The sequence below is a fragment of the Arthrobacter sp. 01T414 genome (assembly GCF_056398965.1).
The window spans coordinates 338,741-394,294 of sequence record NZ_JBFTQK010000004.1; the positions used below are offsets into that span (position 1 = coordinate 338,741).

Genomic DNA, 55,554 nt, shown 5'->3' on the forward strand with positions numbered 1-55,554 from the left:
CCATTCGCCCTCGATCGTGGTGAACATCGAGTCCGTGTGGTTCGGCAGCCCGGATTCGCGCACGATCCGCACCGCCTCGGCGACGGCGTGGTGGACCGAGGCGTCGTCCGGATCGGAGCCGGCGGGAGCACCAGCGGGACGGCCGGAGGGTGCGACAGAAAATGCAAGCAACATGGCTCCAGTCTGCCACGCGGCTACGCGCCTGCCGGGGCGCGAAATATCCGGCCGACACGTCATAATCAGGCGTACCCACCGGTAACAGGTTTCCTCCACCTCCTCGTTGCTACCCTGAGCAAATGAACCGGGCAGTAGACCGCCGGCCGCTCCGTGCGGACGCAGCACGCAACGTCAACAAGATCATTGCCGCGGCCCGCCAGTGCTTCCGGGAGCACGGCCCCGAAGTCCCGCTGCAGACCATCGCCGTCACCGCCGGAGTGGGCCCCGCGACGCTGTTCCGGAACTTCGCCGACAAGGAAGAGCTCGTTCTGGCGGCGCTGCACCAGCAGTTGAAGCTGCTGGTCAATCCGGTCATTGAAGAGGCGCTGGCCGGCAAGGACGCCGCGGAGGGCCTGTTCCGGGTCATCGACGCCCTGATGGGTGTGGCCAGCGACGAAGCCAACCTCCTCGGCGCCGTGGCCGGCCGCCGCGGCGTGCTGACCGGAATCACCGGCGACCTGATCGAATCGGTCGCCGTGCTGCTGGGCCGCGGCCAGGGCCAGGGCACCCTCCGCAGCGACATCTCGATGGCAGACATGATCCGGCTGCTGGCCATGCTGATCGGCGTGGTGGACACCATGGAGGCCGGTTCGGACGCCTGGCGCCGTCCGGCCGCCCTGCTCGAGGACGCCATCCGCGCAGAACGGCCGGACCGTCCGCTGCCGCCCCAATCGCTGACACCGGGAACCACGTATGGCACCGCGTTCAGTGTCGGGTTCGGGTCCACCCACGGAACCCCGTACCGTTGACCCCATGACGTGGGAAACCGTCGCCGGCGTGCTCGGCGGCCTGTTGCTGGTGTATGCCGCATTGCTGGTGCTGCTCTGGGGCTACGCGCGGCGGCACCCGGAAACGGTCACCATGAAGGACGCCCTGCGGCTGCTGCCGGACCTGCTCCGGCTGATCCGGCGCCTGCTTGCGGACCGCACCGTCGCGGTGGGCGTGCGCGTCCGACTGGCACTGCTGCTGGTGTACCTGCTCTCGCCGATCGACCTGGTCCCGGACTTCCTGCCGGTGATCGGATACGCGGACGACGTCGTCATCGTTGCCCTGGTGCTGCGCTCCGTGGTGGCCCGGGCCGGGGCGGACGCCGTGGAGCGGCACTGGCCCGGCACGCCTGAGGGCCTGCAGCTGATGCTCAAACTGGCAGGACTTGGCACCGCCCGGTGAGCTGACACACTTCTTGGCGGCACGCGGAATAGCGCCCCGGAAGCAGCCGTTGAAGCCTGCATGAAGGCAATAACTTACAGCGAATATGGCAATCCGGATGTCCTTGAGTTGGCCGAGCGCCCAATGCCCAAGGTCGGTCCGGGCATGGTCCTGGTCAAGGTCAAGGCAGCGTCGGTAAATCCGGTCGACTGGAAGATCATGGCCGGCTACCTGGACGAAGTCATGGACCTGCAGTTCCCGGCAATCCCGGGGTGGGACGTGGCTGGCGTCGTGGAGTCGGTCGGCATCGACGTCCAGCATTTCCAGGCCGGCGACGAAGTCATTTCCTACGGCCGGAAAGACTACGTCCATGGCGGAAGCTTCGCTGAATATATCGCCCTGCCGGAACGGCTTCTCGCCCGCAAACCCGCCTCGCTGGATTGGAATGAGTCCGCTGGCCTTCCCTTGGCGGGCCTGACGGCTTTCCAGGTCCTCAACCGGCTGGGCCTCAAGGCCGGCGAGACCGTGCTGATCCATGGCGGCGCCGGCGGCGTTGGTTCCCTTGGAATCCAGATCGCCGCCGCGCTCGGTGCCCGGGTGATCGCGACCGCGTCAGAAAAGAACCACGACTTCCTGCGCTCCCTTGGGGCCGAGCCTGTCAGCTATGGCGAAGGCCTCGCGGACCGGGTGCGGGCGCTTCGCCCCGACGGGGTCGAGGTCGTGGCGGACTTCGCAGGTGGGAACCTCGACGCCACCCTGGCGGTGCTGGCCGACGGCGGCCGGCACGCCTCCATCGCGGATAGCGAAGTCGAGCAGCATGGCGGCACCTGGATGTGGGTAAATCCCGTGGGCGCCGAGCTACAGGAACTCGCCGAGCTGGTCGACGAGGGCAAGCTCAAGGTTGAGGTGGCCAAAACCTTCCCGCTGGCGGAGTCGGCGGATGCGTTCCGGCTAAGCATGGAAGGGCACACCCGCGGCAAGATCGTCGTGACGGTCGACGGCGCTTAGGCCCGGGTGCCCCGGGGCCAGGGTGCCCTAGGCCCGGGCGCCCCGGGCCAGGTCCGGGGGTTGTCTGCCCGGGCGGGGCGGGTTAGCATCGCGGATGTTCCAGCCGGGAGTTGATCCACGCGGAGGAGAAGCGCAGACATGGCCGAAGTACTCCTGTACCACCACATCCAGGGCCTGACCGCGGGGGTGCGGGAGTTTGCCGACGAGTTGCGGGAGGCCGGGCACACCGTGCATGTCCCCGACCTGTTCGACGGCCATACCTTCGCGAGCATCGAGGAGGGCTTCGGCTACGCGGGCCGGACCGGCTTCGACGTCATCCGGGCCCGCGGCGCCGCCGCTGCCGACGAGCTCGGCCCGGGGCTCGTCTACGCCGGGTTCTCCTTTGGCGTGACCGTCGCCCAACGGCTGGCACAGACGCGGCCCGGCGCCCGCGGCGCGCTGCTGATGTATTCCTGCCTGCCGGTCACCGAGTTTGGGGACGCGTGGCCGCCGGACGTGCCGGTGCAGATCCACGGCAAGCAGGAGGATGAGTTCTTCGACGAGGACCTGCCGGCCGCACGCGAACTTGCCGGGTCCGCAGCGGCCGCGGAGCTGTTCGTTTATCCCGGCGCCCAGCACCTCTTCGCGGACTCCTCGCTCGACGCCTTCGACCCGGAGGCGTCAGCGCTGCTGAAGGACCGGGTGCTGTCGTTCCTCGCCACTGTCTGAGCTGCCCGGCCCTGCGGCGCCTGCCGGCACCGGGCCGACTGCGGTGGCGGGTCAGTCCGCGGGGGGCGTTTCCTGGTCCGGTTTGTCCGCCTGCTGCTCCTCGGTGGACTTCCCCGGCGCCGGCTTTTCCCTGTCATCGTGCAAGCGATGCGCTTCCTGCAGGTGGTGCTGCAGTTTTTCCTCGGCCTCGCGCCGGCGTCGGGCCATTTCGCGCAGTTCCCGGGTGGACTCGGCCCCGGGCGAGACGAAGTGCTCGTGCACTTTGGCCGGCTTGGCTTCGGGGATGTCAGGGCCGGGGGCAGCGGCAGGCTGAGCGTCGTTGTCGGTCATGCTCGAATGCTCCCACCGGGGCCCGGTCACAACAAGGGGCTAAAGACCGCCCGGGCGCCTACCCCCAGCCGAGCAGCCGCAGCCCGGCAGCGGCGCCGGCACCGGCCAGGACCACCACGAGGAACGGCGCCCGCAGCCACAGGGCAAGCGCGGCCGCGGCGAGGGCCCCGAGCCGTGCGTCCAGCGCCAGCGACTGCCCGGACGCCACCGTGTTCACCACCGTCAGCGAAGCCAGCAGGCCGATTGTCATGGTCCCGGCGATCCGGGACATTCGCGGATTGCGCAGCAGGCTGGCCGGCACCAGGTACCCCACGAGTTTCCAGGCGTAGGCCAGCACGCAGGAAAGCAGGAGCCAGAGCCACAGCGTCATGAGGTCTCCCCCTGGCCGTGTACGGCACGCCGGGCCGCCTCATGCTCCTCGGCGTACGGGTCGACGTCGGGCTCGAGCCCCTCGTCGCTGCGGCCGTGACTGAACCAGCCGAACACCGCCGCCACGAAGGCGGCCACCAGGATGGGCACCCCCGCCGGGACGAACGGCACGGCCAGGACTGTCGCCAGGGCGCAGACGACGGCGATCGCGACGGGTTCGCGGCCCTTGAGCCGGGGCCAGAGCAGTCCCAGGAAGGCCGCGACCGCGGCGCCGTCGAGGCCCCACTGCTTGGGGTCGCCCAGGGCGCCTCCGGCCAGCGCCCCCACGGCCGTGAACACGTTCCACAGCACGAAGATGCCCAGGCCCGCCGTCCAGAAACCCCGGCGCTGCTCCGCGGGGTCGGTCTGGCCGGTGCTGGTGGCGGTCGATTCGTCGATAGTGACATGGGCGGCGGCGAACCGGCGCCAGCCACGTGGTTGCAGCAGGGCGTTGAGCTGCATGCCGTAGATTCCGTTGCGCATGCCCAACAGGGTGGCTGCACTCATTGCCGCGACGCCGGAACCGCCGCCGGCCACGACGCCGATGAAGGCGAACTGCGAGCCGCCGCTGAAGAGCAGCAGGCTCAGCGCCATGGTTTGCCAGAAATCGAGCCCCGACGTCACGGACAGGGCACCGAACGAGACCCCGTAGAGTCCGGTGGCGATGCTGATCGAGAGCCCGACACGGACGGCCGGGGATTGCGCGAGCTTCACCGCCGCCGCCGTTTCGGGACCGGCTTCGACAGGCTCCACGCCCACGCGATGAGGGGCGCCTGCAACGGCAGCCGCAGGCTGTGGATCCGGCGTTGCGCCGGCGTCCCCTCCGGCCCGTACGCCGTGCGGAGCGCGTCCAGGTGTCCGGCGAGGAAGGCCGTGAACATGGCGGTGACGCACACGGCGGCCCCGCGCCGGACCGGTGGGACCAGCAGTCCGACGGCGGCGCCGGCCTCCAGCAGCCCGCTCGCGGCCACCCACTCCTCCTGGGACAGCACGGCGAGGGGCCCGTTACGCCGGCTGCCGGTGTCATCGCGGCAAAGGAACTCCGGGATCACCGGTGCGAAGAAGGCCGGATCGCGGAAGTGTTTGGCCGCGCTGGCCAGCAGCAGCCCGCTCAGGGCCACCGCGGAAAGCGTCTGGGTTGCCCCGGGGAACCAGCGGAAAGGCATGGAACCATGCAACCACAGCCGCGCGACGCCCGGTAACCGGAGCCGTAACCTGCGCCGGGGCGCAGGTTACGGTGCAGGTCCAGTGCAGTTCGGGCGCAGTTCCGGCGATTCGGGCCGGGACCTCCGGCGCGGCGGACCCTCCCGGTGCCGCCGCCAAGGCAGGACTTTCCGCAGGGGTCCGGGGAGGACGGCCGGGAGTACCTTGTTGACTATGAGCAGTGTCGTGCAGATGAGCGGCGTCGTTAAGCGCTTCGGGGCCGTGACGGCCCTCAACGGCCTGGACTTTGAAGTGGCCGCCGGCGAAGTACATGGCTTCCTCGGCCCCAACGGGTCCGGCAAATCCACCACCTTGCGGCTGCTGCTGGGCATGCTGCGGTCCAACGCCGGATCCATCCGGGTGCTGGGGCTGGATCCCTGGCGCGACGTCGCGACGCTGCACCGCCGGCTGGCCTACGTTCCGGGTGATGTGGCCCTGTGGCCAAACCTGACCGGCGGCGAGGTGATCCAGCTCCTCGGCAAATTGCAGGGCGGGCAGGACCGGGCGCGGCGGGACTCGCTGCTGGAACTGTTCGAGCTGGATCCGACCAAGAAGGCCCGCACCTACTCCAAGGGCAACCGGCAGAAGGTCGCCCTCGTCGCCGCTTTGGCCTCGGACGCCGAATTGTTCCTGCTGGACGAACCCACGAGCGGACTGGATCCGCTGATGGAGGACGCCTTCCGCGGCTGCGTCCGCGAACTCCGAAACCAGGGACGCACCGTACTGCTGAGCAGCCACATCCTCAGCGAGGCCGAAGCCCTTTCCGACCGGGTCAGCATCATCCGCGCGGGACGGGTGGTGGAGACCGGTCCGCTCGAGCAGTTGCGGCACCTGACCAGGACCGCCGTCACCGCCGACGTCGTCGCGGTGCCGCCGGGGCTGGACCTGCTGCCGGGCGTGCACGATGTGGTGGTGGCCAACCACCGGGTCAGCGCGCAGCTGGATCCGACCGGGCTCGCCCCGTTCCTGCAGGCCCTGACCGCCGCCGGGTTGCGGACGCTGACCAGCCAGCCGCCGACGCTGGAAGACCTGTTCCTGCGGCACTACGGTTCCGGGAACGGCGGCTCCGGCGGCAGGGGTTCCGGTAGGGGTCCCGGGACCGGGCCGGGCCCGCGGGACCCCGGGTCCGACGCCGCGGGCACCGCCGCTGCAGGCGCTCCCGGACCGGGGCTCCGCAATGCCTGAGACCCTGGCGGGCACCGGCGCCCTGCTTCGGCTGGGGCTCCGGCGGGACCGCTGGCTGCTGCCGATCTGGGTGCTTGGATTCGCCGTCGTCGCGTATTCGACGGCGGTGGCCGGGTCGGACCTCTACCCGGACGTGCGGAGCCGCATCGAAGCGGCCAATGCCTTGAATGCCACCGCCTCGATGGTGGCGATGTTCGGGCGCATCTACGATCCCGCCTCCCTCGGCGCGCTCTCGCTGATCAAGTACACCGCGTTCATGACCGCCATCCTCGCGGTCATGATGGCCATCCTGATCATCCGCCACACCCGCGCCGACGAGGAGAGCGGGCGCCTCGAACTGCTCGGCGGCGGCCGGCTGGGACGCGACGCCGCGCTGGCCGCTGCCCTGATCATTGGCCTCGGTGCCAGCCTGGGCGTGGGGCTGCTGTCCGCCGCCGCCCTGGCCGCCGGGGGCCTGCCTGCTGCCGGTTCGCTGGCCTTCGGGCTCGGCTGGGCTGCCACCGGCATGGCGTTCAGCGCCGTTGCCGGCGTCGCCGCGCAGCTGACCGCGAGCGCCCGGGCCGCCACCGGCCTGAGCGTGGGCGTCATCGCCGTCACTTACGGCCTGCGGGCCGTCGGGGACCTCGCCGAACCGGGGCCGTCATTCCTTTCGTGGCTTTCGCCGATCGGCTGGAACCAGCAGATCAGGGCTTTCGCCGGGGACCGGTGGTGGGTGCTGGCGCTGCCGGTCGCGCTCTGCGTTCTCCTCGTCCCGGTTGCCTTTGTCCTCCGGGCCCGCCGAGACTTGGGCGCGGGACTGCGCGACGAACGCCCCGGCCCCGCCGTCGGCTCTCTCACCGGGGTATGGGCCCTGGCCGTGCGCCTGCAGCACCGGGTGTGGCTGGCCTGGGCCGCGGCGTTCGTCGTTTTCGGCGTCGTCATCGGATCCCTGGTCAGCAACGTCGAGCAGATGCTGAGTTCCCCGAACGCCCAGGACCTGATCAAACTCATCGGCGGCGCCTCCGCCTTGCGGGATGCCTTCCTGGCAGCGGAGATCAGCATCATGGGCCTGCTCGCGGCGGCCTACGGCGTTTCGGCGGCCAACCACTTGCGCTCCGAGGAGTCCGCGGGGCACGCCGAAGCCCTGCTCGGGACGGCCACCACCCGCAGCCGCTGGGCGAGCAGCCATTACGTTTTTGCGCTGGCCGGGGTCGCGGTGCTGATGGCGCTGGCCGGCGTCTCAATCGGCGTCGGAGCCTCCCTCGCCGTCGAAGACGCCGGACTGGTGGGCCGCGCTACGGTCGGCTCGCTCGCCCAGATTCCTGCCGCCTGGTTGCTGACCAGTGTGGCCCTGCTGGTCTTTGGCTGGACGCCCCGGCTGGCCGGGGCGGTGTGGGGCGTCCTCCTTGGCTTCGTGGCGCTCGGAGAGTTCGGCGTGCTCTGGAACGCCCCCGAATGGCTGATGGACCTCTCGCCGTTCCGGCACTCGCCGCTGCTGCCGGTTGGTGCGGACGCGGTGCCCGCGCTGGTGGCCCTCACCGCCGTCGCCGCCGGGCTGGGGGCGCTCGGCTACCTCGGCTGGCGACGGCGGGACCTGGCCGCCTAGCCGGAAGCGGTGCCGCTGAGCGGCTCCACTCGTGAGTAACGGGACAGTGCCTAGAGCCTGGCCAGCAGCTGGGCCCGGACCTCGGCGGGCCGGTTGGTGGTGATCTCCTGGATGCCCAGTTCCCGGCAGAGCGCCACGTCCTCCGCCGAATCCACAGTCCAGACCCGGAAGCGGCGGCCCGAGTCGAGCCAGCGCTGAACGGTCCGGGAATGCCCGCGGACGTAGCCGATCCCCGGCCCGGCGAGCCCCACCTCGCAGTCGTCCAGGATGCGCTCCCCCTCGGTCTGCGCCGCTTTCATGACGTTGGCGAGGGCGCCGCCGGTGACGGGGCCCAGGCCCAGTTCCTCGCGGATTTCCTCAACGTTCACATCGTCCACCAGTTGGCAGATGGCCGCGGCGGGCACGGACCGAAGCAGGTGCTTGACCGAGTCCGGGCTGAAACTCATGAACGAGATCCGGATGTTTTCCAGCATCGAGGTGGCACGGTCCCAGCCCTCGGCTTCCAGGACCTCCAGGACCCGGTCCTCGAGCTTGAGCTGGTAGGGGCTGGGGTGCTTGAGCTCGATCGCCAGCCCGATTTCGCGGCCGGCCAGGCGCAGGATGTCCAGCAGTTCCGGCAGCGTGAGGAACTGCTCGGACCGGGCGCCGTACTCCTCCGGGATCCGCGCGCCCTTCCAGGAGCAGAAGTCCAGCTCCCGGAGCTCCGCCAGGGTGCGGTCCGCGACCGGGCCGGTGCCATCGGAGGTGCGGTCCAGGTTGGCGTCGTGGAGCAGGACCGCGTGCTGGTCGCGGGTGAGGTGGATGTCGCACTCGACGCCGTCGGCGCCGTCGGCGATCGCTTGCAGGTAGGCGGCACGGGTGTGCTCGGCAAACGCTTCGCTGGCGCCCCGGTGGGCATAGACCAGCGGGCGGGCGGCGGCGGACTCCTCGGTAATCATGCTGACACGTTAGCGGACGTCGGTGACGGATGCGCGGCTAGGCTGGGCACATGCAGGTGAACACTGAACGACCAGCCCGTACCGCCGTCCCCCCGGCCGGCGTCGAACACCGGCTCTCTCCCGCGGACGCCGAAAAGGCCGCGGCGCTGCGCAAGATGAAGCTGCTGGCCGTGTCGTTGCTGATCGGCATGGCCATCATCTTCGTCATCGCCTTCGCCCTGCAGAAACAGTACCCGTGGCTCGAGTACGTCCGGGCCGCGGCGGAGGGTGGCATGGTGGGCGCACTCGCGGACTGGTTCGCCGTCACCGCGCTGTTCAAATACCCGCTGGGTTTGAAAATCCCGCACACCGCGATCATCCCGCGCCGCAAGGACCAGATCGGGGCGTCGCTGGGCGAATTCGTGGAAACCAACTTCCTCTCCGAACAAGTGGTGAAGGAGAAACTGGCCAGCGTGGACATCGCGCGGAAGGTCGGTGGCTGGCTGTCCGGCCCGGGTGGCGCCGACCGGGTGGCCAAGGAGGGTGCAGCCGTGATCCGCGGCGCCTTCACGGTGCTCAATGACGACGACGTCCAGGCCGTCATCGAGGCCATGGTCCGGAAGCATCTGCTGGCGCCGCCGTGGGGACCGCCGGTGGGACGGCTCGCCCAGCGCGTGTTCGACGACGGCCACCACCACGCGCTCGTGGACCTGCTCGTGGACCGGACGGTGGACTGGGTGCGCGACAACCACGAGACGGTGAACCGGCTGGTCACGGACCGCTCCCCCACCTGGGTGCCCACGTTCGTGGACGGACTCGTCGGCGACAAGGTCTACGTCGAGATCCTGAAATTCACCCGGGCCGTGCAGTCGGATCCGCAGCACCAGGTCCGTCTCTCGATCGATACCTATCTGAAGTCGCTGGCGCATGACCTGCAGCACGACCCGGTCATGATTGCCCGCGCCGAGGGCGTCAAGGCGCAGGTACTCGGCGACCCGGAGGTCCGTGAACTCGCGTCGCGCACCTGGGGCACGGTCAAGGCCGCGTTGCTGGCCGCCGTCGACGATCCGCACAGCGAGCTGAGCGTCAAGTTCAAGGCTGCCGTGCACGATTTCGGCACCCGGCTGGTGGTCGACCCCGAACTGGCAGGCAAGGTGAACACCTGGATCGGCGACGCCGCGGGGTACCTTGTGAACAACTACCGTTCCGACATCGCCGGCGTCATCACCGATACCGTGGCCCGCTGGGATGCAGAGGAGACCTCGCAGAAGATTGAACTCCAGGTCGGCAAGGACCTGCAGTTCATCCGGATCAACGGCACCGTGGTGGGCGCCCTCGCCGGGCTCGCCATCTTCACCTTGGCCAACCTGGTCTTCGGCTGACCCGGATGGACCCGGCACGGGCATCCCACCAGGACGCCGTCCTCGAAACCGTGCGGCTGCGGCTGAGGCCATGGCGCGTGTCCGACGCCGCGGTTCAGCGCCAGCTCTGGACCGAGCGGGATCCTCGTGTCCCGCCGCATCGACGAATCAGTCCCGACGGCCACCCCACGCTGGACGAGATCGCCGACGGGATCCTTCGTGAGGCCGCGCATCCCTTCCCGGGGCTGCTCGCTGCGGAGCAGAAGAGTTCCGGGCAGTTCATCGGTTACTGCGGGCTGATTCCCAACCGGCACGGCCAGGACGGGGAGCCCGAACTTGCGTTCGAGTTCCTTCGAAAGGTCTGGGGTCAGGGGTTGGCGACTGAAGCCGCCTGGGCCGTCCTGCAACTGGCCGAAGCGTCCGGCTACAGTCGCATTTGGGCCACCGTCCGTGACTGGAACGCGCCGTCCCGCCGTGTGCTGGAAAAACTTGGATTCAGCGAAACCGGCAGAGTGGACCTGGACGAGGTACACGGCGACTCCCTCTTCACCCTAAAAACGCTCTGACCGCCAACTGTTTGTTGCGCCCCGACCCACCGCGGCGTGCCCTCGGACTGGCTCAAAGACTGAATCAGCTGGCTATTGGGTGGAGAATGCCGCGATTTGGGGCTCAGGCGGGGTCGGGGGTGCTTATGGTGACTGGCATGGAATCTGCTCTGAGTTTCGGGCGGCGCTGGGCCGCCCCCGCCGCCGCCGTCGTCTTTTTCTCCCTGTGGTGCGTGGGCGAGGCCGGACGGATGGGCGGGTCCTGGCTTTCATGGTCAGGGAACTGGCCGCTGGTACTGATGACGCTGGCGGTCGCGACGGCTGCCTGGCGGCCCGTCGTTTCGCTGGCATTCACGGCTGCGCTGCTCGCCGGTCAACTGACCCACGCCCTGCCGCCGATGCACTCCACCCACTGGGCCATCTATCTGGGCTCCTTCGTCGCTCTTGGATTCATCATGTGGACCGCCCCGCGACGGCTGCGCTACCTCGCGGCGGCAGCCAACGTGATCGCCGCCGCCCTTATGAGCTTCCTTATGCTGTCCTGGAGGTACGGCGACGGCGTCGGCTGGTTTCCCCCGGCCTATGCCGGCGACCGCTGGAGGCTGCAGGACTATGGCTGGCAGCTATTCGCCCTCCTCCTGCTGATCGCCGGGGCCTGCGCCGCGGCCGGTCTCCTGCTGGCCCTCTTCCAGGAACGGGGCAGCCTGTTCCGGTCCCGTGAACTAGCGCAGAGCAGCCTCAGGGAGGCCGAGATCGACCTGATCGTGGAGCAGGAACGGACACGCATTGCCCGCGACCTGCATGACGTCCTCGCCCACTCGCTTGCCGTCATCGCTGCCCAGGCGGACGGGGCCCGGTACCTGAGCAAGGACCAGCCCAATGCCGTGCTCACCTCCCTGGACACCATCGCCCGGTCGGCGCGCAGCGCCCTGGTGGATGCCCAGCGTGTGATCGAGGGGGTTCGCGAAGACGGCATGGCGACCCCGCAGCCCTTGCTTAGGGACATTCCCGCGCTCATCGAGGGGATGCAGCGCGGCAGCCTCAAGGTCCACACGAGCGAGTCCGGATCCCCCGTGGACCTCTCGCCCGGACAGCAGTTGGCCGTCTTCCGGATCATCCAGGAGTGCCTGACTAATGCGCTAAAACATGGCGGCCGCGGCACGGATGTCCGGCTCCACTATGACTGGAGCGGGCCGGGCCTGACGCTTCACCTCGCCTCTGCCCTTGTTCCGGCGGCCAACGAGGAAGCCTCGGGTCCGGCTTCGCCGCGAGCCGGAAGGGGACTGCCCGGCATGCGTGAACGAGCCCATCTCGCCGGCGGCTGGCTGACGGCGGGCCCCGACGGCGAACACTTCCGCGTGACGGTCTTCCTTCCCTACGGAACCCTGCCGGGCAGCGCAGCTGACGGGACAGCCGACACTGACAGCGGCGATGCCTTCGGTGCGGTTTCCGGGACGGGGGCCCCGCCCGCCCCGGCCGCGGCGGCTGTTCTCCTGCCGGCGGCCGCCTCGCCGGAAGCAGGCCACCGTGGCTGATGCCGGGGCGCGCATCACCGTGGCGCTGGTGGATGACCAGCCCTTATTCCGGGCCGGTATCCGCATGTTGCTCGAGAGCCAGGACGATTTGGAACTCGCAGGGGAAGCCGGTGACGGGAATGAGGCCGTGGCCCTGGCCTTTGAACGGCGACCGGACGTCATGCTGATGGACCTGCGGATGCCGGCCATGGACGGCGTCGAAGCGACCCGGCAGATCGTGCAGCACGCGACGGCGGCCGGAACGGACAAGCCCAGGATTATCGCGCTCACCACGTTCAACAGGGACCAGGCCGTGGTGCAGGCCGTGCAGGCGGGAGCCAGCGGGTACCTGCTCAAGAGCGCGGAACCGGAATTCCTGCTGGCCGCGATCCGGACGGTGCACTCCGGGTACTCCGTCATCGCGCCCGGGTCCATCCATTCCCTCTTCGAGCACGCTGCCCGCAATGTGCCGGCGGCAGGCCCGGACCTCTCCGTGCTCAACGTGCTGTCCGTGCGGGAACGGGAAGTTTTCCTCCTCGCCGCCAAGGGCCTCAGCAATGGCGAAATGGCGGGGAGCCTGTTCGTCTCCGAAGCCACCGTCAAAACCCACCTGCGCAGCGTGCTGGACAAGCTGGAGCTCCGCAGCAGGCTCCAACTGGTGGCATTCGCCCACGAACGGCGGCTACTGGGTACGTAGTCCCGCGGCGCCCCGCCGGCCCGTCAGGCGGGCGCGACCGTGGCCTTGGGCCGGCCGCGCATGGCGAAGCCCGTGAACGCCAGCGCCACCAGCGCCGTGACCACCAGCAGCATTAGCCCGATCGAGTAACTGCGGGACGCGGCGTCGTAGGTAGCACCCATGATCAGGGGCGGAAAATAGCCGCCCAGGCCGCCGGCGGCGCTGACCACCCCGGACACGCTGCCCACCTTCCCGTGCGGGGCCAGCACACCGACCCAGGCAAACACGCCGCCGGTGCCCAGGCCCAGGGCGGCAGCCATCGCCACGAACGTCAGGCCGGCGGGCACATCGCCGTCGGGCTGCAGGTTCACCACCCAGGCGAGCACGGCGACGCCGGCGAGTGAGACCATCACGACGGGTTTGGGTCCGAAACGGTCCGCGAGCACTCCCCCGACGGGCCGGGCCAGCACGGCGGCCAGGGCGAAGCCGGCGGTGCGCGCCCCGGCGGCACTCGGGTCGAAGCTGTAGATGTCCCGCAGGTACGTCGGCAGGTAGGTCGCGAAGGACACGAAGCCGCCAAAGACGACGGCGTAGAGGAAGCACATCTTCCACGTCACCGGAGTTTTTGCGGCGTCGAGCAGCTTGGGCATGACCGGCGCGTTCTGGCGGCTCCACGCCGGGGACTCCTTCATCAGGAACCAGACCAGCGCGGCCATGACGGCCAGGACCGCGGCGATCAGCAGGTGCGTGGGGAAGTAGCCGATCCAGGCCACCAGCCGCGGGTTCAGGAACGCGGCCAGGGCGGTACCGCCCATCCCGGCACCGAACACCCCGGTGGCGAAGCCGCGCCGCGACGGGTCGTACCAGGCGCTGACGAAGGGGATGCCGACGGCGAACACGGTGCCAGCTACCCCAAGCAGCAGCCCGGCGCCGAGCACCAGGGGGAAGGAACGGATGCTGCCGCCCACGGCCACGGCCAGGATCGGCACGATGGCGGCGAGCAGGACGAAGCTGAACATGGCCCGGCCGCCGTACTTGTCCGTCAGGGCGCCGACGACGATCCTGCCCAGCGATCCGACGAAGACCGGCATGGCGACGAGGATCCCCGTGGTGGCGGGGGTGAGCTGGAGGTTCTGGGTGTAGAACGCCCCGAGGGTGGCCACCGAATTCCAGGCCCAGAACCCCGCCACCGAGGCTGCAGTGGCGAGCACCAGGTTGAGCGTCTGTCCTGCCGGTCCGGTCGCCGTCGTCGCCGTCGCTGGCGGGGTCAATTCGGCCATGGTGGTCTCCTCTCGGCGCGGCGGCAGGCTCCCGGTGCCGCCGGCGGGTCAGCGGTTGCGGGTGTCACGGTCGCGGGTTCCGACCGCGGACCAGCCGGGCCGGGCCGCCGAGGACGGGGTGCGGGTTGCCGCCCCCGTCTGGACCCCGCCTCGTTTGCCGCCCCGTTTGCCGTTCCGGTCCCGGTCGCGGGAGCGGTACACGATGTACGGCCGGAAGAGGTAGTGGAACGGCGCCGTGAACGCGTGGACCAGCCGGGTGAACGGCCAGATCACGAACAGCGCCATGCCCACCAGGGTGTGCAGATGGAAGGAAAACGGGGCCTCCGCCATCGCCGCGATGTCCGGCTGGAAGATGAACAGCGAACGGAACCACGGCGCCACGGTCTCGCGGTAGTTGTGCCCGTGCTCGCCCTCGAACACGCTCGCCAGGGTGGTCCAGAGCCCGAAGACGATCGCGGCGGTGAGGACGACGTACATGGTCTTGTCGTTCTTGGTGGTGGCCATGAAAACCGGCCCGGTGGTGCGTCGCCGGTAGATCAGCAGGATGATTCCACCCAGCGTCCCGACCCCGGCAATGCCGCCCACCAGGAGGGCATTGAAGTGGTAGAACTCCTGGCTCATCCCCACGGCCTGGGTCCACGCCATCGGAACGACCAGACCGAAGAAGTGCCCGGCGATCACGGCGAGCAGGCCGAAGTGGAACAGCGGCGACGCGATCCGCAGCAGCCGGGATTCGTAGAGCTGGGAAGACCGGGTGGTCCAGCCGAACTGGTCGTACTTATAGCGCCAAACGAGACCGCCGACCAGGACCACCACCATGACGTAGGGCAGCACACCCCAGAGCAGGATATCGAGCACCGACAGCTCCATTTCAGGCCCCCTTCACGGGCAGCAGGCGCGGGTCGTACGGGTCCAGGCCCACGGCCTCGGTGGGCGGACCGTAGCCGGCCATCCGCATCACGGCCTGCTCATCCGCGGGTGACTTCCCCGGCAGGGTGGCGCAGACGGCCTGCAGGATCCGGGCATGCGGCAGCGCGTCCCGGAGCAGGCCAAAGCGCAGCATCTCCAGGCTGGCCCGGTACCGGCCCAGCAATGCGCGGCCGGCCGCGAGGTCCACCCGGGCGGCGTATTCCAGCACCATCGGGAGGTAGTCCGGCAGTTCCCCCTGAGTGTCCACCAGGACGTCGCTTTGCCGGTAAGCCGCCTTGAAGCTGCCGAGCACTTCGCCGCGCCGCCGGGTGTCCCCGTCCGTCCAGTACGACAGGTGCAGGGCGTGGCGCCTGCCGAGGTCGAACTCGCGAACGTAGCTGGCCTGGCTTTCCATCAGCGGCGTGGCCTCCAGGGCGGCCAGCGCCTCTTCGAAGTCGGCGACGGCGTTGGGGTACTCCGCGAGCGCGGCGCGCATCAGGGGCACCTTGCCGAGCAGGTCCTCGTCCGGGTAGGACAGGCACCACGCGGCGGCGAGGTAGACGACCTGGTCGCGGCGGCTCATGGCTGGACGGCTCATGGTTGGTCCTCCGCCGCGGCCAGGGTGCCCGGTTCCGGCCCCTTCTCGGGGAAGAGCCCGGGCGGCGCGCCGCGGCCGTCCCAGTTCAGCAGGTTCACCCGGCCCCTCAGGCTGGTCCCCTCCTCGAGGCCGCCGGAGGTCTGCCGGTCCTTCAGCGCGTTGAAGGTCTCCACGGCCACCGGAACCGGCCGGCCGCTGGCCTCGCCGAACGGTGAGGTGTCCTGCATGCCGGGGCCGCCGTCGAAGTCCAGCGAGCAGCCCATCTCTTCCAGGTCGTGGGCCTGTTCCACATGGGCTTTGGGGATGACGTAGCGTTCCTCGTATTTCGCGATCGCCATCAGCCGGTACATCTCGTACATGCTCTGGCTGTCCATGCCCACCGCTTCGGGGATGGAGTCGTCCGGGTCGTTGCCGAGGCTGATGCCGCGCATGAAGGAGCGCATTGCCGCGAGCTTCAGCAGCACCGCGGTGACCCGGTCCGTGTCCCCGGCGGTGAAGAGTTCGGCGAGGTATTCCACCGGAATGCGCAGCGCGTCGATGGCGCCGAACAGGTTGCCGGCGTCCTCGCCGTCGTGCCCCTGATCGCGCAGCAGGTCCACCACCGGGGAAAGCGGCGGGACGTACCAGACCATCGGCATGGTCCGGTATTCGGGGTGCAGCGGAAGGGCCACCTTGTAGACCTTGGCCAGGGAGTAGACCGGCGAGCGCCGGGCCGCGTCGATCCAGTCCTCCGGGATGCCCTGGGCCCGTGCCTCGGCCTGCACGGCGGGGTCGTTCGGGTCCAGCAGCACGTCCATCTGGGCGTCGTAGAGCGCCTGCGGGTCCGTCACGGCGGCCGCCGCGGTGACGGCGTCGGCGTCGTACAGAAACAGCCCGAGGTACCGCAGCCGGCCCACGCAGGTCTCCGAGCAGACCGTGGGGAGCCCCACCTCCACCCGCGGATAGCAGAAGGTGCACTTCTCGGCCTTGCCGGTCTTGTGGTTGAAGTAGATCTTCTTGTAGGGGCAGCCGGTGACGCATTGCCGCCAGCCGCGGCACTTGTCCTGGTCCACCAGCACAATCCCGTCCTCCACCCGCTTGTAGATCGCGCCGGAGGGGCAGGAGGCCATGCAGGACGGGTTCAGGCAGTGCTCGCAGATCCGCGGCAGGTAGAACATGAAGGTCTGCTCGTAGGCGAACTTGATCTTGTCCTCGGATTCGCGCCGGACTTTTTCCACGATCGGGTCCAGGTGCCCGTGCTCGGCGGATCCGCCCAGGTCATCGTCCCAGTTCGCAGACCAGGTGATCTTGGTGTCCTCGCCGGTGATCAGGGACTTTGGCCGCGCCACCGGAAAGTCGTCGCCCAGCGGCGCGTCCACCAGGGTCTTGTAGTCGTAGGTCCACGGCTCGTAGTAGTCCTTGAGCTCGGGCTGGACCGGGCTGGCGAAGATCCCCAGCAGCTTCTTCACCCGGCCGCCGGCCTTGAGCACGAGCTTGCCGCGTTTGTTCAGCACCCAGCCGCCGTGCCAGCGTTCCTGGTCCTCGTAGCGGCGCGGGTACCCCTGCCCGGGGCGGGTTTCGACATTGTTGAACCAGACGTATTCGGTGCCCGCACGGTTCGTCCAGGCCTGCTTGCAGGTCACCGAACAGGTGTGGCAGCCGATGCATTTGTCCAGGTTCATCACCATGCCCATTTGGGCCATCACGCGCATCAGTACTGCACCTCCTGGGAACGACGGCGGACGGTGGCCACCATGTCACGCTGGTTTCCGGTGGGGCCAAGGTAGTTGAACGCGTAGGCCAGTTGGGCGTACCCGCCGATCAGGTGCGAGGGCTTGACCAGCAGCCGGGTGACGGAGTTGTGGATGCCGCCGCGCCGCCCGGTGGCCTCGGACTTGGGGACGTCGATGGTGCGTTCCTGGGCGTGGTGGACGTACACGACGCCGGCGGGCATCCGGTGGCTGACGATCGCCCGGGCCACCAGGACGCCGTTGATGTTCACGCACTCCACCCAGTCGTTGTCCTTGACCTCGATGGCGTCCGCGTCGGCCGGGCTCATCCAGACCGTGGGTCCGCCGCGCGAGAGCGAGAGCATCAGCAGGTTGTCCTGGTATTCGGAGTGGATGGACCATTTCGAGTGCGGCGTCAGGTAGCGGACCACCACCTCCATGGATCCGTCCCGGCCGAGTTTGGGTTCGCCGAAGAGCCGGTGCATGTCCAGCGGCGGCCGGTAGATCGGCAGGGATTCGCCGATGTCCCGGATCCAGTCATGGTCGAGGAAGAAGTGCATCCGGCCGGTGAGGGTGTGGAAGGGCTTGAGCCGTTCGATGTTGATGGTGAACGGTGCATACCGGCGGCCGCCCGTCTCCGAACCGGACCACTCCGGTGAGGTGATCACCGGGACCGGGCCGGCCTGGGTCTGGGCGAAGGTGATGAACTTTTCCTCGGACCCCTCGGACAGGTCCGCCAGCTTCCGGCCGGTGCGCACTTCCAGGTCTTTGAAGCCCTGGACGGACAGTGCGCCGTTGGTGGTGCCGGAGAAGGCCAGGATCGCCTCGGCCAGCTTCGCGTCCGTGTCGATCGCGGGGCGGCCGTCCGCGGCGCCGCCGAGCATCACCCCGTTGGACCGGCTCAGCCGCTCCAACGGGCCTTTGAGTTTGTAGGTGACGTTTTTGACCGTGAAGCCGAGCTTGTCGGCCAGCGGCCCGACGGCGGCCAGCTTGTCCGCGATGGCGGTGTAGTCCCGCTCAACGACGGAGAAATTGGGCATGTTCTGTCCCGGAACGGCGGGGATGGACGCGTCCCGCCAGTCCCGCACGGTCCCGCCGGGCTGCGCGAGCTGGCCGGGGGTGTCGTGCTGCAGCGGGACGCTGACCAGGTCCTTGCGGACACCCAGGTGGCTCTTGGCCTGCCGGGAGAACTCCTGGGCCAGCAGGTGGAAGGTGTCGAAGTCCGTCTTGGTCTCCCACGGCGGGTCAATCGCCGGTGTGAAGGCGTGCACGAACGGGTGCATGTCGGTGGAGGACAGATCGTGCTTCTCGTACCAGGTGGCAGCCGGGAAAACGACGTCGGACAGCAGCGTGGTGGAGGTCATCCGGAAGTCCGCGGAGACCAGCAGGTCCAGCTTTCCCTCCGGCGCCTGCTCGTGCCATTTCACGACCCGTGGCTTGAGGCCTTCGGCGTGGTCCTTTCCGATGACGTTGTTGTGGGTTCCCAGCAGGTTGCGGAGGAAGTACTCGTTGCCCTTGGCTGAGGAGCCGAACAGGTTGGAGCGCCACAGCACCAGGGTCCGCGGCCAGTTCTCCGGGGCGTCCACGTCTTCGATGGCCGGGTTCAAGGTGCGGTTCTTCAGCGCATCGGCGATGTAGCCGGGGGTGTCCGTCGCCGTGCCGGCGGCGACGGCGGCCTCCGCTTCGTCCGCGATGTCCAGCGGGTTGCGGTCGAACTGCGGGTAGAAGGGCATCCAGCCGAGCCGGGCTGACTGGGCCATGGCGTCCGCGGTGTGCATCCCGTCCAGGGAGCCGGTGGACAGCGGCGATTTCAGGGCGTCCGCGGAGTAGCCGTCCTGCCGCCACTGGTCGGTGTGCATGTACCAGTAGCCGGTGCCGATCATGGTCCGCGGCGGCCGGGCCCAGTCCAGCGCGTTCGCGAGCGACACCCAGCCGGTGGCCGGTCGGGTCTTTTCCTGACCCACGTAGTGCGCCCAGCCGCCGCCGTTGCGGCCCATGCAGCCGGTTAGCATGACCAGTGCCAGCACCGCGCGGTAGGTCGCGTCGCCGTGGAACCACTGGCAGATGCCGGCACCCATGATGATCATGGACCGGCCCTTGGACTCTTCGGCGTTCCGGGCAAACTCGCGTGCCACCCGGATGCAGGCCTGCGCCGGAACGGAGGTGATCTCCTCCTGCCACGCCGGGGTGTAGGGCGTTGCTGCGTCGTGGTAGCCGGCGGCCCACTCCCCCGGCAGCCCTTCGCGGCCCACACCGTACTGGGCCAGCATCAGGTCGAACACGGTGGTGACCAGTTGCCCCTCCACTTCGAGGACCGGGACGCCGCGCCGGAGCACGCTGCCGGCGCCGCCGGCGGCCTCGAAGCACGGCAGCAGGATTTCGGCGCTTTCACCGGACACCTCGCGCAGCGACAGCGCCGGTTCGATGCCCGCCAGGTCCAGGTTCCATTTGCCTTCCCCGCTGCCGGAGTAGCGGAACCCCATGGAGCCGTTGGGCACGGCCGGGCGGCTTGCCTTCTTGTCGAACAGCACGGTCCGGAACGCGGCGTCTTCGGCCAGGGACTCGGCCGGAATGTCCTTGGCGGTGAGGAACTTGGAAGGGGTGAGGGTGCCGTCGTCGCGCCGTTCCAGGGTGACCAGGAACGGCAGGTCGGTGTACTGCCGGACGTAGTCGGTGAAGAACGGCACCTCCCGCTCGACGAAGAACTCCTTGAGCATGACGTGCCCCATCGCCATGGCCAGCGCGGCGTCCGTGCCGGCCTGCGCGGGGAGCCATTCGTCGGCGAATTTCGTGTTGTCCGCGTAGTCCGGGCTGACCGTGACCACCTTGGTGCCGCGGTAGCGCACCTCGGCCATCCAGTGCGCGTCCGGGGTGCGGGTCACGGGGACGTTTGAGCCCCACATCATCAGGTAGCGGGCGTCCCACCAGTCGCCGGATTCCGGGACGTCGGTCTGGTCGCCGAAGACTTGCGGGCTGGCCACCGGCAGGTCCGCGTACCAGTCGTAGAAGGAGGTCATCACCCCGCCGATCAGCTGGATGAAGCGGGTTCCGACAGCGTGCGAGACCATCGACATGGCCGGGATCGGCGAGAACCCGGCGCAGCGGTCCGGCCCGTAGGCCTTGATCGTGTTGACGTGCGCGGCGGCGGCGATTTCGATCGCCTCCTGCCAGGAGACGCGGACCAGGCCGCCCTTGCCGCGCGCCTGCTGGTAGCGGCGGCGCTTTTCCGGGTCCCCGGCGACGTCGGCGAAGGCCAGCACCGGATCGCCCAGCCTGGCCTTGGCCTCGCGGTACATCTCCACCAGCACACCGCGCGCATAGGGAAAGCGCACCCGGGTGGGCGAATAGGTGTACCAGGAGAAGGCTGCCCCGCGCGGGCAGCCGCGGGGCTCGTATTCCGGGCTGTCCGGTCCCACCGAGGGGTAGTCGGTCTGCTGGGACTCCCAGGTGATGATGCCGTCCTTGACGTACACCTTCCAGGAGCAGGAGCCGGTGCAGTTCACCCCGTGCGTGGAGCGGACCACCTTGTCGTGGCTCCAGCGGTCCCGGTAGAAGATGTCGCCCTTGCGGCCGCCCTCCCGGAACACCACCCTGCCGTCCTCGGTCTGGTCCCATTTCGTGAAGAATCGGCCCAGCTTCAACATTGCATCCGAGGCGGGTCCGTCCAACCCCGCGGAGCCTCCGGCAGTCATGCCCCCAAAGCTATGGGGCACCCTGTTCGCCCGATAGGGCCCTACGGCACTAGTGTCACAGTCGCCACTTCAGTCGCACGGCGGAACGCGACGCGGACCTCAGGCGAACGGCTCCAACTCGACGCCGGCCTGCTCCAGCGCGGCGCGGACGGCGGCGGCCACCGCCACGGAGCCCGGAGTGTCGCCGTGCAGGCACAGCGAGTGCGGGGTGAGCGTGACCACCGTGCCGTCGACGGCCAGGACTTCGCCCTTGAGGGCCAGCCGGAGCGCCCGTTCCACGATCTCCTGGGGGTCTTCGATCACCGAGGCCTCCTCCAGCCGCGGCACCAGGGAGCCGTCCGGGAGGTAGGCGCGGTCGGCGAAGGCCTCGTGGAACACCGGGTTGCCGGCCTCGCGGGCAATCCTCAGCAAGGCTGAACCTTCCAGGCCCAGAATCGGAAGCCCCGGGTCGTAGGCCTGGATCGCGGCGACGACGGCGGAGGCCTGTTCGTCGTCGTGCATGGTCCGGTCGTAGAGGCCGCCGTGGACCTTGACGTAATCCACCGAGGCGCCCACCGCATGGGCCACGCCGTCGAGCGCGCCGAGCTGGTAGAGAACCGCGCCGAACAGGTCGTCGAAGGTCATGTCCATGGCGCGCAGGCCGAAGCCGGCCAGATCGGGGTAGCCCAGGTGGGCGCCCACCCTGACGTCCAGCTCGTAGGCCGAACGGCAGGTGTCCAGCATGGTCACCGGGTCCCCGGCATGCATGCCGCAAGCCACGCTGGCGCTGGTGACGAGCGGGAACATCGCGGCGTCGTCGCCCATGGTCCAGGAGCCGAAGGACTCCCCGAGGTCAGCGTTCAGATCCAACGGTTCCGCCTTCCAGATCCGGGGCGGCGTCCGCCGCGCCTGTCTTCAGTTCGCCGGGGATGGTCACCGGCATGGGGCCGAAGGCCTCCTTGGCGTTTTCGACGACGGCGCGTCCCATCATCCGGTTGCCGACGCCGCCCACCACGGCGCCGACGCCGAAGGGCAGCGCACGGCCCAGCAGCGCGGTGCCCTGGCGCTTGAGCAGGTTGCGCAGGAAGGCCCGCTGGATCCGCTCCCGCACCGAGCCGAAGCCGATCATCGGTGCGCGGCGCGCGAAGAGCGTGCCCCAGGCCTGCGTCGGCCCCGCGCCCTGTCCGGCGGCGTGGCCGCTCAGCGAGCTCAGCAGCGCCGTGCCCTCTTCGCCGAGCATGATGGCCATGACCAGCGTGCTGGCCCGCTCCGGATCGACCATCCGCACCCCGTGCAGTTCGGCCAGCGAGGTGGCGAACAGTGCGGTGGCCTCCAGGAAACCGACGGTCGCGGCGGCGGAGAGTCCCAGCGCGGCCACGGTTCCGACGCCGGGGATGACGGCCGAGCCGCCCACGAGGGCACCGCCGCCGGTGACAGCGGTCAAGTAGTTGCGTTCCAGGATCGCGGCGAGCTGCGCCGCGGTGGCCTGCGGGTGCTTCCGCTGCAGCCGGCGCAGGTTCGCCAGGACCAGCGGCCGCTGGATTTCCACTGCACGCAGGAGCATGTTGTGGACGCCGGGCTTGGGCTTGCCATCGGCGTCGAACATGGCATTGTGGGCGGTCTTCTGGGCAATTTTCATTGCCGGGTTGCTGCGCTTGGCCATCATCGCCTCTCCGTGAACCATAAGGGTGCTGAACATCGTCCAGCCTCAAGACTAGGCCAAAGACCGTCCGGCCGCCTTGGCGCCCCTTCCCCGCTGCCGCCGGGCCGCCGACGTCGGGCAGTGCGCTAAAGCACCCAGGATTCGGCGAGGGCGATGAACGCCGAGGAGGACGGTCCCAACGGGCCTGGATAGACAGTCGGCGCGCCGGGCCACTCCACCCCGAACTCCGCGAGCCGTCCGGTGCTGCAGGGCAGATAAACGTTGCTCAGGGCGGCGTTTGCCTCGCCGAGCTGGAAGTTGGGCGCGGTGAACTGCCTCCGGTCCAGGACCCCGCTGATGGCCAGCTCCGCTTTGTGGCCGGTGGCGCGGAACCCTGTCGCCGGGTCTGTCCGCACCGTGAATTCGTCGTGCGTGTGCCCGATCCCGGTCAACGGGAATCGCGCCGCCTCCGGGAAGTGCCGGGTAAGTTCGGTGGCCAGGGTTTCCGCGAGGGCTTCATCGGTGCCGTAGCTGCGCCAGCCCTGGAGGGTGGCCACCAGCAAAGCGCTCCCGGAACCCCACCGGGACCAGTCGGCCTGCCAGAACGAGGCAAAGCAGCTGGCCGGCTCGCCCGGAACCAGGGCTCCCCGCGAATCCGCCGGGTGCAGCGCCAGGCCCGCGTTGACACCCACGAAGGCCAGGCTGCGCCGCGCCGGGGCGGTGGCCGTTTTTTCCATAGCAGGAGCCTAACGGGACGGCAACGGCCGCGGCCGGAAGGTCTTCACCTCCGGCCGCGGCCGTGTCTTGGCGGGGTTTCCGGGCGGGGCCGGTCCCGCTTGGCGCGGGGAGCCCAGCGCCGTCCCGCTTAGCGCGGGGTGCGGATCAGCTTCTTGTTGACGAACTCGTCCATCCCGAACCGGCCCAGCTCACGCCCGACGCCGGAGCGCTTGACGCCGCCGAAGGGCATGTCCGCCTGGGTCTGGGCGACCGAGTTGATGAACACCATGCCGGTGTCCAGCTGGTCGGCGACGTCCTGGGCCTTCGCGGGATCGGCGCTGAATACCGATCCGCCCAGGCCGTAGGGCGAGCCGTTGGCGAGGTCGATTGCTTCCTCCACGCTGGCCACCTTGTAGATGACGGCGGCGGGTCCGAACAGTTCCTCGGAGAACGCGCGCATCTCGGGGGTGACGTCGGTGAGGACGGTGGGCTCCACGTAGGCGCCGGGTCCGTCCACCTTGTGGCCGCCGGTGCGCAGGGTGGCTCCCTTGTCCACGGCGTCCTGGATCTGCTCGACCAGGCCGTCCGCGGCGCTCTGGGAGGACAGCGGACCGAAGCGGGTGTCTTCCTGCTGGGGATCGCCGGGCTTGATCCGGGCCATCCGCTCGGTGAACTTCTCCACGAACGGCTCGTAGAGGTCTTCGAGGACGATGAACCGCTTGGACGCGGTGCAGGCCTGGCCGGCGTTCCCCATCCGGCCCCCGACGGCGGCCTTGACGGTGGCGTCCAGGTCATCGGAGTCGAGCACGATGAAGGGGTCGCTGCCGCCGAGCTCCAGGACGTATTTCTTGAGGTTGCGCCCGGCCACCTCGGCCACGGCCGCACCGGCCCGCTCGCTGCCGGTCAGGGAGACACCCTGGACGCGGGAGTCCGCGATGACCTCCGCCACCTGGTCGTTGTCCAGGAACAGGTTGGTGTAGGCGCCCTTCGGCAGGCCGGCGTCGTGGAAGATCTCCTCGATCGCAAGGGCCGACTGCGGGCAGCTGCCGGCGTGCTTGAGCAGGATGGTGTTGCCCAGAACCAGGTTGGGCGCGGCGAAACGGGCCACCTGGTAGTAGGGGTAGTTCCACGGCATGATGCCCAGCAGGGGGCCGATCGGGGTGGAGCGCACCAGGGCGTCGCCGCCGCCCTTGACCTCCAGCGGCTCGTCCTTGAGGAATTCCGGGCCCTCGGTGGCGTAGTAGTCGTAAATCGAGGCGACCAGCTTGACCTCGCCGCGGGCCTCGACCACGGGCTTGCCCATCTCCTTGGCGATCAGGCGCGCCAGTTCATCCTGGCGTTCCCGGTACAGCTCGGCGACCCGGGCGATGACCTTGGTGCGCTCCTCCACGGGCGCCTTGCGCCACTCGAGGAAAGCCTGCTGCGCGGCGGCGAGCGCCGTCTCGACTTCTTCCTTGGTTGCGAGCGGGAATTCCTTTTCCGTCTCTCCGGTCGCGGGGTTCACTGTCTTGTAGGCAGTCATTGGTCCACCATCTCCGTTTCTGGCTGGGTTGAGCCGGTGCGGGCGCGGACCGCCGGTGGCGCCGGATACGGCGTCGACGGCGGTTCCCGCCCATTGCGCGGGGCCGGCGTGCCGTTCCGGCAGCATCGGTCCCTTAGGCGCCAACCGAGGCGTCCCCGGGAGTATTCCGGCCGAGGGTTCCGGATCCCAACTCCACCCGCCATTTCGACGGTTCCCTGCCAAAACGACGCTTCGCGACGTCGAGCGCGCAGGGAACCGTCGAAACGGACACGGATGCGGGCGCGGGTCGGCCGCGCCAGCGTCAGCGTCAGCGTCAGTTGACGGCGCGCACCACCGGGATCGACGCCGTCGCCGGGCCCGGGAACACCGTTGGCTCCGGGCTCGCCACGGCGTGCAGCGGCACGGTCACCGGATCGCTGCCCACGGTGAACCGTTCGCCGCGCACGTCGACGTCCAGCGGCGTGCCCTCCCGGACGGTCAGCCGAAGCGCCTCATGGCCCAGCTCAACGTGCAGCAGCCCGCCGCGGAGTTTCAGGTGGAAGGACAGGGAGTCCCATTCCGCCGGCAGCCGCGGATCGAAGTACGGAACCTCGCCCTGGTCGCGGAGGCCGGCGAAGCCACTGACCAGCGAGCTCCAGACTCCGCCCGTCGAGGCGATGTGCACGCCGTCGATCGTGTTCCCGTGGGTGTCGTCGAGGTCGATGTAGAGGGCGTGGATGAAGTGGTTGAGCGCGGCTTCCCCGTAGCCCACCTCGGCCGCCATGATGCCCTGCACACAGGCGGACAGGGTGGAGTCGCCGGTGGTGATCGGGTCGTAGAAGTCGAAGGCGCGGCGCTTCTCCTCGGCGGTGAAGTCCTGCCACTGCAGGAACATCGCCAGGACGGTGTCGGCCTGTTTGAGGACCTGGTGCCGGTAGATCACCAAGGGGTGGAAGTTCAGCAGCAGCGGGTACTTTGACCGCGGAGTGTCCCAATCCCACGGTTCCAGGGTCATGAAGTCGTTGTCCTGCGAGTGGACCTGCAGGTCCTCGTCGTAGGGCACCTGCATCCGGCTCGCGGCCTGCTCCCAGACCTCCCGCTCGGCGTCGTCAATGCCCGGGTGGTCCAGCGCCGCGGCCGCACGGAGGTTAAAGCGGGCCATGACGTTGGTGTACAGGTTGTCGTTGACGACGGCGGTGTACTCGTCCGGGCCGGTGACGCCGTGGATGTGGAACAGCCCGTCCTTGCCGAAGAAGCCCAGCGAGGCCCACATCCGAGCCGTCTCGATCAGCAGCTCCGCGCCCTGGGTTTCCTTGAACCCGGTGTCGCCGCTGGCCCAGAGGTAGCGGTTGGTGGCGAAGGCGATTGCGGCGGCGATGTGGAACTGCGCGGTGCCGGCGGCGTAGTACGCGCTGGCTTCGAGGCCGTTGATGGTGCGCCACGGGAAGAGGGCGCCGTCCACGCTGAGCTCCTTCGCGCGGACCCTTGCCTCGGGCAGCAGCTCGTGGCGGAATTCCAGGACCTGGCGGGCGTTGCCGGGGCTGGTGTAGGTCAGGTACGGCAGCAGGTACACCTCCTGGTCCCAGAAGTAGTGCCCGTCGTAGCCGGAGCCGGAGACGCCCTTGGCCGGAATGCCGGCCACGTCCGCGCACGCCGTGGCCTGCGCCAGCTGGAAGAGGTTCCAGCGGATGGCCTGCTGCAGCTCGGCCCGGCCGCCGATGACAATGTCGCTGGTGGTCCAGTAGTCGCGGTAGTGCGCCGCGCTCTGGGCGAAGATCTCGCTCACCGGCAGCAGGGCCGCCTCGGCCGTCTCGGCGAGGTCCTCGTCCGAGGCACGCCCCACCGCGTAGCTGACGCTTTTCTCGAGCACGAAGGGAACCTCCGCGCTGACGGCGAGGACGTAGCGGACGCTGCTGTCGTCCTGGTCCACCTGGGTGTCGAACGGCTGGACGCCGGCGGAGGTCCAGTGGTCCACGGCCATGCCGAGCCGCTGCTTGGACTCTGCGGCTTCCCAGGACAGCCGGAGCGAGCCGTCGCCGCCGTCGAGCCTTACCGGGAGCAGCACGCGCCCGGCGTGCCGGCCGGCGCGGCGCGGGTCGTGCGCCGAGTGGTCTTCCACCGGCTGGTCCTGGCGGTTCACGACGGCGGAGGTCACGTCGGCGGAGATGTCCCGGTCGGCCGCGACTTCCAGCGAGATGCCGAGGGCGCCGCGCGCCTGGTACCCCACCGCACGGCGTTCCGTGGTGGTCACGGTAGCGCCGGAGCGGCACTGCCAGACGATCCGGCACTCGTAGACGCCGGTGGCGAAGTCCACGCTCCGCCGGTAGTCCAGCACCGTGGATTCTTCAAGGCTGAGCATTTCGCCGTCGATGACCACGGCGAAGTTGTTGGCATCCGGAACGTAGAGGATGCGCTGGCCGGTGCGGGCGAAGCCGTACGCGTTTTCCGCGTGCTTGATGTCCCAGATCTCGTGGAAGCCGTTGATGAAGCTGCCCGGGAGTTCGGCGTCGGCGGCTGCCCAGTGGGCGCCGCGGATGCCGAGGTGGCCGTTGCCGAGGCTGAAGAGGGTCTCTAGCGTCCCGGCGTTACCCGGCAGGTGGACGGTTTCCACGAGCTGCCAGGGGTCATTGGGGAACCTGGCGCGGTCCGAGGTGATGAGAGCCATGGTGGGGGTCCTTTTGGCGGTGAGGGTTGTGCGGGCGGGTGATGATGGAGGCGCTGGGCTAGAGCAGTTCGGCGAGATCGTTGACGACGATCGTGGCGCCGGCGTCGAGCAGGGTTTCCCGGCCCGCGCCGCGGTCCACGCCGATGACCGAGTGGAAGCTCCCCGCGCTTCCAGCCTGGACACCGGAGACCGCGTCTTCGACGACGACGCACTCTTCACTGGGAAGGCCCAGCAGCCGCGCGGCGTACTCGTAGGTGGCCGGGCTGGGCTTGCCCGGCAGCCCCTCGGACACCGCGACGACGCCGTCAACTACCACCGGGAAGTAGTCCGAGAGCCCGGCCGCCTTGAGCACCGGAACGGCATTGCGGGAGGAGGAGACGACGGCGAGCTTGAGTCCGCGCTTCAGCGCGACCTCGATGAAGCGGACGGAGCCCTCGAAAGGCCGCACGCCGCCGGCGGCCACAATGTCGTTGAAGACCTTGTTCTTGCGGTTGCCGAGGCCGTGCACGGTGTCGTGCGACGGGTCGTCGTCGGCCGGGCCTTCCGGCAGCACGATGTCCCGTGACGCCAGGAAGTCGCGGACCCCGTCGAAGCGGGGCTTACCGTCGATGTGGTCGAAGTAGTCGCTCTCGCGGTAGCCCGGGGCGTCCGGGACGCTCTTGAGGAACCCGTCGAAGAGTTCCTGCCAGGCGCGCTCGTGCACCACCGCGGTGGGCGTCAGGACGCCGTCGAGGTCGAAGAGGATGGCGGAGGCGCCGGCGAGCACGTCGGCCGGCGCGCTGGCGGCGTTGGAAATGCCGGCCTGGGAAACGTCGGTGCCGTTGCCGTGGCTGTTGGAGGTCTCAGTCATGGGGCGTATGTCCTTTCAGACGGTGGCGGGAAAGTCTTCGAAAAAGTTGGTGGGCCCTCGGGACGGCGTGCCGGGACGGGCACTTGTCTGGGGGCATTGGCCGGCCTCAGCGCCGGCGGCGGGTGCTCCTGCGCTCGACCAGCTTGGTCTCCAGCAGGTGGGTGGCGGGGGGATTCGGAAGCCCCGAGCGGTGCAGCCTTTCGATTAGCAGGTTGGCGGCAAACGCGCCCTGGTCCGCGACCGGCTGGGCAATAGTGGTCAGCCCGAGGAACCAGCTCATCTGATGATCGTCTATTCCAATGATGGAGACGTTTTTTGGCGCTGACAAACCGAGATCCCGCAGTGCCATCAGTGCACCGAACGCGGTCTCGTCGCAGCCGGCGAACACTGCGGAGGGCCTCCGGCGGTTTTCGATCAGCTCCGTCATGGCCCGGCGTCCACCCTCGATGCTGGATCCGGCGTCGAGCACGAGGTCCGGGTCGACGGTCAGCTCGTGCTCGGCCAGGGCCTGTTCGAAGCCGCGCCGACGCGCGTCGGCGGTGTTCACCGAGCGGCCCTCCGGCTCCCGGCCGGCCAGTACCGCCAGGTCCCAGTGGCCCAGCCCAAGCAGGTGGCCGGTGGCCTGCCGGGCGGCGGCCTCGTTGTCGATTCCCACGTTGTCCCACGGGACGCCGTGCATGCCCACGCTCGCGACGGCGAGGCCCGAGGCTTCGAGGGCGGCCACCTCGTCGCCGTCGAGCGCGACGTTCAGCAGCAGGACCCCGTCCACCCGCTGGGCCAGCCCGGCCAGGTCGCCGAAGAGCTTGCGCTGCACACTGGGTCGGTTCCGCAGGCTGATCAGGACGGTGTCGTAGCCGCTGTCGGCGAGGACTTCCTCGGCGGCCTCGACAGCGCGGGCGAAGAACCACGCCGTGGCGGTAGGCACGACGATGGCCACGGCGCCGGTGGTTCCGCCGGCCAGGCGGGAGGCAGCGGAGGACGCCTTGTAGCCGAGCTTGGCGGCCGCGTCGGCGACTTTGGCCTGTGCGTTTTCGGACACGTTGGGGAGGTGCCGGAGGGCACGGGAAACGGTGCAAATGGAGAGCCCGGCGAGGGCTGCGACGTCCTGGATTGTCACGCGTGGAGCCTTAGCCATGCGACACGGGCCTGGACCTTTCTTCCCCCTGCAGTAGTGGGCCGATCAAAATGGCCAAAGTAAACTGTAAACGCTTATAAATTCAGCGCGCAAGTGGCAACCGTTTTCCACCGAATGGAATATGTTCCGCGGGCCGGGACGGTTCAGCGCAGCACGTAGTGGCGCAGGAACGCGCCGACGTCGGCAAGTTCGGCCGCGGACACCGCATGGCCCATTCCGGGGTAGCTGCGGGCCGTGAGTTGGGTGTTCCGCTCGAGCCACTCCTCGGTGTGCGCGGTGGCGTCCTCGTTGATGACAGGATCCGCCTTATCCCGCCCCCAGAAGAACGGCGGCCGGGCGTCGAAGGACTCGCTCATGGCCAGTAGCTCGTTGTCCAGCACGAAACCGGACAGCCCGACGACGGCTTTGAACGCTTCCGGCCGCAGCCGCAGCAGCGTGCTTGCCATGGCCATGCCCTGGGAGTAGCCCAGCAGGCTGACACTGCTGTGCTGGCCCCGAACCGTGTCGATCCAGCTGAAAACAGAGTTCGTCGCGGTGATGACGTCCGCGAAGTCGTGGGTGAGGAAATAGTCCAGCAGGAACCAGCCGTAGTCGTCGCCGATCACCTTCGGCCCGCGCAGCGCTGCGCAGGTGAACGCCGGCGGCAGGCCAGGGAAGAGTTTCGCCATCCGGGTCTCGTCCGTGCCGTAGCCATGCAGCATCACCAGCAGCGGCGTGCCGGCGCGCTCCGACTCCGGCCTGGACCAGACGACTGTGTTCATGGGGCCAGCCTAGCGATCGCGGTGGGCTTGCTCGATTCCCAACCCCGGTGTCCGCTACGGATTGCGCTACGACCCGGGGATTCCGCTACGGCCCGGGGATTCCGCTACGGATTCGGACAGACGCATCCCGGATCCGCGCAGCGTATGTCCGGAATTGCCGCCGTCGTCCGGAAAGCCGCGTCAATAGCACCGGCGGGCTCGTTTCGACTGCTTCGGCGCGCATTTCCCGGCGGGGCGGCCCCGGAATCGTTGAAAGGACACATACCTGGCTGTAGCGTGACGCTGGACAGCATGCTTAGCAATACCTATCGGTCACACCGGACACCAAGGAGCAAGTCATGAGAATCGGTTCCTCCATCTTCCTCATCGCCATCGGCGCCATCCTCGCCTGGGCCGTCACGCCCGGCCTGATCCCCAATGTGGACCAGACCATGATCGGCTACATCCTCATGGTGGTCGGCGTCATCGGGCTGATCGCGTCCCTGGTCCTGGCCTCCCCCGGCCGCAGCCGCACCCGCCGCGTCAGTGAGACCCGCTCCGTCGTCGATCCCAACACCGGCGAAACCATCACCCGGAATGAAAGCCGCGACGCCGGGATCTGATCGCCGGGCGCAGCAACGCGCCACCAACTTGACCCGGACGCCGGGCCGGACCGCACAGGTCGGGCCCGGCGTCCGGCGTTTAAGCTGCAGCCGCCGAACTCCTCGCGGCTATTTTTTGGCCCGGCCCTGCCGCGGACATGCCCGACTCTCGACCCTCCGGATGGGCATGCCCCGCCCTGGCCGCAGGGAGTGGACATAGTCCCGAAATGTCCAAGCTGCGCCACGAGGAATGAGCATGTCCATAGCTGGGCGCCCCAAGGGCTGGGCATGTCCCGCAGCCAAGCCGAGCCCGGACACCAAAAACCTGGGCCCATCGAACGGACTTGCCCTTCCTCGGACTCAGGGAGTGGACATAGTCCCGAAATGTCCAAGCTGCGCCACGAGGAATGAGCATGTCCGTAGCTGGGCGCCCCGAGGAATGGGCATGTCCCCACCGCGCCGCGAGGAATGAGCATGTCCCCTGCGAGGCACCAGAAACGGGCATGTCCCCGGGCCCAACAAACCCCACTTCTGCGTTCTTGTTGTTTTTCGTTGACAAAGCCACATGAACAAAGATAAAGTCAATCAATTCCACTTCATGTGATGGGGGTCACCGGGGAAGCCGGAAGCCGCAGCACCGGAAATAGCAACACTCGAAGTAAATGTCGCAATGGAGGGCACGTGTTCGCCGAGGAACGCCAACAACTGATCGTGGAGCTCGTCGCCGCCAGCGGCCGGGCCAGCGTCACCGACCTCGCCGAGCGATTCAGCATCACCACGGAAACCGTCCGCCGCGACCTGGCCGCCCTTGAGATCGCCGGCACTGTCCGCCGGGTCCACGGCGGCGCCGTCTCGCCGGAGCGTTTCAGCACAACGGAAGAAAGCATCCTCGAGCGCACGGTGCAGCGGCCGACGGAGAAGACCCGGATCGCCGAGGCCGCCCTTGCCCTCATCCCCCAGGGCCGTGCCGGCAGCATCCTGATCGACGCCGGCTCCACCACCGAGGCCCTCGCAGAACTGCTCGCCGCACGCACTGCGGGAAACGGCGCGGGGACAGCCGCCGGAACAGCCGGCGAGACGGAACTCGTGGTCATCACCCACGCGCTGCCCATCGCGGCCAAGCTTTCCGGCGAAGCCGGCATCGCCCTGCACCTGCTCGGCGGCAAGGTCCGCGGCCTGACGCAGGCCGCCGTCGGCCAATCCACCGTGGAAGCCGCCCGGCGGATCCGGCCCGACATCGCGTTCATCGGCACCAACGGCATTTCCGCGGCCTTCGGGCTGAGCACTCCCGACCCTGAAGAAGCAGCCGTCAAGGCCGCCTTCGTCCATTCAGCGCGCCGCATTGTGGTGCTGGCTGATTCCTCCAAGCTGGACGCCGAGACGCTGGTCCAGTTCGCCTCCTTGAAAGATCTGGACACCGTGATCACAGACACGCAACCCAGCCCGGCCCTCGCCGAAGCCCTCGCGGACGCCGGAGTGGAGGTGGTGGTCGCATGATCGTCACCCTCACAGCCAATCCCAGCCTGGACCGCACCGTGGCGCTGCCCGGCCCGCTGCTCCGCGGTGAGGTCCAGCGAGCCCTCTCCGTCCGGCAGGAGTCCGGCGGCAAGGGAGTCAACGTCTCCCGCGCCCTCGTAGCCTCCGGCCTGCAAACCCTTGCCGTGCTCCCGGGCGCGGCTGCGGATCCGGTGCTCGCCGGCCTGCGGGACCATGACGTGCCGTTCGCCGCACTGCCCATCGGCGAGTCGCTGCGCAGCAACGTGGCGCTCACCGAGCCCAGCGGCGTCACCACCAAGATCAACGAGCCCGGCCCGGCGCTGAGCGGCGAGCAGCAGGAGGCCCTGATCGGGCTGCTGCTGGATTCCTCCCGCGGCGCCAGCTGGGTGGTCCTGGCCGGGTCGCTCCCMCCSGGGGTCCCGGCCGACTTCTACGCCACCGTTACCCGGCGGCTGCGTTCCCTGCACGACGGCACCGAGGTACCCCTCATCGCCGTCGACTCCTCCGGCGAACCGCTCGCCGCCGCGATCTCCGGGGATGCCCTGGGGAAACCGGACCTGCTCAAACCCAATGCCGAGGAACTGGCGGAACTGGCTGCCGCAGCCGGATTCGCCACGGATAAGTCCGCCGAGGAGCTCGAGGGCGATCCGGAGGCTGCCGCGGCAGCCGCCGCCGCCGTCGTGGCTTCCGGAGTGGGCGCTGTACTCGCCACCCTCGGTTCCAAGGGTGCGGTGCTTGTGACGGCCGACGGCGCGTGGCTGGCCACGCACCCGCCGGTCAAGGCGGTCAGCACGGTCGGCGCCGGAGATTCCGCGCTGGCCGGCTACCTGCTCGCCGCCAGCCAGGGCGCCGCCCCGGCCGATTGCCTGCGTCAAGCGGTGGCCCACGGTGCCGCCGCGGCTTCCCTGCCCGGATCCACCGTCCCGGCAGTGCACCAAACAACCCCCGCCGCCGTTACCATCACGGCCCTGAAAAAGGATTGACAGTGACCCAGCTCATTACTACCGAACTGGTCGAGCTCGACCAGAATCTGGGCAATTCGCCCGAGGACGTGATCCGGCACCTGGCAGGCAGAGTTGCGGCCAACGGGCGCGCCACCGAAGTCGAAGGACTCTTCACGGACGCCTTCGCCCGCGAGTCCAAGACCGCCACCGGCGTGCCCGGCGGCATCGCGATCCCGCACTGCCGCTCGACGGCGGTCACGGAGGCCACACTGGCCATGGCACGGCTGTCCCAGCCGGTCGATTTCGGCGCCAAGGACGGCCCGGCCGACCTGATTTTCTTCATCGCGGCCCCGGAAGGCGCGGACCAGGAGCACCTCAAGCTCCTGTCCAAGCTCGCCCGGTCCCTGATCAAGAAGGACTTCACCGGCGCGCTGCGGGCCGCCACCACGGAGGCCGAAGTCGTGGAGCTGGTCGAGGGTGCGCTGGCGGACAAGCCCGCCAGCCACGCCGCGGCCGCTCCGGTGGACGCAGCACCGGCGGCCAGCGCCGCCGCATCTTCCGGTGCCGCCGCGTCGTCCGGTGCAGTCGCCGGGGCTCCCCGCACCAAGCGGCTCGTTGCCGTCACGGCCTGCCCCACCGGTATCGCCCACACCTACATGGCCGCGGACTCCCTCGTCGCTGCCGCCAAGGAAGTCGGCGTGGACCTGCAGGTGGAAACCCAGGGCTCGTCCGGGGCCAAGGCCCTGGACCCGGCTGTGATCGCCGCCGCCGACGCCGTGATCTTCGCCGTCGACGTCGATGTCCGCGGCAAGGAGCGCTTCGCCGGCAAGCCGGTCATCAACGCCCCGGTCAAGCGCGGCATCGACGAGCCGGACAAGATGGTCCAGGAAGCCCTGGCCGCGGCGGACAACCCCCACGCCCGGCGCGTTCCGCACTTCGGCGCGGAGGAGCAGGCCGAGCACGAGGCGGAGGAAAAAGGTGAGCACATTGGCCAGAAGCTGAAGAAGGCACTCCTCACCGGTGTCAGCTACATGATTCCGTTCGTGGCCGGTGGCGGCCTGCTGATCGCCCTCGGCTTTCTCATGGGCGGATACCTGATCACCAAGTACGCGGACACGATCGTTGTCCAGAACAGCCTCTTCAACCTGCCCACCGAGTTCCCGGACAATGCCTGGGGCCCGCTGGGCGCCTACCTCGGCGCCGTGCTGTTCAAGATCGGCGCGCTCTCGCTGGGCTTCCTGGTTCCGGCCCTGGCCGGCTACATCGCCTACGCAATCGCTGACCGCCCCGGCATCGCTCCCGGCTTCGTCGCCGGCGCCGTGGCCGGGTTCATGGGTGCCGGCTTCCTCGGTGGCATCGTCGGCGGCCTGCTCGCCGGCTACATCGCCCTCGTGATCGGCCGCCTGCAGGTGGCCCGCTGGCTGCGCGGCCTAATGCCGGTGGTGATCATCCCGCTGCTGGCCTCGATCGTCGCCTCCGGCCTGATGTTCCTGATCCTGGGCGGCCCGATCGTCGCCATCACCAAGGGCCTGAACGCCTGGCTTTCCGGCCTGACCGGCGCCGGCGCGATCGCCCTCGGCGTGATCCTGGGCCTCATGATGTGCTTCGACCTCGGCGGCCCGGTCAACAAGGTTGCCTACTCCTTCGCCGTCGCCGGCCTGGGCGCCGCTTCCCTGGACAACCAGGCTCCGTGGCAGATCATGGCTGCCGTGATGGCCTCCGGCATGGTGCCGCCGCTGGCCATGGCCCTGGCTTCCACGGTCCTGAACAAGAAGCTCTTCAGCCTCGCGGAACAGGAAAACGGAAAGGCGGCCTGGCTGCTGGGCGCCTCCTTCATCTCGGAAGGTGCCATCCCCTTCGCCGCGGCCGACCCGCTGCGCGTCATCCCGGCCAGCATGCTGGGCGGCGCGGTGACCGGCGCCATTTCGATGGCAGCCGGCGTCGGATCCAAAGCCCCGCACGGCGGCATCTTCGTCTTCTTCGCCATCGACAACTTCCTGATGTTCGTCGTCGCAATCGCGGTCGGCACGGTGGTCACCGCGCTTTCCGTGATCGCACTCAAGCGCTGGGCAGTCAAGAAGACCGTTGATACGGTTGAACCGGTTCCCGTAACCGTCTGAGCCGGTCCACAACAGACCTTCCCAAGCTGATAACCCAAAGCTGAATTCAAGGAGCAAAAATGACCGAACGTAACGCCACCATTGCCAGCCGCGTCGGGCTGCATGCCCGCCCGGCCGCCATCTTTGCCGAGGCTGCAGGCGAGTTCGATCTCGAAATCACCATCGCCCGGCTCGGCGAACCCGAGGACGAGGCCATGGACGCGGCCAGCATCCTGTCCCTGATGAGCCTGGGCGCATCGCACGGCGAGGTTGTGGTGTTGCGGGCCGAGGGCGACGGCGCCGACGCCGCCCTGGACCGCCTCGTCCAGATCCTTGAGACGGACCACGACGCCGAATAGCACCAGGTTGGGCGGCGGCCCGGCAGCACCCWACGGGGTGGTGCCGGGCCGCCGTCGTATCCGGCCGGACCCGCTCCGGACCACTTCATAAGGGGACTTAGTAAATGCTTGTCTTCCCCGGCGGGCGTCGATAGTTTGGACATCGTGGCCGCCGCCCCAGGCAGCCGCCAGGATCAGTTCCCGGCCCAAAGGAGACCACCCGTGGCAAGCGTGCAGGAGAGCATCGAAGTCGACGTCCCCGTGTCGACGGCCTACAACCAGTGGACCCAGTTCGAGACCTTCCCGGAATTCATGAAGGGGGTCGAGGCGGTGGAACAGGTCGATGAGACCTCGCTCCAGTTCCGCACCGAGATCGCCGGCGTGCGGCGCGAGTACCTGGCCCAGATCACGGAGCAGACCCCGGACCGCAGGATTGCCTGGGTCAGCGCGGACAAACCACGCAACGCGGGCACCGTCACCTTCGAATCCCTCGGCGCCGAGCGCACCCGCGTCAACGTCGAGCTCGAGTGGGAGCCCGAGGGCGTGGCGGAGAAGACCGGCGCCGCGCTCGGCGCCGACAGCCGCCAGGTCAGCGCCGACCTGGGCCGCTTCAAGGAGTTCATCGAGTCCCGGGGCATTGAAACCGGGGAGTGGCGCTCCTCCGTGGACCGCGGCGAGGTCGACGACGCCGACCCGGCGGACCCTGCCGACGTCGACCCGGCCGATCCGGCCGGCGGGGGGCCGCGGTAGCCATGCCCACGAAAAAGGGAGCACCGCAGGGTTCCGAAAGCCCGAGCATCAAGGACCCGGAACTCTATGAGGCGCTGCTGGAGGACGGGGCCTCGAAGCAGAAGGCTGCCCGCATTTCCAACGCCGCCGCCAAGCGCGGCCGGTCCTCGGTAGGCCGCAAGGGCGGCAGGTCCGGCGACTACGAGGACTGGACAGTCCCGCAACTGCGCGAGAAGGCCAAGGAAATCGGCCTCAAGGGCTACTCCGCGAAGAAAAAGAGCGAACTGATCTCCGCTCTGCGGAATTCCTAGGCCGATGACGCCGCGGACGCGGGCTGGCTCCGCGGGCGCGGACTCAGGCGCCCTTCCGCGCCGCTCCCTTCGCGGCAGCTGTCTTCGACGCGGAGGTCTTCGAGGCGGCGGGCTTGGATGCGGCGGTTTTCGACGCCGCCGGCTTGGCCGCAGCGGATTTCTCGGCGGCCGTCTTGGACGCCCTGCCGGTTCCGCCGGCGGCAGCCTTCGGGGCCGCCTTGGACCGGGTGGTTTTAGCCGGTGCAGCCTTGGCCTTGCTGCCGCCCGCCCCGCCACCTGCGGCCCCGCCGTCGTCCGCGGCGGAACCCGAAGCGGCCCCGCGCTTGCGCTCAATACTGCGCTTCAGCGCGTCCATCAGGTCGATCACCTCGCCGGTGCCGGCTTCCGCCGCGGGAGCGCCAAAGGTCTCCTCGGTGTCCAGCGACTCGCCCTGCTCGATCTTTGCGTCGATCAGCTGCCGCAACTGCAGCTGGTAGTCATCCGTGAACTGCTCGGGTTCGAAGTCGGCAGCCATCGAGTCCACCAAGGCCGCGGACATCTCCCGTTCCTGGGCGGAGATCCGGACGCTGGTCTCGAGGGCAGGGAAGGCCGCCTCGCGCACCTCGTCGGCCCACAGCAGCCCCTGCAGCACCAGCACGTCGCCGCGGATGCGCAGCGCACCCAGTCGGGTCTTTTCCCGCAGCGCGAACTGGACGATTGCCACCCGGTCGGTGTCCTCCAGGGCCCGGCGAAGCAGCACGTAAGCCTTGGGCGACTTGGCGTCCGGTTCCAGGTAATAGCTCTTCTCGAACATCATCGGGTCGAGCTGCTCGGCCGGGACGAACTGCACCACCTCGATCTCGTGGCTGTTTTCCGCGGGGATCGACTTGAGCTCCTCGCGGCTGAGGATCACCGTGCGGCCTTCGTCCTCGTAGGCCTTGTCGATGTCCTCATAGTCGATGATCTTGCTGCAGACCTCACACCGGCGCTGGTAGCGGATCCGGCCGCCGTCGGCGTTGTGGACCTGATGCAGGCTGATGTCGTGGTCCTCGGTCGCGCTGTAGACCTTGACCGGCACGTTGACCAGCCCGAACGCTATCGCGCCTTTCCAGATGGCTCTCATGGCTCAAGTGAACACCAGAGCCGCAAGGAGGTGAAGTGTTTTGGCTGACAGCAAGGAACGCGTCCGCGTCGACGGCCGGGAGTTGGTGCTGACCAACCTGGACAAGGTGATGTACCCGGAGACCGGAACCACCAAAGCCGACGTACTCGCCTACTACGCCGCGGTGGCGCCCGTGCTGATCCCGGCCGCCGCGAACCGACCGGCCACCCGGAAGCGCTGGGTCCACGGCGTGGGGACCGCCGACGAGCCGGGCGAGATGTTCTTCCAAAAGAACCTGGACCACTCCACGCCGGGCTGGGTGCCGCGCGCCTCCATCACGCACAAGGAGCGCACCATCCAGTATCCGCTGGTGAACGATCCGGCCACGCTCACCTGGCTGGCCCAGATCGCGGCACTGGAGATCCACGTGCCGCAGTGGCGGGTGGATTCGCACGGCAACGCGCTGCCGCCGGACCGGCTGGTACTGGACCTCGACCCGGGCGACGGCGCCGGCCTCGCCGAATGCGTGGAAGTCGCCAAACTCGCCCGCGGCATCCTGCAGGACGTCGGCCTGGAGCCCGTGCCCGTGACCAGCGGCAGCAAGGGCATTCACCTCTACGCCGCGCTGGACGGGACGCAGAGCTCGGACCAGGTCTCGGAGTTCGCCCACGAACTCGCCCGGGCGCTGGAGGCCGACCACCCCGATCTGGCGGTCAGCGACATGAAGAAGACGCTCCGCACAGGCAAGGTGCTGGTGGACTGGAGCCAGAACAGCGCCGCGAAAACCACCATCGTGCCCTACTCGCTGCGCGGCAGGCTCCGGCCCACCGTGGCGGCGCCGCGGACCTGGCGGGAGCTCGGCTCACCCTCGCTGCACCAGTTCGACTACCTGGAGGTGATGAAGCGGGTCAAGGCGGGCAAGGACCCGTTCGCGGTCATCTCGGGCGGCGGGCACCACGGCGCGCCAGGCGCGCACGGCGCCGAAGATCAGGACCCCGCCGAACACGACGGCGGCGATGCCGACCCGCGGCTGGAAAAATACCGGACCAAGCGGGACGCGGCCGCCACGCCGGAGCCGTTCACGGCCGCACAGCACCGCAGCAGGAACGACGGCGGCACGCTCCGGGAAAGCTTCGTGATCCAGGAGCACCACGCCAGCCGGCTGCACTACGACTTCCGCCTCGAGCGCGACGGCGTCCTGGTGTCCTGGGCGCTGCCCAAGGGAGTGCCCGTCACCAAGGCCAAGAACCATCTGGCGGTCCAGACCGAGGACCACCCGATGGACTACGCGGACTTCGAAGGAACAATCCCCAAGGGCCAGTACGGCGCCGGCACCGTCAGCATCTGGGACCGCGGCCACTACGAGTGCGAGAAGTGGATAGCCGGTAAGGAGGTCATCGCCACCCTTACCGGCAAGGAGGGCGGCGGACTGGGCGGCACCCGGAGGTTCGCGCTGATCCATACCGGCCAGGCCAACGATCAGTGGCTCATCCACCTCATGGACACGCCCGCTGCGGAGCCAGACAACACTGCGCAGCCGGCCAAAGGCCCGGCAAAGGAGCACTCCCCGGCCCGCACCCCGGCAGACGGCACCGGGCCGCCGCCCGCCCCCGATCCGGCGGAGCTCTCGCCCATGCTGGCCAGCGCCGGGACCCCGGCGGACCTGGCGGACAACGACTGGCAGTTCGAATTGAAATGGGACGGCATCCGGGCCCTGGTCCTGGGCGACGCCGAACGGATCCGGCTGATCAGCCGCAACGGCAACGACATGACCGCCAGCTACCCGGAGCTTACGGAGCGCTCCTGCTGGCCGCCGCAGGATTTTGCCGCCGACGGCGAGATCATCGCCGTCGGCCCGACGGGCCGGCCGGACTTCGGGCTGCTGCAGGGGCGGATGAAACTAAGCAAGGCCGCCGACGTCGCGAAGGCGCAGGCGTCCACCCCCGTGCGCCTGCTCCTCTTCGACCTGCTCACGGAGGGCGGCGAGGACCTTCGGCGCAGGCCCCTGAGGGAGCGGCGGAACCGTCTGGAAGCTTTCTTCGGGGACCGCCCCGGGGACGGCACCTGCCCGGTGGACCTCTCCGAGGTGATCGACGCCGACGTCGGCCACATCCTCGAAAGCGCGGAGGAACTGGGCCTCGAGGGCGTGATGGCCAAGCGCACCGGCGGACGCTACGTCGGCCAGCGCAGCCGGTCCTGGCTCAAGCTCAAGTTCGAAAAGACCCAGGAAGTGGTCGTGGGGGGCTGGCGGCCAGGTAACGGCGGGCGCCGCGACTCGGTCGGCTCGTTGTTGCTCGGCATCCCGGAGGGCTCAAAGCTCCGCTACGTGGGCCGCGTCGGCAGCGGGTTCAGCACCCGTGAACTCAAGGAACTGCGCCAGCAACTCGACGCCATCCCGCGGAAGACCTCACCCTTCGCGGACGTCCCGGCGGAAGACGCCGCCGACGCGCACTGGGTGTCGGCGCGGCTGGTCGGCGAGGTCACCTTCGGCGACTGGACCGGAAGCGGAAAGCTCCGCCACCCCGTCTGGCGCGGCTGGCGCCTGGACAAGGCCCCGGCCGACGTCGTCGACGAACACCAGTGAGGGCCCGCCGTAGCGGGCCCTCACTTGTGCTTAATCGTGGTGCGGGATCTGGGGGCGGCTTTGCCGGTGGATGGCCGCGTCGGCCACCTGCTGTGCCTGCTGCCCGCGGACAACGTCGCGGTCCTTCGGATGGCGGTGTTTCCCGCTGCCGTCTGGCCATTCATGGCCGTCGGCCGGCGAGGGCGGTTCCGGCCGCTTGCTTTCCGGGCCGGGGACCTCGTCCATGGACTCCGCGAGGTGACTGGCAACCTCAGGCTCGATCTCTTCTTTCGAGTGATGATCCGCCATGGCTCTTCCTCTCTGCGATGAAATGAAGCGTCCCCCAATCGTAGGTCTGAGCCGGTGAGATGTCTCTAGCTCCTACCAGCGGACTTTCTTCTGCGCCGGGCCCTGTTTGCCGCTGGCATGGGTGGGCTTGTGGCTGCGGCCGACGCTCTGCAGGCCCGCGCCGCCGCGGGACTTGCTGGCAAGCATCTCCTTTTGAGCATCCGTGAGTCGGGACTTGACGCCCCGCTCGGGTTTCGGCGCGGTGCCGGGTTCCTCCGGCGTCCCGGGCTCTTCGCTCATACCGGATTTGTCAGTCATGAAAGGGCTCCCCTCGGCTCGGCTCGTGTCGGCACTGGCGTGCCGCACTGTCGGTGGCACCACCATAGGCAGTTCCCCCACGTGTTGAACAGAGCCCCGGTGGGCGCCGAAGTTAGGCTGGGGCATGGAATACAGGATCCGGCGAGCCACGGCCGATGACGCCGATGCCTTGGTCCGAATGCACACCCAGGCCCACGAGGAGTGCTACGGACACCTCCTGCCTGCGGCCTTCTTCGAAGCCCGGCGCGCCAACATCGCGGCGAGGGTGGAACAGCGGCGGCCCCATTTGGAGAGCCCTGAGCCCCGGATCATTGCCCTGGACGCGCACAATCACGTCGTGGGATTCGCCGAGGCGGGTGTGGGGCGCGACGAGGACCGGGCCAACGAGCTGGAGCTGTTTGCCATCTACACGCTGAGCAGCGCCCACGGCAGCGGTCTCGGCAGCGCGTTGCTGACGGCCGCCATCGGGGACTCGCCCTGCTACCTGTGGGTGCTGGCGGAAAACCCCCGGGCCCGGGCCTTCTACGCCAAGCACGGGTTCCAGCCCGACGGCGAACGCAGACTGCTGCCGCCCGAGTGGTCATGCCTGCCCGCGATCCGCCTGGCGCGGCCGGCGACGCCGCGCTAAAAAGGGCCCGAACCGCGCCCAAAAGCCCCCTTGACGGGCTCATAGGCGAAAAAGTTTCCAAAAAGATAAGTGAACTGCCTACTTCCCAGAAACGGCGCGGGTAAATCGCGCCACGGGGCCGCCGCTGAAGTGCCGTCCAGGCGCCAAAATCGGCTGATCATACGCCACTGAAATCGGAAACGCCATGGAAATCGCGTAAAATTGAAACCCTGCCCGGAGCGGGGCAGCTACAAGTCGCAAGCAAATGACCTCCACAGGAGTTGCCCAAATGCCCAAAGACCGAAGCACGACCGACTCTTCAGCTGGCGTTTTGAACGCCGGCGGAACTAACCAAGGCGCACCCCGGGGCGCCAAGAAACCACGGCTTCGTCGCCGTCGGCTCCGCGAGTCCGACGTCAACGTCGTCGACCAGCCGATGCTTAAGAAAGCGCTTGGCGGCACCATCGTGGGTAACACCATGGAATGGTACGACGTCGGCGTATTCGGCTACCTGATTACTACCATGGGACCGGTGTTCCTGCCGGAGGCGGACAAGTCCGTCCAGACCCTCTTCCTGCTCGGCACCTTTGCCGCCACCTTCATCGCCCGCCCCCTCGGCGGCGTCGTGTTCGGCTGGCTTGGCGACAAGATCGGCCGGCAGAAGGTCCTCGCAGCGACCCTCATGATCATGGCGGCCAGCACCTTCGCCGTCGGCCTCCTGCCCGGTTACGCCCAGATCGGCATCTGGGCCGCTGTCCTGCTGGTCCTGTTCAAGGTCATCCAGGGCTTCTCCACCGGCGGCGAGTACGCCGGTGCCACGACCTTCGTCAGCGAGTACGCGCCGGACAAGCGGCGCGGTTTCTTCGCTAGCTTCCTGGACATGGGCAGCTACCTCGGCTTCGCCGCCGGCGCAGCCCTCGTGTCGGTGCTGCAGCTGACCCTCGGCCAGGACACCATGGAGCAGTGGGGCTGGCGCATTCCGTTCCTGCTGGCCGGACCCCTCGGCCTGATCGCGGTCTACTTCCGGAGCAAGATCGAGGAATCCCCCCAGTTCCAGGCCACCCTGGATGCCCAGGAGAACCTCGCCAAGGACGCCACCGCTGCTGACGCTGCCGCGTCCAAGGGACCGGTGGGCATCGTGAAGGCCTACTGGCGCTCGATCATCGTCGCCATGATCCTGGTGGCCGCGGCCAACACCGCCGGCTACGCCCTGACCTCGTACATGCCCACCTACCTCACCGAGTCCAAGGGCTACGACGAACTCCACGGCACCCTGCTGACCATCCCCGTGTTGGTCATCATGAGCCTCTGCATCCCGCTGACCGGCAAGCTGTCCGACCGGATTGGCCGCCGCCCCGTGCTGTGGATCGGCGCCCTGAGCACCGTTGTCCTGGCCACCCCGGCGTTCCTGCTGATCGGCGTCGGCGAGATCTGGTCCACCCTGGCCGGCCTCGCGCTGATCGCCTTCCCGGTGACGTTCTACGTGGCCAACCTGGCCTCGGCCCTCCCGGCCCAGTTCCCCACGGCCAGCCGCTACGGCGCCATGGGCATCGCGTACAACTTCTCGGTCGCCATCTTCGGCGGTACCACCCCGTTCATCGTTGCCGCGCTGATCAACGCCACCGGCAACGACATGATGCCGGCCTACTACCTGATGGCCACCTCGGCGATCGGCGCCGTGGCGATCTACTTCCTCAAGGAATCCGCCCAGATGCCGCTGCCGGGCTCCATGCCGAGCGTGGACACCCAGGCGGAGGCCCGGGAACTGGTTGCGACGCAGGACGAGAACCCGCTGATCGACCTTGAGCACATGGACATGCCGCTGACCGCAGCCGATGCGGCCGATGCATCCGACGGCGACGCCGGTAAGGTACCCGCCCGGGCCTAGTCCAGGCCCGCAGGTCCGAACCGCGTAGCCCAGCGCCCCGCCCGTAGAGGCCTGTCCCGCGCGCTTTCCATTGGGGGAAGCACACGGGGCAGGCCTTTGGCGCGTCCCCGGCCCCGAGTCCCATGCCGGGCAGCCGGCGCCGGATGACACGGCCACCGACGGACACAGCTCTCAGGTATCCGCCCCCGAACCCCAGGAGGTCCGCATGCAGTCGCTCTTGCGCCATGTCCGCGTCTTGCACCGGCTTGGGCCGGCGAACCGTGACAGCGTCTCGGCACTGCGCGTCGCGGTCGGGGTGGCGGTCCCGTCGCTGGCCCTGCTCGCGGCCGGGCGGCCGGATCTCATCATTTACGCTGTGTTTGGTGCCCTCACCGGCATGTATGGCCGCTCCGAACCGCACCAACTCAGGCTCACGCATCAGCTTCAGGCGGCCTTCGTCCTGGTCGGCGGCTTGGGGGTGGGCGTCGCGCTTTCGGTGAACCAGCTCCATTCGTGGGCCCTCGTGGCCGTGGAGTCGGTCCTGGCCGCCGCCGGGTCCCTTTTCGCGGACAAGGTCGGGCTCAAGCCCAATGGACCGTTCTTTGGAATCCTGGCGCTGGGAGCCTGCGCCTCGATTCCCACTGCGGTTCCGTGGCAGCTCGCCCTGCTGATCGGCGCGGGATCGGCCGCTTTCTCGATCGCGGTAGGCTTCGGCGGCTGGGTCCGTGGCAGGACCTGGCAGCGCGGCGCTGCACGCGTTGTGCCGCCGCTGCTCGGGGTCCGCCGTCGCGCCGCCTGGATCCATGCGGCGCGGTACCTCGCCGCCGTGGCAGCAGCCGGCAGCATCGGGGTGCTCAGCGGCAGCGCCCACCCGCACTGGGCGATGGCCGCCGCGGCGGTGCCCCTGGCCGGGGCCGACCTGCCCAGCAGCGTCTACCGCGGGCTGCACCGGATCGTCGGCACCCTGCTGGGCCTGGCGGTGGTGGCCGCGGTGCTGTTTCCATGGGCCGGGTCGCCGCTGCGGCTCTTCCCTGGACACGAGACCGCCGTCCTGGCCGTGCTGGTGATTGTCCTGCAATTCACCACCGAGCTCTTCATGACCCGGCACTACGGGCTCGCGATGGTGTCCTTCACGCCCGTCATCCTGCTGATGACGCAGCTGGCAGTCCCCGCCGATCCGCGCTTCCTGCTGGCAGAACGGGCGGTGGAGACCTTGGTCGGCGCGTGCACGGGCATCGCCGTCGTGGTCCTGATCCGGCGCCGCCGGCCGTTAGCCGCAGCGCCGGCCGCGTAACCCGGCTGTCCCTCCTACTTCGCGCGCCGCGGCGGCCCCGCGACGAGCCGCGCGGGCAGCACGCGTGCCGCTGCCGTGAGGAGCTTGTAGCGCTTGCTCGGGATCGAGACGGCCCTGCCCTTTTCGTTGTCGGCGAGGCCCTCACGGACAACCTGTTCTGCCTGCAGCCACATCCAGGCGGGAGCCGCCGTCTTGTCCATGCCCATGCGGTCGTGGAATTCGGTGTGCGTGAAGCCGGGGCACACGGCCGTCACCTTTATCCCCCGGCCGGCGTAGGCGAGGTTGGCCCAGCGGCTGAAACTGAGCAGCCATGCCTTCGCGGCGGAATAGGTTTCGCGGGGAAGGAAGGCCGCCACGCTGGCCACGTTGATCACCCTGCCCGAATGCCGCTGCAGCATGCCCTGCAACGCGGCATGCGTCAGTTCCATGGCCGTTTCGACGTGCAGCTTGAGGTGCCGTTTCTCCTCGGCGATGTCATTGTCCGCAAAGGAGTGCAGCAGGCCGATCCCGGCATTGTTGACCAGGACCTCCACCGGGCGCGCCGGGTCGCTTAGGCGCCCGACGACGGCGGCCACGCCGCCGTCGTCCGCCAAGTCAGCGGCGAGCACCTCCGCCCGGCCCCCGTAGTTGTTCTCCAGCTCCGCCGCGTACGACAGGAGCCGTGCCTCATCGCGCGCCACCAGGACCAGGTGGTATCCCTGCTGGGCGAGCTGGCGGGCGAACTCGGCCCCGAGACCGGCCGTGGCGCCCGTGACCAGGGCAGTCTGGGCCGTCTGGGCCGTCTGGGCCGTAGCCGATGATCCTTGAGCCGGTGTGTCCATAGCCACAGCCTAGCGTCGCCGCGTTCCGGGCCTCAGGCCAGGGCCGGCCCTGCGGCGAGTTCGCCCTCCGACGGGCCGTCGGGAAGCTTGCCGGCCGGCGCAGCGTCGTCCAGCGCAGCCCCGCCCAGCGCAGCGTCGCCCAATCCGGTCTCGCCTAGTCCGTCCTCGTCCGCGGCGCGGTAGCGCTGCTGGAGCTCTTCGGCAGCGAGCTCGTACCAGGTGTGGGCGCCAAAGGACGGGGCGGGAGTGTCCAGGTGGCGGTATAGGGCATCGGCCAGCTGACCGAGGGCGGCGTCGGAGAGCGCCTGCACGGTGGCGGCCGGATCCAGCGTCCCCTCGAAATAGTCAGAGAGTTCAAGGCCGTCAATTAGGTCGGGACGGGCCACGGTCTCGCTGCCCGCAGCGTCCGTCGCGGGGTCCGCTCCGTCGAGGTCGGTGACCTCGCCCAGGAGCTGGCCGGTGACGGCTCCGGTGATCTCGCCGTCGAGGTCGGCCAGGACCTCGCCGTCGGAACCGACGTGGACCAGGCAGATGGGCAGTTCGGCCGGTTCCTGCAGCATCAGGCGGAAACCTTCGGTACCACCGGCCGTAACGCCAAGCGCGGCAGCCACAGGCTCCTGGGCCGGGGCATCTTGGGCTGCCGCTGGGCCCTGGCTCGCGGCGAGCTGCCGGAGATAGAGAAGGATCTCCGGGTCGAGGTGGGAAGCGCCGTGCAGATCGATGCTGACGTCCGAGCCGGAAGCCAGCCGGCTGGCGCGCCTCATGATGTGCAGCAGGGCGGGGTAGTTGGCCTGGGTCAGGCAACCGGTGACTTCGAGGGTCACATGTCCGGGATCGACATCAACACGGACAAGCACACGCAGTTTGTGGTTCACGGGGTTCTCCAAATGACACGTCCTTGAGCCAACTGCATAACCCAAGCTAAACAATACGAAATTGTCGCCCCGCTCACAAGCGGTCACGCCCCGGCGGGCGCCTGCTCCGGCCAATCGATGCACTGGTTGTAGGCGTCATGCTTGCGGAGGTAGCGGTAGATGTAGGGGCAGTGCGGGATGATCCGCTTCCCGGAAGCCACCACATCGTCCAGCGCGAAATGGGCGAGCACACCGGCCAGGCCCTGCCCCTTGAACTGTTCGGCCGTCTCGGTGTGGATGAAGTCCACATGGCCCGGCCGGTCGACGTAACGGACCTGGACCGCAAGCTTGCCGCCGACGTGCAGCTCATAGCGGTGCAGGGCATCGTTTCGGGTGGTGGAGACGTCCGGGCTGAACGTGTCTTCAGTTTCTGCCGAGTTCTCCGTCATGGTTCGAGATTGGCACGTAATGGCGGGCGTGGCAATGGTCGTCCGGATCCGCCGCCGGTGGCGCTTGCCAGGCTGCGATCCGGGACCCGGCCCAGCAGCAGCACGGCGAGCGCGAAGCAGGCGGCGGCGCCGCCCAGCAGTCCCACAGTGAGCCCGTTCAGGGCAGCATCCACCACCGGGATGAAGACGACGACGGCGGCTGTCACCACGGCGGCCGCCGGCCGAACGCGGGACTGGCCCGGCGACGTCGGCCGCTCCTCCAGACGCCCGAACAGTGCCAGCACCGGCAGCAGGAGGGCGACGACACCCAAGAGAACAAGCGGCCGGGTCCACCACCACGCGGCCGTTCCGCCGGACGGTTGCGGGAGATCGGTGAGCAGCAGCAGCCCGGACATCGCTGCCAGCAGAGGCAGATGCCACAGGTAGACGGTCATGGAACGCGGACCCGTCCGGACCAAGGCCCCGCGAACCGGCCCGACGGCGGCCAGCCTGGCGAGGAGCGGCCGAAGAAGCTGCAAACCTGCGGCTTGGGAGACCGCGAGCAGGAACAGGGGCAGGTTGGGCGGGTTGAGGTTGACCAGCATGTTTCCTGAATACAGACGGAGCGCCACCAGGATGCCAAGCAGCAGGTTGCTCGCCGCCACGACCCCGAGCAGCGCCGACGGCGTCAGGGCCTGCAGCTTCCCGTCGGCCACGAAGAAACCAAGCTGCTGCACGGCGCACCACAGGAAGACCATGTTGGCGAAGGCCAGAGCGGGCAGCGCGCCGCGGAGGCAGTCCACGGCCACCACCAGAGTGACGAGCGCGGCCAGGGTCGGCCAGGGCGCGCGGGCGTGGAGTGCGGCCAGCCAAGGCAGGTTCAGCTGCGCCGCGAGGTAGGCGGCCAGGAACCACAGCGGCATGCCCGCGCCGGCGGCCAGCAACTGGATGACCTGCGGGTCCACACCGCTGAGCCGCGCAGCCCACAGTCCGGTGAACATGACCGCCAGCAGCACCGCGGCGGGGCGGATCAGCCGCAGCAGCCGGCCCTGGACGAACTCGAAGGCACCGCCGCCCTGGGACCGCAGTCGGCGCCACGAGTACAGGCCGGTGACGCCGCCTGCGACGAAGAACAGCGGCATTACCTGGAGTACCCAGACCACAGGTTCAAACCAGCGCTGGTTCCCCAGCGTGTTGTCGGAGCTCACCGTGCCGTCCGGATGCAGGACGGGGCTGACCATCATCGTGTGGCCGATGACCACCAGCGCGAGGCAGAAGAAGCGGGCCAGGTCGATGACCAGGTCCCGCTCCGGTACGGCTGGTGCTTCGCCGCCTGCGGGCTGCTGCATGGCGCTCCTTACCGTCGCGGCAGGGGCACCCGGCCGCCCTTCCCTCCATTGTCGGCCGCGTCTGAGGGAACGCAAGAGGCCAGGACCATCAGATGATCCTGGCCTCCGGCTACGGCATGACCTTAGGCGAGGGAGAGGAAGAGCTTCTCCAGTTCGGCCCGGTCCAGGCTCGGGTCCTCCTGCTGCATGCACTGCTGCAGTCCGGTGGCGATGATGGAGAATCCTGCCTTGTCCAGGGCGCTGGAGACGGCGGCAAGCTGCGTAACCACGCTCTTGCAGTCCCGGCCTTCTTCGATCATGCGTGTGACCGCCGCGAGCTGGCCCTGGGCGCGGCGCAGGCGGTTAATGACGGACTTCATGTCGGTGGGATCGAGTTCCATGGGGGCCTCCCGGAGTAGACGGATTACATTCCATGATATACCCCCCTTGGTATTCCACATACCCCTAGTGGTATAAGCGGCCTCGAGCAGTGCGAAAGCGGCCCCAAATCCGGCTTCGGTAGGGACGTAAGTACCTACCGAACGGGAGGTCACCGGCGTATTTCTGATGATGTGAACGCGGCCAGTTTCGTCAACCCGGCGATGGCCCGCAAAAGCGCCACAAGCGCCGGCACGGGCCCTTGGCAGCGCTACGTCGCCCTCGGGGATTCGTTCACCGCCGGCCTCGGCGATCCAGAACCCCTCAGTCCCGGCGGGATGCGGGGCTGGGCCGACCGGATCGCCGAGGAAATCAGCACCGCCCACTCCGATTTCTCCTACGCAAACCTTGCCGTCAACGGCCTCGTGCTGCAGGAGATCGTAGACCGGCAGCTTGGCCCGGCAATCGCCTTCAAACCTGACCTCGTCACGCTGTCCGCCGGGGGTAACGACCTCGTGTTCCACCGGCGCGACCCGGACCGGCTCGCGGTCGCCCTGGACGCCGCCGTCGCCGCACTCTCTGCCACCGGCGCCACCGTGGTGCTCTTTACCGGCCCTGACTGGGGCGATACCCCCGTCTTCAGCCACATCCGCGGCAAAGTGGCCGTCTTCAACGAAAACATCCGGACTATAGCGGCCCGCCACAACGGCGTGATCGCGGACTTGTGGACCCTGCGCCAGTTGAGCGACCCGCGGATGTGGGATCCGGACCGCCTGCATTTCTCTCCCCTGGGCCACCACACGATTGCCGGCATGGTGCTGGACACGCTGCAGTTCCCGCACGGCTTACACCCGCTGCAACCGAAACCGCTTCCCGTCGGCAACTGGCGGGAGACCCGCGCCGGAGACCTGGCCTGGGCCACGCACTACCTGCTGCCTTGGATGATGCGGCGCGTGCGGCCCCGCGACGGCGAAGCCCCGCCTGCCCCCAAGCGGCCCCAACCAGGCCCGGTGTTCAGCTCGCCGGGCAATGTGGCGCACCCCTAGTCCGGCCCGACTGCGTGGGCTAGTCTGCAGGGACGGCCCCCGGCCGGAGCCAGCAGACCGATGACGATCACGAGGAGCGAAGTTGTCTAACCACACCTACAGCATTTCTGAAATTGTCGGGACCTCGAATGAAGGTGTGGACGCCGCCGTCCGCAACGGCATTTCCGAGGCCGCGAAGACACTGCGGAACCTGGACTGGTTCGAGGTCAAGGAGATTCGCGGGCACCTCGAGAACGGCCAGGTAGCCGACTGGCAGGTGACCATCAAGCTCGGTTTCCGGCTGGAGCGCTGACCGCCTGGAGCGCCCGGCGCCGCGAAATCTGCCTGTGAATACAACGGTTCTGCAAACTTTCCGCGACGCCGAGTAGCGTTTTGATAGTAAGCATGATTAGTATTTAGGCAGAAGGATGAAGCGCACCCGGCAACCCGGGTGTCTCCTCAATGAAAGAGAAGGGCCAATAAAATGGGTTTTTTCGCATTTCTTATTCTGGGTCTTATTGCCGGAGCAATTGCTAAGGCTATCCTGCCGGGACGTCAGGGCGGTGGCTGGGTCATCACGCTGATCCTCGGTGTTGTGGGCGCTCTTCTGGGCGGCCTCATCGGTAGCGCACTCTTCGGCACGGGACTGCAGGAATTCTTCTCGCTGACCACGTGGCTGCTGGCGATCGGCGGTGCGATCATCGTACTGCTGGTCTACGGCATGATCACCAAGCGCTCGCACCGCTAAAACGGTGTGACCGGAAAACCGGTCCCGGGATTATTTCCTGGGGCCGGTTTTTTGGTACCCGTCAGCTTTCCAAACAAGACTTCTAGAGCACCCTTCCAGAGAACACAGAGCAGGAGTACAGCATGAAAGCCAAACTTCTTTTCGGCACCGGCCTCGCGGCAGGTTATGTCCTTGGATCCCGTTCCGGGCGCGCAGCCTACGAAAAGCTGAAGGCGCGGGCTGCAGGCCTTTGGCAGAGCCAGCCGGTCCAGGACAAAGTGGCGGCCGCGGCCGAAGCGGTCAAGGAAAAAGCTCCCGAAGTTTCCGGCCAGCTCACCGAGGCCGCCCGCCGGGCCGGCACGGTCATCAGTTCCGCCGTCCACCGCGACGAGACCCCGTCCGGGGACACCACGTCCCCTGAGACGGCATCCGCGCAGGCCCATACCGCAGCGGGTGCGCATGCCGCTGCAGGGACGCCGGCCGGCAGTGCGGTCCCCGCGCACAGCACCCACCCCGGAACGCCGAACCTGGGCACCCCCGGCGGAGCCCACGCCGCCGGAGACACTGCCTCCGACGTCGCTTCCGATCCTGCGCTGAACGATGAGACCGGCCAAGACTGGTCCGACGAGGGCGGCGCTACGCCGGCCGGACCCGCAACCAACGTCGACCCGGACAAGCACTAACGCCCTACGCCGGCGGGTTCGGGGCAGGCTTCCTCAGCCCGCAGCACCGCCCGCGGGTCCGCCGGGCACCCCCGCGGCGCCACCGAGCACGACGGTGGCGTCGCGCTTCCGGGAGCGGAATACCCGGGCGGAGAGCCCGCTCCCGGCGAAGATCTGGACGGTACGGGCCGCCTGCTGCCGGCTCGTCTCAATCAGTAGGTGGCCGCCCGGCGCCAGCCACTCCGGCGCCGCGGCGGCCACCCGCCGTTGCAGCTCCAGCCCGTCCGGGCCCCCGTCGAGGGACGAACGTTTTTCGTGCAGGCGCGCTTCGGGCGGCATGGTTTCGATCATCCCGGAGGGAACGTAGGGCGCATTCACCGCCAGGAGGTCCACCCGGCCGCGGAGCCGGTCCGGCAACGCACCGTACAGGTCGCCCTCGTGGACTTCCCCGCCGAGTGGCAGCACGTTGCGCCGCGCGCAGGCTGTCGCGGCGGCGTCGACGTCGGCAGCGTACAGCTCGATCGGGCCCGCCGAGGCGGCCAGCGCGGTGCCCACGGCCCCCGAGCCGCAACAGAGGTCAACGACCACCGGCGTCCCGGCCGCCCCGGCCGTCAGGCGCGACCCGCGCGCCCGAAGGAGTTTCACTCCCTGCCGGACAAGATATTCGGTGCGGCGGCGCGGGACGAAGACTTGCGGATCCAGCAGGATGCGGAGGCCGCAGAACTCCGCCCAGCCCAGCACCTGCTCCAGGGGCAGTCCTTCGACCCGCCGCCGGACAAGCTCATCGAGTTCGCCGGCCGTGGCCGCGGTGGCCAACAGCAGGGTGGCCTCTTCTTCGGCGAAGACGCAGCCGGCGCTGCGGAGCCGGGAAACGACCTCGGCGTGCCGCGTCAGGGTCGGCATATCACCACACCCCTTTCGCCGCGCGCCGGCAACCGTTCGGGCCCACCCGAAAGTCTAAGAAGCCCTGAGGGCCCCATGCTATCCAAACGGGCACCGTCCGTCTCAGCTCCGGCGTCGAAATTTCCCGCGGTGCCGACTGATGCAGCCTGCAAACCCAAACCCTGAGGATTTGCTGGAAAATCCATGTGCAAGCGCTTACAGTTGTGACTTGGCTCTCAGTAGCCGGTCTCCCGCATCCACCCTTCGTCGAGGCAACGTCGCTCACCCGGAAGGTCTCCATCGTGAATATCCGCAGCTCCAGCCTGCCCAGGCCGTCCCGTTTGTGGCGCGGCAGAGGGCGCGTCCGCACCGCCGGCGTCGCCCTGGCGGCGGCGCTGGCCGTCACCGCCGCCGCCGTCGTCCCTGCCCAGGCTGCTCCCGACCCGCGGGGTCCGGGCGCGCCGTCGGCCTCACACTCCCTGCGCGGGCCGGTCACCGACGAGCGGTTCTACTTTGTGATGGCGGACCGCTTCAACAACGGCAGCACAGCCAACGACGAGGGCGGACTGGGTTCCGACCCGATGGTTTCCGGCTTTGACCCGACGAACAAGGGTTTCTACAACGGCGGAGACCTCAAGGGCCTGCGGGAGAAGATCGACTACATCCAGGGCCTGGGCACCACCTCGATCTGGCTCACCCCCAGCTTCAAGAACAAGGCCGTCCAGCCGGAGGACAAGTCGGCCGGTTACCACGGCTACTGGGTCACCGACTTTACCCAGATCGATCCGCACCTCGGCACCAACGCGGAACTGAAGACCCTCATTGATGAGGCGCACTCGCGCGGCATGAAGGTCTACTTCGACATCATCACCAACCACACCGCCGACGTGATCGGCTACGAACAGGGCGACCGCACCGCCTACAAGTCCAAGGATGCCGCCCCGTATCTGACCGCCGCCGGCGAGCCATTCGATGACCGGGACTACGCCGGCACCGGAACCTTCCCGAAGCTGGATGCGGCCAAGTCGTTCCCGTACACGCCGAAACTTGCACCCGGCGAGGAGAACCTCAAGGTGCCGGCCTGGCTGAACGACACCACGCTCTACCACAACCGCGGCGACACCACGTTCGAGGGCGAGAACTCCTCCTACGGCGACTTCTTCGGCCTCGACGACCTGTTCACCGAGCACCCCAAGGTGGTCAACGGCATGGTTGACATCTACGAGAAGTGGATCGGCGACTTCGGCGTGGACGGCTTCCGGATCGACACCATGAAGCACGTCAACGACGAGTTCTGGCAGCAGTTCGGCCCCCGGGTCCTCGCCTACGCCAAGGCACACGGCAAGGACGAGTTCTTCATGTTCGGCGAGGTCTTCGACACCTCCAAGAGCTTCACCTCGCAGTTCACCACCCGCAACAAGATGCAGGCCGTGCTCGACTTCCCCTTCCAGGAAGCGGCCCGGAACTTCGCCTCCCGCGGCCAGGGCGCCAAGGAACTGGAGACCTTCTTCGCCGGCGACGACTGGTACACCGACGCCGACTCCAACGTCTACGAGCTCCCGACCTTCCTGGGCAACCACGACATGGGCAGGATCGGCAGCTTCATCACCGCGGACAACCCGGGCGCGGACGACGCCGAGCGCGTCGCCCGGGACCGTCTGGCCCACGAGCTGATGTACTTCTCCCGCGGCAACCCGGTGGTCTACTACGGCGACGAACAGGGCTTCACCGGCCCCGGCGGGGACCAGGATGCGCGCCAGACGATGTTTGCCAGCAAGGTCCCGGACTACCTCGACGATGACCTGCTGGGGACCGACGCCACGCACGCGACCGACAACTTCAACACCGCCCACCCGCTGTACCGCGACATCAGCGCTCTCGCGACCCTGACGGCCGAACACCCGGCGCTGCGCAACGGCGCCCACCAGAACCGCTACGCCTCCGACGGGCCGGGCATCTACGCCTTCTCCCGGACCGACGCCAAGGACCAGCGCGAGTACGTGGTGTCCATCAACAACAGCAAGCAGGCCCAGACGGCAGCGGTCCCCACCTACGTGGGCAAACGCGCCTTCAACCGGATCTACGGCGAAGCGTCGGCCGAGGTCAAGACCGCGGCGGACGGGAAGCTGACGGTCACCGTTCCGCCGCTGTCCGCCGTCGTCTACGAGTCCGCCGGCCGCATCCCGCATTCCAAGGCAGCACCCGCAGTGAGCCTGCAGGCACCTGCAGCCTCGGCCGCGGACAACAGCCGGATCCGGGTGGGGGCCGACGTCGACGGCAGTTCCTTCTACGAGGTGACGTTCCAGGCCCGCACGGCTGGCGGCGCCTGGACCTCGATCGGCACCGACGACACGGCGCCCTACCAGGTCTTCCACGACGTCTCCGCACTGACGGCCGGCACCGCGGTGGAGTACCGCGCCGTGGTGTTGGACAACGGGGCGCACACCTCCGTAAGCCAGCCCCGCAGCGGCACGGTGCCGTCCCCGGTGCTCAGCATCGTGAACCCGAAGGAAGGCAGCAGCGTCCGCGGCAAGGTCGAAGTCAGCGCCGTCGCCAGTCCGGAAAAGGCCGACTACGTAGTGCGGTTCGAACGCAGCGTCGACGGCGGAGCGTGGACGAAGTTCGGCGAGGACAGCTCCTCCCCCGACTACACCGCGGTGGATGACCTGGCCGCACTGTCGGTGCCGGACGGCACGCAACTGCGCTACCGCGCCCTCCTGACGGTGCCCGGTGCGGGCGAAGTCGTCAGCGGTATCCGCACGGTAGTCGTGGGGGAACTCCCCCAGCCGAAATCGGTCACGATTGCCGGCAGCCTCAACTCGGAAATGGGCTGTCCCGGCGACTGGCAGCCCGACTGCGCGGCAGCCTTCCTGAAGCTTGATCCGGCGGACAAGATCTGGCGCCTGACCGTTCCTAACCTCCCCGCCGGGAGCTACGAGTTCAAGGCCGCCATTAATGGATCCTGGGACGAGAACTACGGCGCCGGGGGTGGCGCCAACGGCAGCAACATCGTGCTGAACCACCCGGGCGGCGCAGTGACCTTCCGCTATGACAACAGCACCCACCTCATGAGCGCCGTCTACGCCTCGCAGCAGCCCGCTGCGGTGGCCGTTGCCGGGGACCTCGATTCCGAGCTGGGGTGCCCGGGCGACTGGATGCCGGACTGCCCGCAGGCCCAGCTCTCGCTGGATCCGACGGACCTGGTCTGGAAGCTGACATTCCCGGACCTGCCGGCGGGCACCTACTCGTTCAAGGCCGCACTCAACCGGTCCTGGGCCGAGAACTATGGTGCCGGCGGGGCTCCGGGCGGAGCGAACCTGGGCTACGTGCACGACGGCGGGCCGGTCACCTTCCGGTATGACCACTTCACCCACCTGATCAGCGCAGGCTAGCCCGGCTGGTTCCGCGGGCCGAGGGCCGCGGGAACAACGCGAAAGGTCGGCCCGCTCTCTCTTGGTGCGGGCCGGCCTTTGGCATATCTGGACCGGTATCAGGACCGGGAGCCGGATTCAGGCTGGCGGCGCCTCAGCCGACCAGCCGGAGCGGGGGAAGTGCCCGGCCCAGCCTGGTTGCCAGCTTCTGGGCGGCCGCCGCCGAGGGCCGCGCCGCGGGATCCATCGCCGTCATGGCCGTCAGCAGGGAAACCCAGCCGGGGCCGAGGCTGGCCGGAATTTCCGGGCCCCGCAGGG

At 68.6% G+C, this 55,554-nt stretch carries 55 protein-coding genes (2 of these 55 only partly in view); 26 read left to right on the top strand and 29 right to left on the bottom strand.

From position 1 onward, the window contains the following. Positions 1-174, bottom strand: the 5' portion of a protein-coding gene (locus AC1DK9_RS11665) for a thiamine-binding protein (protein ID WP_476861229.1). The gene continues 153 nt to the left of window position 1, outside the view; the window shows 174 of its 327 coding nt (coding positions 1-174); the start codon lies at positions 172-174; its stop codon lies off the left edge, out of view. Between the two features lie 122 nt (positions 175-296). On the opposite strand from AC1DK9_RS11665, the gene AC1DK9_RS11670 reads away from it, so the two are divergent. The 4 genes from AC1DK9_RS11670 to AC1DK9_RS11685 all read left to right on the top strand — a co-directional run bounded on the left by AC1DK9_RS11670 (position 297) and on the right by AC1DK9_RS11685 (position 3,081). After that, positions 297-965 (top strand): TetR/AcrR family transcriptional regulator, encoded by a 669-nt coding sequence (locus tag AC1DK9_RS11670; protein WP_476861230.1) that lies wholly within the window; start codon positions 297-299, stop codon positions 963-965. 4 nt (positions 966-969) lie between these two features. Further along, a complete protein-coding gene (locus AC1DK9_RS11675) occupies positions 970-1,386 on the top strand; it encodes a YkvA family protein (protein ID WP_476916029.1) in 417 nt (138 codons plus the stop codon). Between the two features lie 60 nt (positions 1,387-1,446). Beyond that, a complete protein-coding gene (locus AC1DK9_RS11680) occupies positions 1,447-2,373 on the top strand; it encodes an NADP-dependent oxidoreductase (protein ID WP_476861232.1) in 927 nt (308 codons plus the stop codon). A gap of 138 nt (positions 2,374-2,511) precedes the next feature. Next, a complete protein-coding gene (locus AC1DK9_RS11685; RefSeq protein WP_476916030.1) occupies positions 2,512-3,081 on the top strand; it encodes a dienelactone hydrolase family protein in 570 nt (189 codons plus the stop codon). Between the two features lie 51 nt (positions 3,082-3,132). Here AC1DK9_RS11685 and AC1DK9_RS11690 read toward each other — a convergent pair whose 3' ends face one another. From AC1DK9_RS11690 to AC1DK9_RS11705, 4 genes are read right to left on the bottom strand one after another with little or no spacing between them, the layout of a single operon-like run. Further along, entirely contained in the window at positions 3,133-3,411 is a 279-nt protein-coding gene (locus AC1DK9_RS11690) for a hypothetical protein (RefSeq protein ID WP_476916031.1), read from the bottom strand. Positions 3,412-3,469: 58 nt separating this feature from the next. Next, the gene (locus AC1DK9_RS11695) at positions 3,470-3,781 is read right to left on the bottom strand and encodes an AzlD domain-containing protein (protein ID WP_476861235.1); all 312 of its coding nucleotides are present in this window, start codon (positions 3,779-3,781) and stop codon (positions 3,470-3,472) included. Next, on the bottom strand, positions 3,778-4,533 hold the full coding sequence (locus AC1DK9_RS11700) for an AzlC family ABC transporter permease (protein WP_476916103.1): 756 nt from the start codon (positions 4,531-4,533) through the stop codon (positions 3,778-3,780). The genes AC1DK9_RS11695 and AC1DK9_RS11700 overlap by 4 nt, the downstream gene beginning before the upstream one ends. Further along, positions 4,530-4,985, bottom strand: coding sequence for a DoxX family protein (locus AC1DK9_RS11705; RefSeq protein ID WP_476916032.1), 456 nt, complete (start codon positions 4,983-4,985; stop codon positions 4,530-4,532). The genes AC1DK9_RS11700 and AC1DK9_RS11705 overlap by 4 nt, the downstream gene beginning before the upstream one ends. A gap of 211 nt (positions 4,986-5,196) precedes the next feature. Here AC1DK9_RS11705 and AC1DK9_RS11710 point away from each other — a divergent pair, with 211 nt between their 5' ends. Together AC1DK9_RS11710 and AC1DK9_RS11715 are read left to right on the top strand one after the other, a co-directional pair. Next, entirely contained in the window at positions 5,197-6,207 is a 1,011-nt protein-coding gene (locus tag AC1DK9_RS11710) for an ABC transporter ATP-binding protein (RefSeq protein ID WP_476916033.1), read from the top strand. Then, a complete protein-coding gene (locus AC1DK9_RS11715; protein WP_476916034.1) occupies positions 6,200-7,792 on the top strand; it encodes an ABC transporter permease in 1,593 nt (530 codons plus the stop codon). Before AC1DK9_RS11710 ends, AC1DK9_RS11715 begins: the two co-directional genes overlap by 8 nt. Before the next feature lie 50 nt (positions 7,793-7,842). Here the strand turns inward: AC1DK9_RS11715 and AC1DK9_RS11720 are convergent, their stop codons facing one another. Further along, positions 7,843-8,730: a glycerophosphodiester phosphodiesterase gene (locus tag AC1DK9_RS11720; RefSeq protein ID WP_476861239.1), complete on the bottom strand. Its 888-nt coding sequence runs from the start codon at positions 8,728-8,730 to the stop codon at positions 7,843-7,845. 50 nt (positions 8,731-8,780) lie between these two features. Here AC1DK9_RS11720 and AC1DK9_RS11725 point away from each other — a divergent pair, with 50 nt between their 5' ends. The 4 genes from AC1DK9_RS11725 (at position 8,781) to AC1DK9_RS11740 (ending at position 12,826) form a co-directional block, all read left to right on the top strand. After that, positions 8,781-10,091, top strand: coding sequence for a DUF445 domain-containing protein (locus AC1DK9_RS11725; RefSeq protein ID WP_476861240.1), 1,311 nt, complete (start codon positions 8,781-8,783; stop codon positions 10,089-10,091). A gap of 5 nt (positions 10,092-10,096) precedes the next feature. Beyond that, complete coding sequence (locus AC1DK9_RS11730; RefSeq protein ID WP_476861241.1) at positions 10,097-10,636, top strand: GNAT family N-acetyltransferase; 540 nt, start codon at positions 10,097-10,099, stop codon at positions 10,634-10,636. Between the two features lie 137 nt (positions 10,637-10,773). After that, complete coding sequence (locus AC1DK9_RS11735) at positions 10,774-12,150, top strand: sensor histidine kinase (protein WP_476916035.1); 1,377 nt, start codon at positions 10,774-10,776, stop codon at positions 12,148-12,150. Next, entirely contained in the window at positions 12,143-12,826 is a 684-nt protein-coding gene (locus tag AC1DK9_RS11740) for a response regulator (RefSeq protein WP_476861243.1), read from the top strand. Before AC1DK9_RS11735 ends, AC1DK9_RS11740 begins: the two co-directional genes overlap by 8 nt. A 23-nt stretch (positions 12,827-12,849) precedes the next feature. Here the strand turns inward: AC1DK9_RS11740 and AC1DK9_RS11745 are convergent, their stop codons facing one another. The 13 genes from AC1DK9_RS11745 to AC1DK9_RS11805 all read right to left on the bottom strand — a co-directional run bounded on the left by AC1DK9_RS11745 (position 12,850) and on the right by AC1DK9_RS11805 (position 30,243). Next, entirely contained in the window at positions 12,850-14,085 is a 1,236-nt protein-coding gene (locus AC1DK9_RS11745) for an MFS transporter (protein ID WP_476916036.1), read from the bottom strand. Between the two features lie 48 nt (positions 14,086-14,133). Further along, complete coding sequence (gene narI, locus AC1DK9_RS11750; protein WP_476861245.1) at positions 14,134-14,955, bottom strand: respiratory nitrate reductase subunit gamma; 822 nt, start codon at positions 14,953-14,955, stop codon at positions 14,134-14,136. 1 nt (position 14,956) lies between these two features. Further along, positions 14,957-15,577: a nitrate reductase molybdenum cofactor assembly chaperone gene (gene narJ / locus AC1DK9_RS11755; protein ID WP_476861586.1), complete on the bottom strand. Its 621-nt coding sequence runs from the start codon at positions 15,575-15,577 to the stop codon at positions 14,957-14,959. An 11-nt stretch (positions 15,578-15,588) separates the two neighbouring features. Next, positions 15,589-17,283: a nitrate reductase subunit beta gene (gene narH / locus AC1DK9_RS11760; protein ID WP_476916037.1), complete on the bottom strand. Its 1,695-nt coding sequence runs from the start codon at positions 17,281-17,283 to the stop codon at positions 15,589-15,591. Then, positions 17,283-20,993 carry a nitrate reductase subunit alpha gene (locus AC1DK9_RS11765; protein ID WP_476916038.1) on the bottom strand — a complete coding sequence of 1,237 codons (3,711 nt, stop codon included), beginning with the start codon at positions 20,991-20,993 and terminating at the stop codon, positions 17,283-17,285. The genes narH and AC1DK9_RS11765 overlap by 1 nt, the downstream gene beginning before the upstream one ends. A 99-nt stretch (positions 20,994-21,092) precedes the next feature. Then, positions 21,093-21,842 (bottom strand): LamB/YcsF family protein, encoded by a 750-nt coding sequence (locus AC1DK9_RS11770; protein WP_476916039.1) that lies wholly within the window; start codon positions 21,840-21,842, stop codon positions 21,093-21,095. Beyond that, positions 21,826-22,635, bottom strand: a complete 810-nt coding sequence (locus AC1DK9_RS11775) for a hypothetical protein (RefSeq protein WP_476861587.1) — start codon at positions 22,633-22,635, stop codon at positions 21,826-21,828. Before AC1DK9_RS11775 ends, AC1DK9_RS11770 begins: the two co-directional genes overlap by 17 nt. A gap of 125 nt (positions 22,636-22,760) precedes the next feature. Next, on the bottom strand, positions 22,761-23,351 hold the full coding sequence (locus AC1DK9_RS11780; protein WP_476916040.1) for a hypothetical protein: 591 nt from the start codon (positions 23,349-23,351) through the stop codon (positions 22,761-22,763). 128 nt (positions 23,352-23,479) lie between these two features. Beyond that, entirely contained in the window at positions 23,480-24,853 is a 1,374-nt protein-coding gene (locus AC1DK9_RS11785) for an NAD-dependent succinate-semialdehyde dehydrogenase (protein ID WP_476916041.1), read from the bottom strand. Between the two features lie 313 nt (positions 24,854-25,166). After that, a complete protein-coding gene (locus AC1DK9_RS11790) occupies positions 25,167-27,497 on the bottom strand; it encodes a glycoside hydrolase family 65 protein (protein ID WP_476916042.1) in 2,331 nt (776 codons plus the stop codon). A gap of 58 nt (positions 27,498-27,555) precedes the next feature. After that, entirely contained in the window at positions 27,556-28,347 is a 792-nt protein-coding gene (locus tag AC1DK9_RS11795) for an HAD family hydrolase (RefSeq protein WP_476916043.1), read from the bottom strand. Between the two features lie 106 nt (positions 28,348-28,453). After that, positions 28,454-29,464 (bottom strand): LacI family DNA-binding transcriptional regulator, encoded by a 1,011-nt coding sequence (locus tag AC1DK9_RS11800; protein ID WP_476861253.1) that lies wholly within the window; start codon positions 29,462-29,464, stop codon positions 28,454-28,456. Between the two features lie 161 nt (positions 29,465-29,625). Beyond that, positions 29,626-30,243: an alpha/beta hydrolase gene (locus AC1DK9_RS11805; protein WP_476916044.1), complete on the bottom strand. Its 618-nt coding sequence runs from the start codon at positions 30,241-30,243 to the stop codon at positions 29,626-29,628. Positions 30,244-30,581: 338 nt separating this feature from the next. Here AC1DK9_RS11805 and AC1DK9_RS11810 point away from each other — a divergent pair, with 338 nt between their 5' ends. The 7 genes from AC1DK9_RS11810 to AC1DK9_RS11840 all read left to right on the top strand — a co-directional run bounded on the left by AC1DK9_RS11810 (position 30,582) and on the right by AC1DK9_RS11840 (position 36,742). Beyond that, on the top strand, positions 30,582-30,845 hold the full coding sequence (locus AC1DK9_RS11810) for a DUF6458 family protein (RefSeq protein ID WP_476861255.1): 264 nt from the start codon (positions 30,582-30,584) through the stop codon (positions 30,843-30,845). Between the two features lie 660 nt (positions 30,846-31,505). Next, positions 31,506-32,321 carry a DeoR/GlpR family DNA-binding transcription regulator gene (locus AC1DK9_RS11815; RefSeq protein ID WP_476916045.1) on the top strand — a complete coding sequence of 272 codons (816 nt, stop codon included), beginning with the start codon at positions 31,506-31,508 and terminating at the stop codon, positions 32,319-32,321. Next, a complete protein-coding gene (locus AC1DK9_RS11820) occupies positions 32,318-33,304 on the top strand; it encodes a 1-phosphofructokinase family hexose kinase (protein WP_476861257.1) in 987 nt (328 codons plus the stop codon). Before AC1DK9_RS11815 ends, AC1DK9_RS11820 begins: the two co-directional genes overlap by 4 nt. A gap of 2 nt (positions 33,305-33,306) precedes the next feature. Continuing rightward, on the top strand, positions 33,307-35,385 hold the full coding sequence (locus AC1DK9_RS11825) for a PTS fructose transporter subunit IIABC (protein WP_476916046.1): 2,079 nt from the start codon (positions 33,307-33,309) through the stop codon (positions 35,383-35,385). Between the two features lie 59 nt (positions 35,386-35,444). Continuing rightward, complete coding sequence (locus AC1DK9_RS11830; RefSeq protein WP_138767728.1) at positions 35,445-35,723, top strand: HPr family phosphocarrier protein; 279 nt, start codon at positions 35,445-35,447, stop codon at positions 35,721-35,723. 201 nt (positions 35,724-35,924) lie between these two features. After that, positions 35,925-36,452, top strand: a complete 528-nt coding sequence (locus tag AC1DK9_RS11835) for an SRPBCC family protein (protein WP_476916047.1) — start codon at positions 35,925-35,927, stop codon at positions 36,450-36,452. Between the two features lie 2 nt (positions 36,453-36,454). Beyond that, a complete protein-coding gene (locus AC1DK9_RS11840; protein ID WP_476861260.1) occupies positions 36,455-36,742 on the top strand; it encodes a DUF7218 family protein in 288 nt (95 codons plus the stop codon). 43 nt (positions 36,743-36,785) lie between these two features. On the opposite strand, the gene ku is transcribed toward AC1DK9_RS11840, so the two are convergent. Then, a complete protein-coding gene (ku, locus tag AC1DK9_RS11845) occupies positions 36,786-37,844 on the bottom strand; it encodes a non-homologous end joining protein Ku (protein ID WP_476861261.1) in 1,059 nt (352 codons plus the stop codon). Between the two features lie 40 nt (positions 37,845-37,884). Between ku and AC1DK9_RS11850 the strand changes: the two genes are divergently transcribed. Next, on the top strand, positions 37,885-40,407 hold the full coding sequence (locus AC1DK9_RS11850; RefSeq protein ID WP_476861262.1) for an ATP-dependent DNA ligase: 2,523 nt from the start codon (positions 37,885-37,887) through the stop codon (positions 40,405-40,407). Between the two features lie 30 nt (positions 40,408-40,437). On the opposite strand, the gene AC1DK9_RS11855 is transcribed toward AC1DK9_RS11850, so the two are convergent. Further along, positions 40,438-40,695: a hypothetical protein gene (locus tag AC1DK9_RS11855; protein ID WP_476861263.1), complete on the bottom strand. Its 258-nt coding sequence runs from the start codon at positions 40,693-40,695 to the stop codon at positions 40,438-40,440. A gap of 72 nt (positions 40,696-40,767) precedes the next feature. Further along, positions 40,768-40,992 carry a hypothetical protein gene (locus AC1DK9_RS11860; protein ID WP_476861264.1) on the bottom strand — a complete coding sequence of 75 codons (225 nt, stop codon included), beginning with the start codon at positions 40,990-40,992 and terminating at the stop codon, positions 40,768-40,770. A 124-nt stretch (positions 40,993-41,116) separates the two neighbouring features. On the opposite strand from AC1DK9_RS11860, the gene AC1DK9_RS11865 reads away from it, so the two are divergent. The 3 genes from AC1DK9_RS11865 to AC1DK9_RS11875 all read left to right on the top strand — a co-directional run bounded on the left by AC1DK9_RS11865 (position 41,117) and on the right by AC1DK9_RS11875 (position 44,760). Then, the gene (locus AC1DK9_RS11865; RefSeq protein WP_476861265.1) at positions 41,117-41,620 is read left to right on the top strand and encodes an N-acetyltransferase family protein; all 504 of its coding nucleotides are present in this window, start codon (positions 41,117-41,119) and stop codon (positions 41,618-41,620) included. 268 nt (positions 41,621-41,888) lie between these two features. Beyond that, on the top strand, positions 41,889-43,487 hold the full coding sequence (locus tag AC1DK9_RS11870) for an MFS transporter (RefSeq protein ID WP_476861266.1): 1,599 nt from the start codon (positions 41,889-41,891) through the stop codon (positions 43,485-43,487). Positions 43,488-43,692: 205 nt separating this feature from the next. Further along, positions 43,693-44,760 carry an FUSC family protein gene (locus AC1DK9_RS11875; protein ID WP_476861267.1) on the top strand — a complete coding sequence of 356 codons (1,068 nt, stop codon included), beginning with the start codon at positions 43,693-43,695 and terminating at the stop codon, positions 44,758-44,760. Positions 44,761-44,774: 14 nt separating this feature from the next. Here the strand turns inward: AC1DK9_RS11875 and AC1DK9_RS11880 are convergent, their stop codons facing one another. The 5 genes from AC1DK9_RS11880 to AC1DK9_RS11900 form a co-directional block, all read right to left on the bottom strand. Beyond that, positions 44,775-45,581, bottom strand: a complete 807-nt coding sequence (locus AC1DK9_RS11880) for an SDR family NAD(P)-dependent oxidoreductase (protein ID WP_476861268.1) — start codon at positions 45,579-45,581, stop codon at positions 44,775-44,777. A gap of 32 nt (positions 45,582-45,613) precedes the next feature. After that, a complete protein-coding gene (locus AC1DK9_RS11885) occupies positions 45,614-46,456 on the bottom strand; it encodes a hypothetical protein (RefSeq protein ID WP_476861269.1) in 843 nt (280 codons plus the stop codon). An 83-nt stretch (positions 46,457-46,539) separates the two neighbouring features. Further along, positions 46,540-46,884, bottom strand: a complete 345-nt coding sequence (locus AC1DK9_RS11890) for a GNAT family N-acetyltransferase (RefSeq protein WP_476861270.1) — start codon at positions 46,882-46,884, stop codon at positions 46,540-46,542. Beyond that, on the bottom strand, positions 46,881-48,212 hold the full coding sequence (locus AC1DK9_RS11895) for an acyltransferase family protein (protein ID WP_476916048.1): 1,332 nt from the start codon (positions 48,210-48,212) through the stop codon (positions 46,881-46,883). The genes AC1DK9_RS11890 and AC1DK9_RS11895 overlap by 4 nt, the downstream gene beginning before the upstream one ends. A gap of 122 nt (positions 48,213-48,334) precedes the next feature. Then, positions 48,335-48,592 carry a metal-sensitive transcriptional regulator gene (locus tag AC1DK9_RS11900; protein WP_138767747.1) on the bottom strand — a complete coding sequence of 86 codons (258 nt, stop codon included), beginning with the start codon at positions 48,590-48,592 and terminating at the stop codon, positions 48,335-48,337. A gap of 201 nt (positions 48,593-48,793) precedes the next feature. On the opposite strand from AC1DK9_RS11900, the gene AC1DK9_RS11905 reads away from it, so the two are divergent. The 4 genes from AC1DK9_RS11905 to AC1DK9_RS11920 all read left to right on the top strand — a co-directional run bounded on the left by AC1DK9_RS11905 (position 48,794) and on the right by AC1DK9_RS11920 (position 51,004). After that, on the top strand, positions 48,794-49,615 hold the full coding sequence (locus tag AC1DK9_RS11905) for an SGNH/GDSL hydrolase family protein (protein ID WP_476861588.1): 822 nt from the start codon (positions 48,794-48,796) through the stop codon (positions 49,613-49,615). Between the two features lie 82 nt (positions 49,616-49,697). Then, positions 49,698-49,907: a dodecin gene (locus AC1DK9_RS11910; protein WP_175322466.1), complete on the top strand. Its 210-nt coding sequence runs from the start codon at positions 49,698-49,700 to the stop codon at positions 49,905-49,907. A 171-nt stretch (positions 49,908-50,078) separates the two neighbouring features. Further along, positions 50,079-50,342 (top strand): GlsB/YeaQ/YmgE family stress response membrane protein, encoded by a 264-nt coding sequence (locus AC1DK9_RS11915; RefSeq protein ID WP_138767750.1) that lies wholly within the window; start codon positions 50,079-50,081, stop codon positions 50,340-50,342. A gap of 122 nt (positions 50,343-50,464) precedes the next feature. Then, positions 50,465-51,004: a hypothetical protein gene (locus tag AC1DK9_RS11920; protein WP_476861272.1), complete on the top strand. Its 540-nt coding sequence runs from the start codon at positions 50,465-50,467 to the stop codon at positions 51,002-51,004. A gap of 33 nt (positions 51,005-51,037) precedes the next feature. Here the strand turns inward: AC1DK9_RS11920 and AC1DK9_RS11925 are convergent, their stop codons facing one another. Further along, a complete protein-coding gene (locus tag AC1DK9_RS11925; protein ID WP_476861273.1) occupies positions 51,038-51,886 on the bottom strand; it encodes a putative protein N(5)-glutamine methyltransferase in 849 nt (282 codons plus the stop codon). A gap of 362 nt (positions 51,887-52,248) precedes the next feature. On the opposite strand from AC1DK9_RS11925, the gene AC1DK9_RS11930 reads away from it, so the two are divergent. Further along, positions 52,249-55,257 carry an alpha-amylase family glycosyl hydrolase gene (locus tag AC1DK9_RS11930; RefSeq protein ID WP_476916104.1) on the top strand — a complete coding sequence of 1,003 codons (3,009 nt, stop codon included), beginning with the start codon at positions 52,249-52,251 and terminating at the stop codon, positions 55,255-55,257. Positions 55,258-55,390: 133 nt separating this feature from the next. Here the strand turns inward: AC1DK9_RS11930 and AC1DK9_RS11935 are convergent, their stop codons facing one another. After that, on the bottom strand, positions 55,391-55,554 hold the final stretch of the coding sequence (locus tag AC1DK9_RS11935; protein ID WP_476861274.1) for a serine/threonine-protein kinase. 760 nt of this gene lie beyond the right edge of the window; only the last 164 of its 924 coding nucleotides appear in the window; its start codon lies beyond the right edge, outside the window; its stop codon occupies positions 55,391-55,393.

Bases quoted from the DNA above. Each gene is read 5' to 3' on its own strand.
- AC1DK9_RS11670 (WP_476861230.1), top strand. From the start codon at position 297: ATGAACCGGGCAGTAGACCGCCGGCCGCTCCGTGCGGACGCAGCACGC.
- AC1DK9_RS11675 (WP_476916029.1), top strand. From the start codon at position 970: ATGACGTGGGAAACCGTCGCCGGCGTGCTCGGCGGCCTGTTGCTGGTG.
- AC1DK9_RS11680 (WP_476861232.1), top strand. From the start codon at position 1,447: ATGAAGGCAATAACTTACAGCGAATATGGCAATCCGGATGTCCTTGAG.
- AC1DK9_RS11685 (WP_476916030.1), top strand. From the start codon at position 2,512: ATGGCCGAAGTACTCCTGTACCACCACATCCAGGGCCTGACCGCGGGG.
- AC1DK9_RS11690 (WP_476916031.1), bottom strand. From the start codon at position 3,411: ATGACCGACAACGACGCTCAGCCTGCCGCTGCCCCCGGCCCTGACATC.
- AC1DK9_RS11695 (WP_476861235.1), bottom strand. From the start codon at position 3,781: ATGACGCTGTGGCTCTGGCTCCTGCTTTCCTGCGTGCTGGCCTACGCC.
- AC1DK9_RS11705 (WP_476916032.1), bottom strand. From the start codon at position 4,985: ATGCCTTTCCGCTGGTTCCCCGGGGCAACCCAGACGCTTTCCGCGGTG.
- AC1DK9_RS11710 (WP_476916033.1), top strand. From the start codon at position 5,197: ATGAGCAGTGTCGTGCAGATGAGCGGCGTCGTTAAGCGCTTCGGGGCC.
- AC1DK9_RS11715 (WP_476916034.1), top strand. From the start codon at position 6,200: ATGCCTGAGACCCTGGCGGGCACCGGCGCCCTGCTTCGGCTGGGGCTC.
- AC1DK9_RS11720 (WP_476861239.1), bottom strand. From the start codon at position 8,730: ATGATTACCGAGGAGTCCGCCGCCGCCCGCCCGCTGGTCTATGCCCAC.
- AC1DK9_RS11725 (WP_476861240.1), top strand. From the start codon at position 8,781: ATGCAGGTGAACACTGAACGACCAGCCCGTACCGCCGTCCCCCCGGCC.
- AC1DK9_RS11730 (WP_476861241.1), top strand. From the start codon at position 10,097: ATGGACCCGGCACGGGCATCCCACCAGGACGCCGTCCTCGAAACCGTG.
- AC1DK9_RS11735 (WP_476916035.1), top strand. From the start codon at position 10,774: ATGGAATCTGCTCTGAGTTTCGGGCGGCGCTGGGCCGCCCCCGCCGCC.
- AC1DK9_RS11745 (WP_476916036.1), bottom strand. From the start codon at position 14,085: ATGGCCGAATTGACCCCGCCAGCGACGGCGACGACGGCGACCGGACCG.
- narI (WP_476861245.1), bottom strand. From the start codon at position 14,955: ATGGAGCTGTCGGTGCTCGATATCCTGCTCTGGGGTGTGCTGCCCTAC.
- narJ (WP_476861586.1), bottom strand. From the start codon at position 15,577: ATGAGCCGCCGCGACCAGGTCGTCTACCTCGCCGCCGCGTGGTGCCTG.
- narH (WP_476916037.1), bottom strand. From the start codon at position 17,283: ATGCGCGTGATGGCCCAAATGGGCATGGTGATGAACCTGGACAAATGC.
- AC1DK9_RS11765 (WP_476916038.1), bottom strand. From the start codon at position 20,993: ATGACTGCCGGAGGCTCCGCGGGGTTGGACGGACCCGCCTCGGATGCA.
- AC1DK9_RS11775 (WP_476861587.1), bottom strand. From the start codon at position 22,635: ATGGCCAAGCGCAGCAACCCGGCAATGAAAATTGCCCAGAAGACCGCC.
- AC1DK9_RS11780 (WP_476916040.1), bottom strand. From the start codon at position 23,351: ATGGAAAAAACGGCCACCGCCCCGGCGCGGCGCAGCCTGGCCTTCGTG.
- AC1DK9_RS11785 (WP_476916041.1), bottom strand. From the start codon at position 24,853: ATGACTGCCTACAAGACAGTGAACCCCGCGACCGGAGAGACGGAAAAG.
- AC1DK9_RS11790 (WP_476916042.1), bottom strand. From the start codon at position 27,497: ATGGCTCTCATCACCTCGGACCGCGCCAGGTTCCCCAATGACCCCTGG.
- AC1DK9_RS11795 (WP_476916043.1), bottom strand. From the start codon at position 28,347: ATGACTGAGACCTCCAACAGCCACGGCAACGGCACCGACGTTTCCCAG.
- AC1DK9_RS11805 (WP_476916044.1), bottom strand. From the start codon at position 30,243: ATGAACACAGTCGTCTGGTCCAGGCCGGAGTCGGAGCGCGCCGGCACG.
- AC1DK9_RS11810 (WP_476861255.1), top strand. From the start codon at position 30,582: ATGAGAATCGGTTCCTCCATCTTCCTCATCGCCATCGGCGCCATCCTC.
- AC1DK9_RS11830 (WP_138767728.1), top strand. From the start codon at position 35,445: ATGACCGAACGTAACGCCACCATTGCCAGCCGCGTCGGGCTGCATGCC.
- AC1DK9_RS11840 (WP_476861260.1), top strand. From the start codon at position 36,455: ATGCCCACGAAAAAGGGAGCACCGCAGGGTTCCGAAAGCCCGAGCATC.
- ku (WP_476861261.1), bottom strand. From the start codon at position 37,844: ATGAGAGCCATCTGGAAAGGCGCGATAGCGTTCGGGCTGGTCAACGTG.
- AC1DK9_RS11855 (WP_476861263.1), bottom strand. From the start codon at position 40,695: ATGGCGGATCATCACTCGAAAGAAGAGATCGAGCCTGAGGTTGCCAGT.
- AC1DK9_RS11860 (WP_476861264.1), bottom strand. From the start codon at position 40,992: ATGACTGACAAATCCGGTATGAGCGAAGAGCCCGGGACGCCGGAGGAA.
- AC1DK9_RS11865 (WP_476861265.1), top strand. From the start codon at position 41,117: ATGGAATACAGGATCCGGCGAGCCACGGCCGATGACGCCGATGCCTTG.
- AC1DK9_RS11870 (WP_476861266.1), top strand. From the start codon at position 41,889: ATGCCCAAAGACCGAAGCACGACCGACTCTTCAGCTGGCGTTTTGAAC.
- AC1DK9_RS11875 (WP_476861267.1), top strand. From the start codon at position 43,693: ATGCAGTCGCTCTTGCGCCATGTCCGCGTCTTGCACCGGCTTGGGCCG.
- AC1DK9_RS11880 (WP_476861268.1), bottom strand. From the start codon at position 45,581: ATGGACACACCGGCTCAAGGATCATCGGCTACGGCCCAGACGGCCCAG.
- AC1DK9_RS11890 (WP_476861270.1), bottom strand. From the start codon at position 46,884: ATGACGGAGAACTCGGCAGAAACTGAAGACACGTTCAGCCCGGACGTC.
- AC1DK9_RS11895 (WP_476916048.1), bottom strand. From the start codon at position 48,212: ATGCAGCAGCCCGCAGGCGGCGAAGCACCAGCCGTACCGGAGCGGGAC.
- AC1DK9_RS11900 (WP_138767747.1), bottom strand. From the start codon at position 48,592: ATGGAACTCGATCCCACCGACATGAAGTCCGTCATTAACCGCCTGCGC.
- AC1DK9_RS11905 (WP_476861588.1), top strand. From the start codon at position 48,794: ATGGCCCGCAAAAGCGCCACAAGCGCCGGCACGGGCCCTTGGCAGCGC.
- AC1DK9_RS11915 (WP_138767750.1), top strand. From the start codon at position 50,079: ATGGGTTTTTTCGCATTTCTTATTCTGGGTCTTATTGCCGGAGCAATT.
- AC1DK9_RS11920 (WP_476861272.1), top strand. From the start codon at position 50,465: ATGAAAGCCAAACTTCTTTTCGGCACCGGCCTCGCGGCAGGTTATGTC.
- AC1DK9_RS11925 (WP_476861273.1), bottom strand. From the start codon at position 51,886: ATGCCGACCCTGACGCGGCACGCCGAGGTCGTTTCCCGGCTCCGCAGC.